At 72.5% G+C, this 41696-nt stretch carries 42 protein-coding genes and 1 riboswitch; of the genes, 17 read left to right on the top strand and 25 right to left on the bottom strand.

Going from position 1 to position 41696, the window contains the following annotated elements; genetic code table 11:
- Positions 1–187: 187 nt before the first annotated feature.
- Positions 188–874, bottom strand: a complete 687-nt coding sequence (locus AB0F18_RS06815) for a copper homeostasis protein CutC (protein WP_362055721.1) — start codon at positions 872–874, stop codon at positions 188–190.
- Positions 875–983: 109 nt separating this feature from the next.
- Between AB0F18_RS06815 and AB0F18_RS06810 the strand changes: the two genes are divergently transcribed.
- Together AB0F18_RS06810 and AB0F18_RS06805 are read left to right on the top strand one after the other, a co-directional pair.
- The gene (locus AB0F18_RS06810) at positions 984–1640 is read left to right on the top strand and encodes a hypothetical protein (RefSeq protein ID WP_362055719.1); all 657 of its coding nucleotides are present in this window, start codon (positions 984–986) and stop codon (positions 1638–1640) included.
- A gap of 109 nt (positions 1641–1749) precedes the next feature.
- On the top strand, positions 1750–2967 hold the full coding sequence (locus tag AB0F18_RS06805) for a Cmx/CmrA family chloramphenicol efflux MFS transporter (RefSeq protein WP_362055717.1): 1218 nt from the start codon (positions 1750–1752) through the stop codon (positions 2965–2967).
- Here the strand turns inward: AB0F18_RS06805 and AB0F18_RS06800 are convergent.
- The 4 genes from AB0F18_RS06800 to AB0F18_RS06785 all read right to left on the bottom strand — a co-directional run bounded on the left by AB0F18_RS06800 (position 2957) and on the right by AB0F18_RS06785 (position 6375).
- Positions 2957–4486 carry a caspase family protein gene (locus tag AB0F18_RS06800; protein WP_362055715.1) on the bottom strand — a complete coding sequence of 510 codons (1530 nt, stop codon included), beginning with the start codon at positions 4484–4486 and terminating at the stop codon, positions 2957–2959. The two genes, AB0F18_RS06805 and AB0F18_RS06800, sit on opposite strands and share 11 nt — an antisense overlap.
- Entirely contained in the window at positions 4474–5631 is a 1158-nt protein-coding gene (locus tag AB0F18_RS06795; protein WP_362055713.1) for a hypothetical protein, read from the bottom strand. The genes AB0F18_RS06800 and AB0F18_RS06795 overlap by 13 nt, the downstream gene beginning before the upstream one ends.
- Before the next feature lie 86 nt (positions 5632–5717).
- Positions 5718–5990 (bottom strand): DUF4031 domain-containing protein, encoded by a 273-nt coding sequence (locus AB0F18_RS06790; RefSeq protein ID WP_362055711.1) that lies wholly within the window; start codon positions 5988–5990, stop codon positions 5718–5720.
- 7 nt (positions 5991–5997) lie between these two features.
- Positions 5998–6375, bottom strand: a complete 378-nt coding sequence (locus tag AB0F18_RS06785) for a hypothetical protein (RefSeq protein WP_362055710.1) — start codon at positions 6373–6375, stop codon at positions 5998–6000.
- 150 nt (positions 6376–6525) lie between these two features.
- Here AB0F18_RS06785 and murQ point away from each other — a divergent pair, with 150 nt between their 5' ends.
- Together murQ and AB0F18_RS06775 are read left to right on the top strand one after the other, a co-directional pair.
- Positions 6526–7449 (top strand): N-acetylmuramic acid 6-phosphate etherase, encoded by a 924-nt coding sequence (gene murQ, locus AB0F18_RS06780; RefSeq protein WP_362055708.1) that lies wholly within the window; start codon positions 6526–6528, stop codon positions 7447–7449.
- 34 nt (positions 7450–7483) lie between these two features.
- Positions 7484–9031 (top strand): PTS transporter subunit EIIC, encoded by a 1548-nt coding sequence (locus tag AB0F18_RS06775; protein WP_362055706.1) that lies wholly within the window; start codon positions 7484–7486, stop codon positions 9029–9031.
- A gap of 12 nt (positions 9032–9043) precedes the next feature.
- Here AB0F18_RS06775 and AB0F18_RS06770 read toward each other — a convergent pair whose 3' ends face one another.
- Positions 9044–10450 carry a hypothetical protein gene (locus AB0F18_RS06770; protein WP_362055704.1) on the bottom strand — a complete coding sequence of 469 codons (1407 nt, stop codon included), beginning with the start codon at positions 10448–10450 and terminating at the stop codon, positions 9044–9046.
- A gap of 135 nt (positions 10451–10585) precedes the next feature.
- Here AB0F18_RS06770 and AB0F18_RS06765 point away from each other — a divergent pair, with 135 nt between their 5' ends.
- The gene (locus tag AB0F18_RS06765; RefSeq protein ID WP_362055702.1) at positions 10586–10786 is read left to right on the top strand and encodes a hypothetical protein; all 201 of its coding nucleotides are present in this window, start codon (positions 10586–10588) and stop codon (positions 10784–10786) included.
- A gap of 166 nt (positions 10787–10952) precedes the next feature.
- Here the strand turns inward: AB0F18_RS06765 and AB0F18_RS06760 are convergent, their stop codons facing one another.
- Together AB0F18_RS06760 and AB0F18_RS06755 are read right to left on the bottom strand one after the other, a co-directional pair.
- Positions 10953–11624: a hypothetical protein gene (locus AB0F18_RS06760; protein WP_362055700.1), complete on the bottom strand. Its 672-nt coding sequence runs from the start codon at positions 11622–11624 to the stop codon at positions 10953–10955.
- The gene (locus AB0F18_RS06755; RefSeq protein WP_362055699.1) at positions 11621–11839 is read right to left on the bottom strand and encodes a hypothetical protein; all 219 of its coding nucleotides are present in this window, start codon (positions 11837–11839) and stop codon (positions 11621–11623) included. Before AB0F18_RS06755 ends, AB0F18_RS06760 begins: the two co-directional genes overlap by 4 nt.
- 115 nt (positions 11840–11954) lie before the next feature.
- On the opposite strand from AB0F18_RS06755, the gene AB0F18_RS06750 reads away from it, so the two are divergent.
- Positions 11955–12788: a helix-turn-helix transcriptional regulator gene (locus tag AB0F18_RS06750; protein ID WP_362055697.1), complete on the top strand. Its 834-nt coding sequence runs from the start codon at positions 11955–11957 to the stop codon at positions 12786–12788.
- Positions 12772–13026: a DUF397 domain-containing protein gene (locus AB0F18_RS06745; RefSeq protein ID WP_362055695.1), complete on the top strand. Its 255-nt coding sequence runs from the start codon at positions 12772–12774 to the stop codon at positions 13024–13026. The genes AB0F18_RS06750 and AB0F18_RS06745 overlap by 17 nt, the downstream gene beginning before the upstream one ends.
- Positions 13027–13043: 17 nt before the next feature.
- Here the strand turns inward: AB0F18_RS06745 and AB0F18_RS06740 are convergent, their stop codons facing one another.
- The 4 genes from AB0F18_RS06740 to AB0F18_RS06725 form a co-directional block, all read right to left on the bottom strand.
- Positions 13044–14765, bottom strand: a complete 1722-nt coding sequence (locus AB0F18_RS06740) for a CAP domain-containing protein (RefSeq protein ID WP_362055693.1) — start codon at positions 14763–14765, stop codon at positions 13044–13046.
- Positions 14766–14932: 167 nt separating this feature from the next.
- On the bottom strand, positions 14933–15967 hold the full coding sequence (locus AB0F18_RS06735; RefSeq protein WP_362055691.1) for a hypothetical protein: 1035 nt from the start codon (positions 15965–15967) through the stop codon (positions 14933–14935).
- A gap of 64 nt (positions 15968–16031) precedes the next feature.
- The gene (locus AB0F18_RS06730; protein WP_362055689.1) at positions 16032–16772 is read right to left on the bottom strand and encodes a beta-glucanase; all 741 of its coding nucleotides are present in this window, start codon (positions 16770–16772) and stop codon (positions 16032–16034) included.
- A gap of 42 nt (positions 16773–16814) precedes the next feature.
- Positions 16815–17441, bottom strand: coding sequence for a phosphoribosylanthranilate isomerase (locus AB0F18_RS06725; RefSeq protein WP_362055687.1), 627 nt, complete (start codon positions 17439–17441; stop codon positions 16815–16817).
- 122 nt (positions 17442–17563) lie between these two features.
- Here AB0F18_RS06725 and AB0F18_RS06720 point away from each other — a divergent pair, with 122 nt between their 5' ends.
- Positions 17564–18229, top strand: coding sequence for a hypothetical protein (locus tag AB0F18_RS06720; RefSeq protein ID WP_362055685.1), 666 nt, complete (start codon positions 17564–17566; stop codon positions 18227–18229).
- A 78-nt stretch (positions 18230–18307) separates the two neighbouring features.
- Here AB0F18_RS06720 and groL read toward each other — a convergent pair whose 3' ends face one another.
- The 4 genes from groL to thrC all read right to left on the bottom strand — a co-directional run bounded on the left by groL (position 18308) and on the right by thrC (position 22473).
- Entirely contained in the window at positions 18308–19927 is a 1620-nt protein-coding gene (gene groL / locus AB0F18_RS06715; RefSeq protein ID WP_007265555.1) for a chaperonin GroEL, read from the bottom strand.
- Positions 19928–20259: 332 nt separating this feature from the next.
- Positions 20260–20466 (bottom strand): cold-shock protein, encoded by a 207-nt coding sequence (locus AB0F18_RS06710; RefSeq protein ID WP_008743607.1) that lies wholly within the window; start codon positions 20464–20466, stop codon positions 20260–20262.
- A 381-nt stretch (positions 20467–20847) separates the two neighbouring features.
- The gene (locus AB0F18_RS06705; RefSeq protein WP_045950714.1) at positions 20848–21126 is read right to left on the bottom strand and encodes a ubiquitin-like small modifier protein 1; all 279 of its coding nucleotides are present in this window, start codon (positions 21124–21126) and stop codon (positions 20848–20850) included.
- A 36-nt stretch (positions 21127–21162) separates the two neighbouring features.
- Complete coding sequence (thrC, locus tag AB0F18_RS06700) at positions 21163–22473, bottom strand: threonine synthase (protein ID WP_362055683.1); 1311 nt, start codon at positions 22471–22473, stop codon at positions 21163–21165.
- A gap of 17 nt (positions 22474–22490) precedes the next feature.
- Positions 22491–22629: riboswitch (SAM riboswitch) on the bottom strand.
- Between the two features lie 201 nt (positions 22630–22830).
- On the opposite strand from thrC, the gene AB0F18_RS06695 reads away from it, so the two are divergent.
- A complete protein-coding gene (locus tag AB0F18_RS06695) occupies positions 22831–23835 on the top strand; it encodes a glucosyl-3-phosphoglycerate synthase (protein ID WP_362055681.1) in 1005 nt (334 codons plus the stop codon).
- Positions 23836–23930: 95 nt separating this feature from the next.
- A complete protein-coding gene (locus AB0F18_RS06690) occupies positions 23931–25391 on the top strand; it encodes a trehalose-6-phosphate synthase (protein WP_362055679.1) in 1461 nt (486 codons plus the stop codon).
- Positions 25392–25472: 81 nt separating this feature from the next.
- Here the strand turns inward: AB0F18_RS06690 and otsB are convergent, their stop codons facing one another.
- The 3 genes from otsB to AB0F18_RS06675 all read right to left on the bottom strand — a co-directional run bounded on the left by otsB (position 25473) and on the right by AB0F18_RS06675 (position 28164).
- The gene (gene otsB / locus AB0F18_RS06685; RefSeq protein ID WP_362055677.1) at positions 25473–26330 is read right to left on the bottom strand and encodes a trehalose-phosphatase; all 858 of its coding nucleotides are present in this window, start codon (positions 26328–26330) and stop codon (positions 25473–25475) included.
- 102 nt (positions 26331–26432) lie between these two features.
- Positions 26433–26783, bottom strand: coding sequence for a DUF3263 domain-containing protein (locus tag AB0F18_RS06680; protein WP_362055675.1), 351 nt, complete (start codon positions 26781–26783; stop codon positions 26433–26435).
- A gap of 76 nt (positions 26784–26859) precedes the next feature.
- Positions 26860–28164 (bottom strand): extracellular solute-binding protein, encoded by a 1305-nt coding sequence (locus AB0F18_RS06675; RefSeq protein ID WP_362055673.1) that lies wholly within the window; start codon positions 28162–28164, stop codon positions 26860–26862.
- Positions 28165–28424: 260 nt separating this feature from the next.
- Here AB0F18_RS06675 and AB0F18_RS06670 point away from each other — a divergent pair, with 260 nt between their 5' ends.
- The 3 genes from AB0F18_RS06670 to AB0F18_RS06660 all read left to right on the top strand — a co-directional run bounded on the left by AB0F18_RS06670 (position 28425) and on the right by AB0F18_RS06660 (position 31491).
- A complete protein-coding gene (locus tag AB0F18_RS06670) occupies positions 28425–29318 on the top strand; it encodes an ROK family protein (protein WP_362055731.1) in 894 nt (297 codons plus the stop codon).
- On the top strand, positions 29318–30469 hold the full coding sequence (gene nagA / locus AB0F18_RS06665; RefSeq protein ID WP_362055671.1) for an N-acetylglucosamine-6-phosphate deacetylase: 1152 nt from the start codon (positions 29318–29320) through the stop codon (positions 30467–30469). The genes AB0F18_RS06670 and nagA overlap by 1 nt, the downstream gene beginning before the upstream one ends.
- 104 nt (positions 30470–30573) lie before the next feature.
- Complete coding sequence (locus AB0F18_RS06660; RefSeq protein WP_362055669.1) at positions 30574–31491, top strand: 1-phosphofructokinase family hexose kinase; 918 nt, start codon at positions 30574–30576, stop codon at positions 31489–31491.
- Positions 31492–31599: 108 nt separating this feature from the next.
- On the opposite strand, the gene AB0F18_RS06655 is transcribed toward AB0F18_RS06660, so the two are convergent.
- Positions 31600–32613, bottom strand: a complete 1014-nt coding sequence (locus AB0F18_RS06655; RefSeq protein WP_362055667.1) for a CBM35 domain-containing protein — start codon at positions 32611–32613, stop codon at positions 31600–31602.
- Between the two features lie 68 nt (positions 32614–32681).
- Positions 32682–34388 (bottom strand): diguanylate cyclase CdgB, encoded by a 1707-nt coding sequence (gene cdgB, locus AB0F18_RS06650; RefSeq protein ID WP_362055665.1) that lies wholly within the window; start codon positions 34386–34388, stop codon positions 32682–32684.
- 303 nt (positions 34389–34691) lie between these two features.
- Here cdgB and AB0F18_RS06645 point away from each other — a divergent pair, with 303 nt between their 5' ends.
- Positions 34692–35273 carry a flavin reductase family protein gene (locus AB0F18_RS06645; RefSeq protein ID WP_362055663.1) on the top strand — a complete coding sequence of 194 codons (582 nt, stop codon included), beginning with the start codon at positions 34692–34694 and terminating at the stop codon, positions 35271–35273.
- Between the two features lie 49 nt (positions 35274–35322).
- Here the strand turns inward: AB0F18_RS06645 and arfB are convergent, their stop codons facing one another.
- Positions 35323–35748, bottom strand: a complete 426-nt coding sequence (arfB, locus tag AB0F18_RS06640) for an alternative ribosome rescue aminoacyl-tRNA hydrolase ArfB (RefSeq protein WP_362055661.1) — start codon at positions 35746–35748, stop codon at positions 35323–35325.
- A gap of 151 nt (positions 35749–35899) precedes the next feature.
- On the opposite strand from arfB, the gene AB0F18_RS06635 reads away from it, so the two are divergent.
- On the top strand, positions 35900–36475 hold the full coding sequence (locus tag AB0F18_RS06635) for a TerD family protein (protein ID WP_362055659.1): 576 nt from the start codon (positions 35900–35902) through the stop codon (positions 36473–36475).
- 76 nt (positions 36476–36551) lie between these two features.
- On the opposite strand, the gene AB0F18_RS06630 is transcribed toward AB0F18_RS06635, so the two are convergent.
- Positions 36552–37973, bottom strand: a complete 1422-nt coding sequence (locus AB0F18_RS06630) for a M1 family metallopeptidase (RefSeq protein ID WP_362055657.1) — start codon at positions 37971–37973, stop codon at positions 36552–36554.
- A gap of 42 nt (positions 37974–38015) precedes the next feature.
- On the bottom strand, positions 38016–38543 hold the full coding sequence (locus AB0F18_RS06625; protein WP_362055655.1) for a heme-binding protein: 528 nt from the start codon (positions 38541–38543) through the stop codon (positions 38016–38018).
- A 498-nt stretch (positions 38544–39041) separates the two neighbouring features.
- On the opposite strand from AB0F18_RS06625, the gene AB0F18_RS06620 reads away from it, so the two are divergent.
- A complete protein-coding gene (locus tag AB0F18_RS06620) occupies positions 39042–40193 on the top strand; it encodes a sensor histidine kinase (protein ID WP_362055729.1) in 1152 nt (383 codons plus the stop codon).
- Complete coding sequence (locus AB0F18_RS06615) at positions 40190–40813, top strand: response regulator transcription factor (RefSeq protein ID WP_362055654.1); 624 nt, start codon at positions 40190–40192, stop codon at positions 40811–40813. The genes AB0F18_RS06620 and AB0F18_RS06615 overlap by 4 nt, the downstream gene beginning before the upstream one ends.
- Before the next feature lie 35 nt (positions 40814–40848).
- Here the strand turns inward: AB0F18_RS06615 and AB0F18_RS06610 are convergent, their stop codons facing one another.
- A complete protein-coding gene (locus AB0F18_RS06610) occupies positions 40849–41661 on the bottom strand; it encodes a hypothetical protein (RefSeq protein WP_362055652.1) in 813 nt (270 codons plus the stop codon).
- Between the last annotated feature and the right edge of the window lie 35 nt (positions 41662–41696).

The following is a 41696-nucleotide window of genomic DNA, read 5'->3' as shown; positions in this document are numbered from 1 at the left end:
CTCTCGGTGCGCCGGGCGCAAGACCTCGTACTGGGCGTACTCGGTCTTGCGCCCGGTGCGGCGAGAGTGCGTGCCAGGTGTCGCGGGGCAGACGGGACTTTGACGACAGACCCTAGCCGGCGGCTCCCGCTGCGCGGGGCTTGCTCCCCGCAGCGGGACCCCCGGCAACGCCCGGCCGGGGCAGGGGCTACCCCAGCGCCGCCCGCCACTCCGCGACCGCCGCCGCGGACACGGGCCGGTCCCACCCGGAGGGACGGGCCGCGCCGCCGATGTGGAAGCCGTCGATGCCCGCCTCCTTCAGCACGGGCACGTGCGACAGCTCCAGCCCGCCGCCCACGAGGATCCGCGGCCCGTACCCCGGCTCGCCCCGCCGTGCGGCCTCCGCCAGCAGGACCGGGAGCCCCTCCGAGACCCCGGCCGCCGAGCCCGCCGTGAGGTACGTGTCCAGCCCCGGCAGGTCGGCCAGTGCCTTGCGCAGCCCGTCCCGGTCCGCGGCCCGGTCGATCGCCCGGTGGAAGGTCCAGCGGCAGCCGTCCAGCTCCGCCAGGACCGCCTCGACCGCCGCCAGGTCGGGGCTGCCGTCGGGGTGCAGGAACCCGAGGACGAACTCCTGCGCGCCCTCCGCCCGCAGCTCCCGCGCGGCCCTGACCAGCCCGGCGACGTCACCCGCCGCGAACCCGTCCGTCCCGCGGAGCATCACGCGCAGCGGGATGTCGACCGAGGACCGGATCGCCGCGAAGGTCTCGCGGGAGGGGGTGAGCCCGTCGGCGGCAATGTCGGTGACCAGTTCGAGTCGGTCCGCCCCACCCGCCTGGGCGGCGACCGCGTCCTCCGCGTCGAGGGCGATCACCTCCAGGAGCGCACGGTTGCTCATGTGATCCCATCCTTCGGAACATAGGGAAAATAGGTCTAGTCCAATATCCAGGGTACGGGCCCCGACGCGCGCACCACCAGCACCATCACGCCACCCGCACAATGTCCGTATGGAATCGGACGAACAGACGGACGCGGCGCTCCGCCGCCGCTGGGCGGCCACCGCCGCCTCCGCAGGGGCCGGCCAGGACCCCGCCCCCTACGCCGACCGCCTCCTCACCGCCTGGGCGGAGCCCCAGCGCCGCTACCACACCACCGCCCACCTGGCCGACGTCCTCGCGCGCCTCGACGTGCTCGCCGACCACGCCGCCGACCCCACCGCCGTCGAGCTCGCCGCCTGGTTCCACGACGCCGTCTACCGCCCCGACCGCTCCGAGAACGAGGAGCGCAGCGCCGCCCTCGCCGAGCGCGCCCTCCCCGAGCTCGGCGTCGACGCCGCCCGCACCGCCGAAGTGGCCCGCCTGGTCCGGCTGACCGTCACCCACGACCCCGCCCCCGGCGACACCAACGGCGAGGCCCTCTGCGACGCCGACCTCGCCGTCCTCGCCGGCGACCCAGACGCGTACGCCGCCTACGCCGCCGCCGTCCGCGCCGAGTACGGGTTCGTGCCGGACGACGCCTTCCGCACCGGCCGCGCCGCCGTCCTGCGCCAGCTCCTCGGCCTGCCCCGGCTCTTCCGCACCCCGTACGGAGCCGCGCACTGGGAGGCCCCCGCCCGCCGCAACCTGGCCGACGAGCTCGCCGGCCTGACCGACCCCCCGACCTGACCGCCGACCTGACAAACGCCAAGGTGGGCCGGGAATGCGGCCCTCCGCGGCCCGGTTCGAGAGAAACATGCCCGCAGCCTCAGCAAACGCCCCGTCCCGCCCCCACCGCATGCCCATGGCCGTCTACGTCCTCGGCCTGTCCGTCTTCGCCCTCGGCACCAGCGAATTCATGCTGTCCGGGCTCCTGCCGCCCATCGCCGAGGACATGGGCGTCTCCATCCCGCGGGCGGGCCTGCTGATATCCGCCTTCGCGATCGGCATGGTCGTCGGCGCCCCCCTGCTGGCCGTCGCCACCCTGCGCCTCCCGCGCCGCACCACCCTCATCTCGCTCATCAGCCTCTTCGGCCTCGGCCAGGTCGCGGGCGCGCTGGCACCCTCGTACGGGTTCCTCTTCGCCTCCCGCGTGGTCTCGGCCTTCGCCTGCGCCGGGTTCTGGGCCGTCGGCGCGGCCGTCGCCATCGCCATGGTCGGCAAGGACCAGCGCGCCCGCGCCATGTCCGTCATGATCGGCGGCCTCTCCATCGCCAACGTCCTCGGCGTGCCCGCCGGCGCCTTCCTCGGCGAGCAGTTCGGCTGGCGCTCGGCGTTCTGGTCCGTCGGCGCGGCCTCCGCCGTCGCCCTCGCGGGCATCCTGGTCCTGATCCCGAAGATCCCGCTGCCCGCCGAGAAGCCCCGCCTGCGCCGCGAGCTCAGCATCTACGGCGACCGGCAGGTGTGGCTGGCCGTCGCCGTCACCGCCCTCGCCGCCGGCGGCGTGTTCTGCGCCTTCAGCTACCTGTCGCCGCTGCTCACGGACGTGGCCGGGCTCGACTCCGCGTGGGTGCCGTGGGTCCTCGCCCTGTTCGGCGTCGGCGCGCTGGTGGGCACCACCGTGGGCGGGCGCATCGCCGACGGCCGTCTCTTCGCGGTGATGACCGGCGGCATCACCGCCTCCACCGTCTTCCTCGCGGCCCTGGCCCTGCTGGCCTCCGTCCAGGCCGCGGCCGTCGCGCTCGCCTTCCTGCTCGGCGTCTCGGCGTTCTTCACCGCCCCGGCCCTCAACGCCCGCGCCTTCAACGTCGCCGGCGCCGCCCCCACCCTCGCCGGGGCCACCACCACCGCCGCCTTCAACCTCGGCAACACCGGCGGCCCCTGGCTCGGCGGCGCCGTCATCGACGCCGGCCACGGCTACGCCGCCACCGCCTGGGCCGGCGCCGCCATGACCGCCACCGCGATCGCCCTGACCCTGCTGGCCCTGCGCATCGACCGCCGTACGGGGGCGGGTGCGACCCGCGTGGTCACCGGCTCGCCCGCCCGCCAGGCGTCGGCGGACGCCGTCAGTACGTGAACCACTGCCCGTGCCCGGTGACGTTCGGGTTGTTTTGAGCGTTCGGCTGGTTTGAAGTTGGGAGCTTGGTGCTGACGTGCACCTCGTAGTCGACGCCGGGGGTGAGTGACTTGGCGACCCGCTCCGTCAGCTGTATTGGATCCGGGCCGACGGTCACGTTCCAGGACTTCGGCGCACCGATCGGATACAGGTACTTGTTGCCCTCCTTCAGGCTCAGCCAGGCGTACACGGTCACCTTGGTCGGAGTGGGGGCGCTGACATAGGCGCGCATCGACACCCTCGTGCCCTCCGTCACGACGCAGGCCTTCTCGGTCACGTTCGGTGCGTCGGCGGGCAAGGCGGCGGCACATGACTCCGGATCCCTCACGGGAGTCGCCCCGGCGGGCTGCGCCCGCGGTGTCGACGCCCCCGAGGGCGCCGGGCTGCTCGGCACGGCACCGCTGACCGCGTGGGAGGGCGAGCCGGATCCGGGCGCCGACGCGCCCGCCGCCACCGCCGGTGCGCCCGACGCAGCCGCCTGGTCCGGCTGATCGGAATCGTCCTGCCGGGACAGGAACATCGCCACGATCGCGACCATCGCCACCAGCGCGAGCGCCCCGCCCCCGGCCGCCCACAGCCCCGCCCGGCCGGTCCTGCCGCCACCTGGCGGCGACGGCTTCGCCGCCGGAGCCGACGGCTCCCGGTCCGGCGGGGACGAACCGGCCGAGTGCTGCCAGATCTCCACGTCGCCCCCGAACGGCTGGATCACCAGGGTGACGGGGGTCTGGAGCTGCCGGCTGCCCAGGCGGTGCCCGGCAAAGTGCTCCTTGACGTGCGCGACCAGCGCGTCGAGGTCCGCGCCCAGGCCCGGCGAGCGCTCCTCCAGCCAGTCCATGACGGCGGTCGAGAAGGCCCCGGTCCGCGCGGCACCGCGATGCGTCGCCGCCTGACCGGACGCGGCAGCGAGCAGCATGAACTGCTCCACCGGCACCCGGTTGCCCGGCGGCAGGGCGGCGACGGCTCGTCCGGTCCGGCCCGCCTGCACGAACGTCGCACAGGCGTCCACGAGGAAGACTTGTCTGCGGCAGCGCGCCACGTCCGGCCTGGTCAGGTAGTCCCGCAGGTCCATCAGGTCCAGGTAGCGCCGGTCGGCGTCCGAGGCGTCCGGGCAGAGCAGGAGCCGGCGGTCGCCCCGGTCCAGTTCGCCGTGGCCACCCCAGTACACGTACAGCACGTCGCCCTCGGGCACGGTCGGCGACGGCGCGAGCTTGTCGAGGATCTGGTCGCGGGAGATGACGGGCTCGATGGTGACGCCCAGCTCCCGCGCCTGGGTGTTCAGACCGGACCAGGAGGCGGCCAGTGGCGCCAGCAGCAGCCGGATGTTCCCGGCGGGGACCCCGCGTCCGCGCAGCCAGCGGGCGAGCCTCATCGCATCAGCTGCGGCGCCGGCCAGTTCTCCGCCCTGCATGCGCGGGTAGTGCTCGATGCCGATCAGCAGGGCGTGCACGCGCTCCGGGTCGGGGACCGTCAGCTCAGCCATGTGTCGACCGCGTTCCAGACCTCGTGGTTGGACCAGTAGGTGGTGTGCGCCCAGGGGAAGGGCTGCCGGTTGTCGACCCGGTGGTCTTCCGCCCGGCCCGGGAAGACCTTCGAGGCCTGGTACGAGAGGAGGTCGCGGTCGTCGTAGATGTTCAGCCACCGCGCCGGGAAGCCCGGCGGCAGGGCCTCGGGGTGTTCGAGCGAGACCAGGGCCCCGATCTCGTAGAAGTACGGCGCCTGCGAACCCACCGTGATCAGCTGGTCCACGCGCTCCAGGCGCTCGCGCACCAGCAGGTCGACGCAGGCGACCCCGCCGAGGCTGTGCGCGATCACAGTAACCGCGTCCCCCGGCGTGTTCTCGACGGTCCGCTTGATCTGGTCGCGTACGCCCTGGCCACGGGCCTGGTACCGCAGGATGTCCCCGATGGCGGGCAGGGTCGCGTCACCCCACGCCCCGCGCCGGTAGCGGCCGCGCCAGCCCACGGGCCGGGCGAGCGCCTTGGCGAGGAAGCCTCCGACGGACCGGCCCTCGGCGTACAGCTCGGTACCGAGCACGGCGAGCAGCTCGTCGCGCACCATGCCGGAGACCTCGCCGCCCCGCTCGAAGGCGAGGGCGAGGGTCATGGCCACCACGGCGCGGGCCACGGCCCTGCGGTGCTCGGTCCCGTCGGCGTCCGCGGTGGCGGCGGCGTCGTGGAGCTCGGGCGCCCGCACCACGACGCGCAGCGCCTCGGTGAACTCCTCGGCGAGACCCCGCGCGGCGAAGGCCTCCACTACTGCGGGCCCCGGCGCGTAGCCGGTGACCTCGGCGAGAAACTCCTCGGAGGGCGGCAGCCCGAAGCCGAAGCCCGCCTCCGGCACGGGCTGGAGCCCGAGCAGCCGCAGTTCGTACCAGGGGTCCTCGTACAGGACGTCCCAGACCGCGATCTCATCGTCCTCGGGCGTACCACCGCGCGTCTGCCGGTAGCGGGGCACCGAGGCCCCGTCCAGCGCCAGGGCCGCGCCCTGCTCCCTGCCCCAGAAGCAGCCGCGGACCTCCAGCTCCGGCCTGATGTCCGAGAGCCGGGACCGGACCGCCCCGAAGGTCTCCTTGTACGAAGCCTCGCGGACTCCGGTCCCGTGTACGAACAGCACTGACCGCTGCACGATCCCCCTCATGCCGATACGAGTGGCCGAACCGCGGTCATCCTAGTTCAGCAAATCGCCCTGAAAGCATGAGAGATGACGGCCATTCAGGCCATCGGCGGGCGATGTTTCGGGCGGCGCAGCCCCGCCTCCGTCAGCCTCCGCACCAGTTCCTTGCTGCCGATCTCCACCGCCCCCGCCGCCACCGCGTCCGCGTACCGGTGCGAGGGCACGTCGTAGTGGTCCCGCTCGAAGGCCCGCGGCGGGCAGCCGACGCCCGCCGCGAAGGCGTGCAGCTCCTCGAACGAGACGTCGCTGACCATGTGCGACCACAGGCGGCCGTGCCCCGGCCACACCGGCGGGTCGATGTACACCGTCACCGGCGGCTCACCGGCCCGGGTGGAAGACGGGGCCGAGACCACCCACCGCCGCCACCTTCACCCCCGCCTCCGAGCACACCCAGTGCGCATCGGGCCCCAGCTCCGGCTCCACGTCCAGCGCGTGCGGCTCCCCGTGCTCGCACACCGGGCACAGCGGCCAGCGCCCGTACTTCTCCAGCAGGGCGTCCTTCACGTCCTGCGCGACGAGTCCGGCGAGGTAGTCGACCCCCTCCGGCCACTGCTCCACCCACCACCGGCGGTGCGTGACCGAGTCCTCGACGAGGGAGACGACGTCGGCATCGGCGACCTCACCGGCGGCGAGATCGGCGAGAACCAGTGCGCGGGCGACATGCAGCGCCTGTTCCAGGGGGGTCGCGTGCTCCATGGGCTCATTTTGACCCCTCACCGCCCCAAAAGGGGAGGGGATCCCTCCCGCACCCGGCCCGGCGCCCCGCCGACCGGTCCCCGCCGGTGCACCATGGCTCCCACCGGACCGCCCCGGGCCGCCGCGCCCCCGCCCGCAGGAGCCCCGCCCATGACCGCGTACGCCGACCTCCGCGCCCAGCTCGACACCCTCACCACCGAGGCCTTCCGCCCCGAACTGGCGGAGATCGACCGGCTCCCGACGCTGGAGATCGCCCGGCTGATGAACGCCGAGGACGCCACCGTCCCGGCCGCCGTCGCCGCGCAGCTGGAGCCGATCGCCGCCGCCGTGGACGCTGTCGCCGAGCGGATGGCCCGCGGTGGCCGGCTCGTCTACGCGGGCGCGGGCACCGCCGGCCGGCTCGGCGTGCTGGACGCCAGCGAGTGCCCGCCCACCTTCAACACCGATCCCGCGCAGGTCATCGGACTGATCGCGGGCGGCCCCGGCGCCCTGCTCAAGGCCGTCGAGGGCGCCGAGGACTCCCGGGAGCTGGCCGCCGAGGACCTCACCGCCCTCGGCCTGACCCCCGAGGACACCGTCGTCGGTGTCTCCGCCTCCGGCCGCACCCCGTACGCGATCGGCGCCGTCGAATTCGCCCGTACGCGCGGCGCGCTCACCGTCGGCCTGTCCTGCAACCCCGGATCCGCCCTCGCCGCGGCCGCCGAACACGGCATCGAGGTGGTCGTCGGCCCCGAGCTGCTCACCGGCTCCACCCGGCTGAAGGCCGGCACGGCGCAGAAGCTCGTACTGAACCTGATCTCGACGGTGACGATGATCCGCCTCGGCAAGACGTACGGGAACCTCATGGTCGACGTACGCGCCTCCAACGAGAAGCTGCGCGCCCGCTCGCGCCGCATCGTCGCCCTGGCCACCGGCGCCCCGGACGCCGAGATCGAGGCCGCGCTCACCGCCACCGGCGGCGAGGTCAAGAACGCGGTCCTCGTCCTCCTCGGCGGGGTGGACGGACCCACCGCCGCCGGTCTCCTCAGCGCCGCCCGCGGCCACCTCCGCGAGGCGCTCGCCGCACTCCGCTGACCTCCGCCCGCCCCCACAGCAAGGCGACGCACCCATGCCCACTGACAAGAACCGCGCGACGGCCGCCGCGATCCTCCCGCTGGTCGGCGGCCCGGACAACATCACCTCGGTCGCGCACTGCATGACCCGCCTGCGGATCGGCCTGCGCGACCGCTCCCTCGTCGACGACACGGCGCTCAGGGCGGTGCCGGGCGTCCTGGGCGTCGTCGAGGACGACACGTACCAGATCGTGCTGGGGCCGGGCGCGGTCGCCCGCGTCACGCCCGAGTTCGAGGCCCTGGTCGCCGAGGGGCGTACGACGGCACCCGCGCGGCCCCTCCCGGCGGCCACGGCCCGGCCGGTCACCGCGGCAGCGGACCGGCCCGCCCCGGCCGCGTCGCCGACGCCCGTCACGGCGGAGGAACTGGCCGCCCGGGGCGCGGCGCTGAAGGAGGCCCGGAAGGCCCGCAACGCCACCCCGTTCAAGCTGTTCCTGCGCCGGATCGCCGCGGTCTTCGTCCCGCTGATCCCCGCCCTCATCGGCTGCGGGATCATCGCGGGCCTCGGCGGGTTCCTCGCCAACCTCGGCTGGGTCCCCGCCCTGGTCCCGGCGCTGACCGCGATCGGCTCCGGGTTCATGTCCCTGATCGCCGTCTTCGTCGGCCACAACACCGCCAAGGAGTTCGGCGGCACGCCCGTCCTCGGCGGGGCGGTCGCCGCCGTCGTCGTCTTCCCCGGCGTCGCGAAGATCGAGGCCTTCGGGCAGCACCTCTCCCCCGGCCAGGGCGGGGTCCTCGGCGCCCTCGCCGCCGCCCTGCTCGCGGTCCGCGTCGAACGGTGGTGCCGCCGCCGGGTCCCGGAGGCCCTGGACGTGCTGGTCACCCCCACCCTCACGGTGCTCGTCCCGGGCCTGGTCACCCTGTTCGGCCTGATGTACGTCGCGGGTGCGGTCTCCGCCGGCATCGGCACCTTCGCCGACCGGCTCCTCGCCACCGGCGGCGCCTTCGCCGGGATGGTGCTGGGCGGGCTCTTCCTCCCCCTGGTGATGCTCGGCCTGCACCAGGCCCTGATCCCCATCCACACCACCCTCATCGAGCGGTCCGGGTACACGGTCCTGCTGCCGATCCTCGCGATGGCGGGCGCGGGCCAGGTCGGCGCCGCCCTGGCGGTCTACTGCCGCCTCCCGCGCAACGGCTCGCTCCGCGCCACCATCAGGTCCGCGCTCCCGGCCGGCCTGCTGGGCATCGGGGAGCCGCTGATCTACGGGGTCTCGCTGCCGCTGGGCCGCCCCTTCGTCACCGCCTGCCTCGGCGGCGCGGCGGGCGGGGCCTTCATCGGCCTGTTCAACCAGCTGGGCGTCGCCTTCGGCTCCACCGCCATCGGCCCCTCGGGCTGGGCCCTGTTCCCCCTCCTCGACGGCACGTCGGGCATGGCGGCGACCGTCGCCGTATACGCGGGCGGCCTGCTGACGGGCTATCTGACGGGTTTCCTGGCCACGTACTTCTTCGGCTTCACCCGCCAGATGCTGACGGACCTGAACACGGACCCGCAGCCCACGCCCACGGCCCACCCGGAACCCACGACGGAACCGGCCTTGACCTGACCGTGGTGTGAGTCACCGGGCCGGGGTCGGGGTCGCGCCCTTCTCGGTGGCACTGGCCTTTTCCAGGAGCTCCCGGTAGGGCATCTCCGCCACGGCGCCGCGCACCGGCGAGAGACCGTACCGCTGACTGGCCGCGTCGTTCGCGTGGGGGTTTTGGGGATCGTACTCAAACCGCTTATCCGGCGGCGACACATCGACAATGACGCGCGGATTCTTACCGCCCAGCCTCCACAGGGTGACGCGCTGTGGACCGCGGGTCACGTTCAGGATTTCACTGCTGTTCGACATCCTGGACTGGTATCTGTACTTGGCGGGGGCGAGATCTCCCTCCTGGCAGACCTTCTTGAGCGTCCCCCCCTCCGCCCTGGAGTCCACATATTCCGAGGGCAACTTCATTCTGTCTTTCCTGATCACGTACACCTCAGCCCGGGCACTGATCGCTTCATATTGGTGAGGATCGGTACCCGTTATCTCAATGACCTCATCCTGGGCGACCTCTTCCCCCGGATTCAGTACGCGGCCGACCGGCTCGACGAAGTCGCCGTCATAGATCAGCTCGCTTGCGGCAGGCTTGCGGTCGAGCTTGTTGTTTGCGGCTACGCCATGGATCCAGTAGATGCTGCCAAGGATGTAGACGGGCACCTGACCGGCGTTCTTCACGTACAGATGGACCGTCACGTACACCCCCTTCGCCCCCTTTTCCATGCTCGAATCCCTGAACTCCGCCCCGCTCTGGATCAGCGGCGTCGTCACCCAGGGGACATAGATCTGCGCATACGCCAAGTTGGCGCCGGCGAGAAGGGTGGAGATAACCACCCCGATCGCGATTTTCCTGGGAACGCGGAGCCCCCTCCACGCCCCGCATTCAAAAAGTCCCAACAGGGCTATCAGGGACCAGACGCCGAGGGTCATCCCGACCACGGTGTAAATGCTGAATCGCTCGCCGATCTGCAGCAAAAGGAGGGCTGCGCTGCAGAGGAGGGTGATGACGACTCCGACCAGAACGACCACCCCCGAGTAAGGCCACCGCCGCTTTCCCCAGTAGTCGAGGGCGGCCACGACGGCCAGCACCTCCACCACGGCCACGACAAGGATGGTGAGCCCCGCGATCCGCCCCCCGTACGTCACCGCAGAGCCGCTGTCCGATATTCCGATCCGGAAGAGCGGCACCGCCGTCGCGAGGAGGCCGGCGGCCATGAAGAAGCACAAGCCCCGTCGCAACCACGCCTGGTCCGGCCAGACATCGATGTCCCCGCCGAGCCAGTGGATCTCGCACCCCGGTTCCACACCGGCATGGTCCAGGGTTCTTAGGAGTTCCTTGAGGGACCGGGCCTTGCCCACGCGCCTGCCGTCTACCAAAACCTGGCGGAAGCACAGGTCATCAGGCGCCCTTACGGATACCTCGGGCGTGCTGGCCATAACACCAGCCTGCCGCTCGACCGCGGGCGGCGCCCCTCGTGCGCCCCCCTGTGCGCCCCCCGAGGGTGCGCACGACGCGCCGCAGAGGGAGGCTGGTGGTGACGTGTTGGTGTCACCCGCCCCAGAGGAGCTCCCATGCGTGTCCGAATCCTCGCGTTCGCCGCCGCCCTCGTACTGGCCGCCCTCGGCGCCGCAGTCCCCGTCGCGCAGGCGGCCCTACCGGCCATTCCAGGACCGACGTGCGAGTCCGCAGGGGGAATGGTCGAGTACGACACCGCGACCGGCGTGTACAACTGCAAGGGCGGCGAGCACGACGGCGAACGCATCACCAACTGAGCCGCGGCTCGCGCACGGCGGCCACCAGCAGCAGCCGGCCCCACCGGTGAGCTCGGCGCGCTTCGCCGTCACGGCCTGCGGTCAGCCGACCCGTTGGCCCCGTCGAAGTCGGCGATCAGCTCGTCCAGGCCGTCCTGCTCGATCTGGCGCCCGTCGCCCCTTACCCTCACCGGCCCGGCCCGGCGACGGTCCGCAGGAAGCGGACGAGGTCCTCCACCGAGTAGCCGAGCTTCGGCCCCCGCTCGGCCGCCATCAAGAGCAGCTGGCCCACGATCTCCGCGCCCCAGCCGTCGCTCCCGTCCGCCGCCCACTCCTCCAGCCGCGCGACGGCGAGGTCGGCCATCAGCAGCCCGTACCCCTCCCGGACCTCCGCGCAGGTCGCGGCGACCGCGTCCAGCAGCCGCGCACCCGGCCGCTCGCAGCGCAGTGCGAAGCAGCCACCCGCCTCCTCGGGCACGCACCCCTCGGGCGGCCGCGCCCGCAGCCGCGCGTAGCGCGCGTCGTCCGGGCCCGGGCAGTCGTCCACAGGCCTGTGGACCAGCGTGAACCGGTGCCACCCCGGCGGCGGTGGCGGCTGCGGCCGCCAGGCCGTGAGCCCGAAGGCCTCGTGCACGAGCGTGGTCGCCTCGTCCGCCGTGTCGGCCGTACGCGCCTCGCGCCGCTCCCCGTCGTCCCCGACGGCCGTCCACGGCCCGTCGCCCCCGTCCCGCCACACCCGTACGGACAGCCCCGCGCCCTTGCGCCGCCACCCGTCGCCCCCGCCCAGGACCGCGTCCAGCCCGCGCAGCTTCCAGCCGAGCTCGAAGGCGAACTGCGCCGCGTCCACCGCCTCGCTCACGCGCCCGCCCGCTCGTGCAGTACGGCGGCCAGCCGCAGGGCGGTGTCCAGGTTGCAGCGGCCGAGGTCCACCAGCGGCAGCCCGTACGTCCCCGCCGCCGAGACCCCGTCCACGTCCAGCGACGGGAAGGTGACGCCGACCCCGGCGAGGGACTCCTTCAACTGCCGCACGGCCTCCTCGGCCGCCCGCATCCGCTCCTGCGGGGTGAGCACCATGACATGTCACCTTTCCACTCTGAGTATTCAGCTCCTCTACACAGCGTGGCGGCGCCCCCGCTAGCCTTCAAGGTGGGCCACCGCATCAACCGCAGATGTTGGACCGGGAGTTGTCATGCCAGGAAAGAAACTCGACCCCGCCTCACCCCGCGCCCTCCTGGGCGCCGAACTCCGCGTAGCCCGCGAACGCTCCGCCATGAGCCAGGCCGGCCTGGGCGAGAAGCTGTTCGTGAGCGGCTCGTACGTCGGCCAGATGGAGGCGGGCACGCGCCGGATCACCCCCGAACTCGCCGCGTCGATAGACGGGATCCTCGGGACGAACGGCTTCTTCGCCCGCAACTGCGTGGCTGTGGCCAAGTCCAAGTACCCGAACCACTTCGCCGCAGCAGCTGAAGTAGAGGCCGAAGCACTGACCATCAGGGAGTACGCGCCTCTGGCGCTGCCCGGGATACTCCAGCCGGAGCGGTACGCCCGGCAGGTCTTTCGGGCCTACCAGCCGACGGCCACAGAAGACGTCATCGATGAGCTGGTCGCGAACCGTCTGGACCGTGCCGCGCTGCTCAAGGACCCGACAACGCCGATGTTGTGGTGCGTTCTAGATGAGAACGTGCTCCGGCGCGTGGTGGGTGGCCCCGAGGTCATGGCTGAGGCCCTTCGGCACATCGCCCGGCTGATCCGCTCTTGCCGGATCGTCGTCCAGGTACTCCCGTTCAGCGCGGGTGCCCACGCATCGATGGGCGGCACCCTGAAGCTGATGTCGTTCGAGGACGCCCCGCCCCTCGCGTATGTCCAAGGCAACGCAATAGGCTTGCTGTTGGACGATCCAGCCACCGTCGCCCGTCACACCCTGACCTACGATCTCCTCACAGCCAGTGCACTGTCACCGCAGCAGTCGCTAGCCCTGATCGAGTCCGTGGCGGAGGAATACGAGCATGAAGCTAATGCCTGAGTACGACCTCATCACTGCCACCTGGCACAAGTCCAGCTTCAGCGGCGCCAGCGGGGGCGACTGCCTGGAAATGGCCACCTGGCGCAAGTCCACCTACAGCGACGGCACCGGCGGCGACTGCGTCGAGGTCTGTGACGACCACACCGACGTCGTCCCCGTCCGGGACTCCAAGGTCCCGGACGGTCCTCACCTCGTGTTCCGTTCGCCGGCCTGGGTCACCTTCATCACGACCCTCTGACGGCCCGGCCCCGCACGCTACTGCGGGGCCGCGCTGTTCGGCGGGGCGATGTCGAACGAACCGTGCGCACCCCACGCACCACTCGCACCGCCGCCGTCCCACCACTGCGACCGCACGGCGCCGTTGGGGCCGACCCAGAACACGTCCAGATGGTTGTTGCGCTGGGCCACGGCAGCCACACCCGAACTCGCTGCGGCGGCACCGGGAGCGGCGATGTTGAACGAACCGTGCGCACCCCACGCACCACTCGCACCGCCGCCGTCCCACCACTGCGACCGCACCGACCCATCAGGACCCACCCAGAACACGTCCAGATGGTTGTTCCGCTGAGCCACGGCAGCCACACCCGAACCCGTTGCGGCAGCACCCGGAGCGGCGATGTTGAACGAACCGTGCGCACCCCACGCACCACTCGCTCCACCACCGTCCCACCACTGCGACCGCACCGACCCATCAGGACCCACCCAGAACACGTCCAGATGCCCGTCCCGCTGCGACACGGCAGCCACACCCGAACCCGTTGCGGCAGCACCCGGAGCGGCGATGTTGAACGAACCGTGCGCACCCCACGCACCACTCGCACCGCCACCGTCCCACCACTGCGACCGCACCGACCCATCAGGACCCACCCAGAACACGTCCAGATGCCCGTCCCGCTGCGACACGGCGGCAATGCCCGAACCGGTGGCAGCCGCACCGGGCGGCGCGATGTTGAACGAACCGTGCCCACCCCACGCACCACTCGCACCGCCACCGTCCCACCACTGCGACCGCACCGAACCGTCGGGCCCGATCCAGAACACGTCCAGATGCCCGTTCCGCTGAGACACGGACGCGACGGCCGAACTCGGGACGGCACTGCCCGGAGCGGCGATGTTGAACGAACCGTGCGCACCCCACGCACCACTCGCTCCACCCCCGTCCCACCACTGCGACCGCACCGAACCATCAGGCCCCACCCAGAACACGTCCAGGTGACCGTCCCGCTGGGACACCGCACTCGTGCCGCGGAAGGGCAGGGTGGGCGCCGGAGGCGGTGGAACCGGTTGTGGAACCTGGCCGCCGGCCGGGATGGCCCGCTGGCCGGTGATGTTGCCCGCGGCGGCGTACCGGCACACCAGGATCCAGCCCGTGCCGTTCTTCGTCGGCACGCCCTCCTTCACACCGCAGCCGACCGCGGTGGTGGGCGACTGGGGGGACATCCACACCATCTGGGAGTAATGGCCCCACACCTTGTAGTTGTTGCCGTCGACGGGGGCGTTGCCATCGGCGTCGAACTTGGCCTTCTCGGCGATCCAGCTGTAGTTCACCGAGGGGTCCACCGCCATCAGGGGATTCACCGGAGCGGTGGAGTTGAGGAGGTTCTCGCCCTCGTTGCCGTTCGTGGCACGGTCGCTGTGGTGGAGCCCGCCGCCTTCGCTGGAGGCGGGGTCGTCGGCCCAGGCCTGCGCGTCGCAGGCGAGCTTGGGGCTCCACGTGAGGGAGACCAGGGCGAGCCCGGGGTTGTACTTCTGGACGGCTTCCCGGCGTGCGTCGTTGTGGGCACGGACCATCGCGCCGGCATCGGAGGCACTGATCCGCGATCCCGTGCCGGGCGGAGGATCGGGGCAGGTGGGGGACTTCGCCGCGGTCGCGGGGCCCTGAGCAGCGGGCGCGTACGCGAAGGCGGTGGGCGTCGAGCCCGTCATGACGAGGCCGCACAGCAAGGCGGCCGCGATGGCGAAAGCGTTGGGTTTCATCGAATACCTCGATGGGATCCACCGAAAGGGAAGTGCCGGGATGCCCGGGTGCGTACCGCACTCATGCCGGGCGTCGACCGGAGCCGGCGATGGAATCATCATCACCCCTTCGGGGTGGGACCGCCCCTCCAGCCCGCCCCCGCCCGTCGCGCGGGCGCCCTGGCCCCTCACGCCCCCGCGGTCGGCGGGAGGAGGGCCAGGAGCGCGGCGCGGGCCACGGCGGTGCCCGACATGATGCCCGTGTAGCGGCCCGCGTCGGTGAAGGCGACGTAGTCGTCCTCGTCGAGGAGGGCCGCACGGAGCCAGGCCGCGTCGTCGGCGGTGCGGTCCAGGGCCTTCGTGTGCAGGACCGGGGTGAACAGCTGCTCCAGCCGGGGCACGTCGAGCTCGTGGGGCAGGCTGTCGAACCCGCTCACCCCGCGGGCCAGCAACTGTTCCTCCAGGAACGGGTTGAGCTCGTCGCGCGGCGACGGATGCGTCAGGTACCGCATGCCCTCCAGGCCGAGCTCCTTCATGAGCCGCGCCGACGGCGCCGGCCCCGACGCCTCGGCGAGACGGACCCCGGCGGCCTGGCCGGACGACTGCAAGTACGCCTTGCCCAGGCCGGGATCCGCCTCCTGGAGGCGTTCGAGGAGGTCGGCCGGGCGGGCCCAGCCGACGAACTGCCCGGCCCTGCCCTGCCGCTGGGCCGTGAAGACGACGACCGAGGGCCGGCCGAGCCGGGCCGCGCCGGCGCACAGCAGGAACAGCCGGTGCTCCCACCAGGCGTGCCCGTCCTCCAGGTCGACGACCACCACCTCGACACCGCGCAGGCTCCGCAGGGAGGCGAGGGCCGCGACCCCGCCGGCGTCGGCCAGGGAGAGCCCCGGCTGCGGGGCCACGTTGCGCGGGACCATCAGGCCGGGCCGCGAACCCGCGGCCGCACTCAGGGCGATCTTGACGGCGCCCACCTCGACCGTCCCGCCGCCCGCGGCGGCGCTGCTCAGGGCCAGCAGCAGGACGGGCAGCAGACTCAGGCCGACGATGCCCAGCAGCGCCCACCCGGCCGGCACGGAGGCCACGCCCAGCGCGGTCCGGGCGGTGCCCCAGACCACCACCAGGACGACCAGCAGCAGCGGGGCCAGGAGTACGGCCGTCCGTGCGCCGAACGGCCAGAACACCGGGCCCGCGTTCGCCTTGCTCAGCCTGCGGGGCGAGTCCACGCGACCCATTATCGGCCGCCCCGCCGACCACCGCCCGGGGAGCCCGGGCGGGTCAGGACACCGCCTAGCCCCGGTACACGCGCAGCTCCGACACCTCGTACGACATCTCCGTCTGCTCCGGGCCCGGCGCCGGGTGGTACCTCCCGGCGGAGACCGACAGGTTGACGATGAGGTACGCGTGCCAGCCGCGGCCCACGCCCCGCCCGTCGGAGAAGACGCGGGCGCCGTTCACCCACCAGACGACCGACCTGCGGCCGAACTCCACCCTCAGGTCGAGCCAGCCGCCGGGCCTGACCGTCGGGTCGCGGTGGTAGCGGTGCGCCTCGCGGACGTGGTTGGAGAGTTCCAGCAGGTCCGGGTTGTCGGGGTGGTACTCGAAGACGTCGATCTCCTGGCCGCCGTCCCGCCAGGTCCAGATCGCGGGCCAGGCACCCGTCTCCGCCGGCAGTCTGACGCGGGCCTCCAGGACGTCCCCCGTGCGGACCATGAACCCCTGGTCACTGCCCTCGGTGGTGAGCAGGCCGGTGTCCCAGTCGCCGTCGGGGCGGCGGGTGGCCCGGAAGGTGCCGCTTCGGCTGTAGGCGGGGTCCGCCACGAGGTGGTCGAGCTTGTTGTCGCCCGGGTTGACCGGGCCGCCGTCGGGATAGGCCCAGGAGCGGCCGGCCACCCACTGGGCGGTGGAGGTGAAGTCGGCGGTGAAGACGGGGGCGCGGCGCGGCGTGAACACCGGCAGGCCCCCGCCGCCGGCCGCGGGGACGAGGCGGCGGGTCAGGCGGCGCAGCCATCCGGAGGTGTCCGATTCCATGGGGTTGTCCTGCCCGCCGTACGGGCCGCCACGCGCATGTTCTCACTCAGAGTAATCGTATGATTGCGAGGCGGCGTCGATGAAGGCCCGGATGAGCTCGGGGGACTTCACCCCGCGTTCCCGCTCGACCCCGCTGGAGACGTCCACCCCCCAGGCGCCCGTGGCCCGTACGGCCTCGCGGACGTTGGCCGGGCCGAGCCCGCCGGCCAGCAGCCAGCGGCCCTCGGGCGCCGTGAACTCCGCGGAGCCCCAGTTCCAGGGCTTGCCGGAGCCGGGGTCGGGGGCGTCGATCAGCAGCAGGTCCTCCCCGTACTCGCCGCAGCGCGCGACGTGCTCGGCGGTGGCCCGCAGCAGGGTCCGGCCCGGCGCGCGCAGCGCCTCGTAGTACTCGGGACCCTCGTCGCCGTGCAGCTGTACGCCGCGCACGCCGCTCTCCTCCGCGAGCCGGCGCACCTCCTCCAGCGGCTGCCCGCGGAACACGCCGACGGTGAGCACGCGCTCCGGCACCCGTTCGGCGAGCTCGCGCGCGGCGGCGGAGCCGATGGTGCGGGGGCTGCCGGGTGCGAGGACGAACCCGACGGCGTCGGCCCCGGCGGCCACGGCCGCGTCGACGTCCTCCGGGGTCTTCAGCCCGCAGATCTTGATGAACACGTTCTTCCCGTCGGTCATGCCAGCAGTCAACCAAATCGCGCTCCGCGGCGCCGGGGCGTCCACCGGGAGTCCGCGCCCTTTACGCACCCCCGCCCGCGCGGTTACCTGGAAGCCGGGGCGGACGAGCCACGGGGGGCGTCATGGCGGGCCGGGCGGGGACATGGTGGCGGGCGATCTGGCGGACCGTGCTGGCGCTGGGCGTGCCACCGCTGGCCGCCGCCCTGGCCTTCGGCGTGGCCCGGGAGTGGGCCTACGGCTCCCTCAACGGCTGGCTGACCTTCCTCGCCGGGCTACTGCTCCCCCTGCTCCTGCTCGGCGGACACGCCGCGCTCGCCGGGTCGCGCGGTGCCTTGCTCGTCGCCCTGTCCGCCGTCCCGGCCGGCGTCGGCGTCTTCCTCACCCTGTCGGCCGTGGACGCCGGCGTGCTGGCGGACCGGGGCGTGGAGGTCGACTGCGTCGTCCTGGAGGTCACCAAGCACACCAAGACGGATTCCTCCATGGACGCCAACGGCCATTGGACCACCTCCACCACCACCTCCTACGACCATCGCCTGTCCTGCCCGGCGGGCCCCACCGACCACATGGAGGCGGGCTCGCGGCTGGCGAAGGAGGGCGAGACCCTGGCGCTGGTGTACGACCCGCGGGGCAAGGCCATCACCGAGCTCGCACGCGACCTCCACCCCCGGGGTATGCGCACCGCGGCGGAGGTGGCGGTCGGGGCGGCGGTGCTCCTGGGGCTGGCCGGCGCCGTCCGCGAAGCGCGCGAGGAGCTGCGCCGCCGGCGGTGGAGGGCGGGCCGGTGGTGAAACGCCCGAGGGCGGCACCCCTTCGCGCAGAAGGAGTGCCGCCCTCGGTCCGAGAACAGCCGATCAGCCAGGGGCCGATCAGAAGTCCATGTCACCGCCCGGCATGCCGCCCGGAGCGGCGGCGGCCTTCTCCGGCTTGTCGGCGATGACGGCCTCGGTGGTCAGGAACAGCGCGGCGATGGACGCGGCGTTCTGCAGCGCGGAGCGCGTGACCTTCGCCGGGTCGATGATGCCCTCGGCGATCATGTCGACGTACTCGCCGGTGGCGGCGTTCAGACCGTGGCCGACGGCCAGGTTGCGCACCTTCTCCACGACGACGCCGCCCTCAAGACCACCGTTGACGGCGATCTGCTTCAGCGGGGCCTCCAGCGCGAGCTTCACGGCGTTGGCGCCGGTCGCCTCGTCACCGGTGAGCTCCAGCTTCTCGAAGACCGAGGAGGCCTGGAGCAGGGCCACGCCACCACCGGCGACGATGCCCTCTTCGACGGCCGCCTTCGCGTTGCGAACGGCGTCCTCGATGCGGTGCTTGCGCTCCTTGAGCTCGACCTCGGTCGCGGCACCGGCCTTGATGACGGCCACGCCGCCGGCCAGCTTCGCGAGGCGCTCCTGGAGCTTCTCGCGGTCGTAGTCCGAGTCGGAGTTCTCGATCTCGGCGCGGATCTGGTTGACGCGGCCCTGGACCTGGTCGCTGTCACCGGCACCGTCGACGATGGTGGTCTCGTCCTTGGTGATGACGACCTTGCGGGCGCGGCCGAGCAGGTCGAGACCGGCGTTCTCCAGCTTGAGGCCGACCTCCTCGGAGATGACCGTGCCGCCCGTGAGGATGGCGATGTCACCGAGCATGGCCTTGCGGCGGTCGCCGAAGCCCGGGGCCTTGACGGCGACGGACTTGAAGGTGCCGCGGATCTTGTTGACGACCAGGGTCGACAGGGCCTCGCCCTCGACGTCCTCGGCGATGATCAGCAGCGGCTTGCCGGACTGCATGACCTTCTCCAGGAGCGGCAGCAGGTCCTTGACCGAGCCGATCTTGGAGTTGACGATCAGGATGTACGGGTCGTCGAGGGACGCCTCCATACGCTCCATGTCGGTGGCGAAGTACGCCGAGATGTAGCCCTTGTCGAAGCGCATGCCCTCGGTGAGCTCCAGCTCCAGACCGAAGGTCTGGGACTCCTCGACGGTGATGACGCCTTCCTTGCCGACCTTGTCCATGGCCTCGGCGATGAGCTCGCCGATCTGGGTGTCGGCGGCGGAGATGGAGGCCGTGGAAGCGATCTGCTCCTTGGTCTCGACATCCTTGGCCTGGGCGAGCAGGGCGGCGGAGACGGCCTCGACGGCCTTCTCGATACCACGCTTGAGGGCCATCGGGTTGGCACCGGCAGCCACGTTGCGCAGACCCTCGCGGACGAGCGCCTGGGCGAGGACGGTGGCGGTGGTCGTACCGTCGCCGGCGACGTCGTCCGTCTTCTTGGCGACTTCCTTGACCAGCTCGGCGCCGATCTTCTCGTACGGGTCCTCGAGCTCGATCTCCTTGGCGATGGACACGCCGTCGTTGGTGATCGTGGGCGCGCCCCACTTCTTCTCAAGGACGACGTTGCGACCCTTGGGGCCAAGGGTGACCTTGACGGCGTCCGCGAGCTGGTTCATGCCACGCTCGAGACCGCGCCGGGCCTCCTCGTTGAACGCAATGATCTTGGCCATCTGAAGTGGTCCTCCAGGACTGGGGTTCCCCCTACGTCACCAGACGTGAGGGGAGGGTGGATTGCTCCGGACCGCGCCCGCGCCCGCGACGGACGGCCTGCCGACCCGGCGGTTCCTTCCCGCCGGACCCTGCGGGCCTCACCGACCCGGTCCTCGTCTTGTAGCACTCTCACCCGGAGAGTGCTAACGCCAATGATTAGCACTCGGCCCCCACGAGTGCAAGCGGCTTCGGGTCATGCCGGGCCGGCACATACGTGAGGGGCCCGCATCCCGTCCAGGATGTGGGCCCCTCACGTGTTGGCGCGTGCGTCGGTGGCCGATCGCGCTTCGACTCAGCCGGCCGCGAGCTTGACCATGTCAGCCTGCGGACCCTTCTGACCCTGCGAGATCTCGAACTCGACCCGCTGACCCTCTTCAAGGGTGCGGTACCCGTCCATCTGGATGGCGCTGTAGTGGACGAACACATCCGCACCACCGTCGACCGCGATGAAGCCGTAGCCCTTCTCCGCGTTGAACCACTTGACGGTGCCCTGAGCCATGCCTAACTCCCCTATTACTGGCCCTTGCGCAGGTCCGCACTTCGCGGACCCGGGTCAGAACTTGCGCCGGAACGCCTCGACCGGGGCTGAATGTATCTGCACCGCTGCTGTCTGCAACAGGTCATTCCGACGAGAAATCTGGACACGCGCAAACGCGGAAATGGACTGAAAAGTTGGCCTATTCCAGGGCAACTCGGGCCCGACAAGCCGCACCAATGCCCCAAAAGGCACGCGCATGTTGACTCAATGTCAACCCTCTCGCGACCCGTTCATATGCGGCGGGCAAGAACAGCGGAGGGGACTTCCCCAACTCTACCGCGCCCAATCAAGCAGAATTGCCCCCTCCGCTTTTAGCGGAGGGGGCAATTCAGATTCTTCGGATCAGCAGCCGCCGGCCACGGCGGGGATGATCGAGACGCCGGCGCCGTCCGGCGTCGCCGTCTGCAGGCCGCCCTCGAAGCGCACGTCGTCGTCGTTGACGTACACGTTCACGAAGCGGCGCAGCTTGCCCTGGTCGTCCAGGACGCGCGCGGCGATGCCCGGGTGGTTCGCCTCCAGCGAGTCGATGACCTCGGCGAGGGTCGCGCCCTCGGCCGGGACCTCGGCGGCGCCGCCGGTGTAGGTGCGCAGGATGGTGGGGATGCGGACGTTGACGCTCATGGCGCTACCGCCTTTCCGGGTAGTGCGGGGGAAGGGTCAGGCCAGGCCGGCGGCGCGGAAGGCGTCCAGGCTCGGGCGGATGGTGGCGGTCTGGCCGGTGCCGGACACCGCCTCCAGGGTCTTGAGGCCGTCACCGGTGTTGAGGACCACGGTGGTCAGCGACGGGTCGAGGAGCCCGTTCTCGATGAGCTTCTTCGTCACGCCGACGGTCACGCCGCCCGCGGTCTCGGCGAAGATGCCCTCGGTGTGCGCCAGGAGCTTGATGGCCGCGACGACCTGCTCGTCGGTGACGTCCTCGACGTAGCCGCCGGTGCGGCGCGCGATGTCCAGCACGTACGGGCCGTCCGCCGGGTTGCCGATGGCCAGGGACTTGGCGATGGTGTTCGGCTTCTGCGGGCGGACCACGTCGTGGCCGGCCTTGAAGGCCGTCGACACCGGGGAGCAGCCCTCGGCCTGGGCGCCGAAGATCTTGTAGGGCTTGTCCTCGACCAGGCCGAGCTTGATGAGCTCCTGCAGACCCTTGTCGATCTTGGTGAGCTGCGAGCCGGACGCGATCGGGATCACGATCTGGTCGGGCAGCTGCCAGCCGAGCTGCTCGCAGATCTCGTACGCCAGGGTCTTGGAGCCCTCGCCGTAGTAGGGGCGCAGGTTCACGTTGACGAAGCCCCAGCCCTCGCCCAGCGGGTCGCCGATGAGCTCGGAGCAGAAGCGGTTGACGTCGTCGTAGTTGCCCTCGATGCCGACCAGGTCGCCACCGTAGACACCGGCCATGACGACCTTGCCCTGCTCCAGGTCGTGCGGGATGAACACGCAGGAGCGGAAGCCGGCGCGGGCGGCCGCGGCGCCGACGGCGCCGGCCAGGTTGCCGGTGGAGGAGCAGGAGAGGGTGGTGTAGCCGAAGGCGCGGGCGGCCTCGACGGCGATGGCCACGACGCGGTCCTTGAAGGAGTGCGTCGGGTTGCCGGAGTCGTCCTTGACGTAGAGCTTGCCGGTGACGCCCAGCTCCTTGGCCAGGTTCGCCGCGTCCACGAGCTTGGTGAAGCCGGGGTTCAGGTTCGGCTTGCCGGCCACGTCCGCCGGGACGGGCAGCAGCGGCGCGTAGCGCCAGATGTTGTTCGGGCCGGCCTCGATCGCCGCGCGCAGGGCCTCCGGGTCGCCGGTCGGCAGCTCGTAGGCCACCTCCAGCGGACCGAAACACTCGGCGCAGGCGAAGATGGGGCCGAGCTCGAAGCGGGTACCGCACTCACGACAGGAAAGGCTGGTGGCGGGTCCGAGATCGACGGATCCGGCGGTGTGGGAGCCAGAAGTGGCAGAAGCGGCAGAGGTGGCGACAGTCTGTGCAGCCATGACGGCGAGGCCCTTTCTCCTCATCTTCCCCATGGCGCACTTCGCCATGAGACGGAATTGGCACCTTCCCTAGCCGGGGCCCCGCGCGTGCGAGAACCGACTGGAGGGTTGCCGGGGCTTCAACGGGCCGTGTCCCTCTGCCCCTCTGGATGAGCGGTATGGCACCGGCACACGCGCTCGATGGCGCGCCGGTGCGTTTGTCGCGAGGACCCCCGGCATGCGGTGGACCTTCGCGTTGTTCAAGACTGTAACCGAAGGGACGGCCGGTTGAGACAGCCGTCCGAACCGCGAGATGGATCACGATTCGGCCGAAAACCGCCGGGCGTGACGCCGCCGAATGACCAGGGAGTGCTGAGAGTGCTGGATGAGGTGGAGCGCTGGCTGGCCGACCGCTCCTGGTCCGCCGCCGACCGACCGCTCGACCAGCTGCTCGACCGGAAACGGGCGGCCGGGACGACGGTGAGCGTGGTGCTGCCGGCGCTCGACGAGGAGGCCACGGTCGGGGAGATCGTGGAGGTGATCCGGCGCGACCTGATCGAGGGACTGCCGGTGCCGCTGGTGGACGAGCTGGTGGTGGTCGACTCCGGGTCGACCGACCGGACCGCCGAGGTCGCGGCGAAGGCCGGCGCCCGGGTGGTGCACCGGGACGAGATCCTGCCCCGCATCCCCGCCGTGCGCGGCAAGGGCGAGGTGCTGTGGCGCTCCCTGCTGGCCACCACCGGGGACATCGTCTGCTTCATCGACGCCGACCTGCGGGACTTCTCGTCCACCTTCGTCTCCGGGATCGTCGGGCCGCTGCTCACCGACCCGCAGGTGCAGTTCGTCAAGGCGATGTACGACCGCCCGCTGGGTCCGGAATTCGACGGGCTCGCCGCCGGCAAGCCTCCCGGCCAGGGCGGGCGGGTGACCGAGCTGGTGGCCCGGCCGCTGCTCAACCTGCACTGGCCGCTGCTGGCCGGGTTCGTCCAGCCGCTCGGCGGCGAGTACGCCGTACGCCGCTCCCTGCTGGAACGTTTGCCCTTCCCCGTCGGGTACGGCGTCGAGCTCGGCCTCCTGGTCGACGCGCTGCACACCGTCGGGCTGGACGCGCTGGCCCAGGTGGACGTGGGGGTCCGGCTGCACAAACACCAGAGCGGGCAGGCCCTGGGCCGGATGGCCGCGGCGATCTACCGCACCGCGCAGCTGCGGCTCTCGCGCGGGCACTCCCCCGGCTACCGCCGGGGGTACCCCCACATACGGCCGGTGCTGACGCAGTTCGAGAGGGGGCCGGACGGGTTCGTTCCGCGCACGTATCCGGTGGACACGGAGGAACGGCCGCCGATGCTGGAGATCGAGGAGTACACGGTCCGTCGCGTGGCGTGAGCGGCGCGGCTGCGGATCCCTCCCCTGACCCGGGCGTGACGAACCGGGCATTTCCCGGACGTTTGAGCGAGCAGACCCCGGGCTAGGTTCGCGGCATGGCTTCTCAGGTACTCGTCGCCGCCAACCGCGGCCCGCTCTCGTACGCCCTCGCCGCCGACGGCACGCTCAGCGCCCGGCGCGGCGGGGGCGGTCTGGTCTCCGGCCTGTCCGCGGCGCTCGCCGCGCAGCCGCAGGCCCTGTGGATCTGCGCGGCCCTCTCCGACTCCGACCGCGAGGCGGTCCGGCGGGGCGTCGCCGAGCCCGGGGTGCGGATGCTGGACATCGACCCCTCGGTCTACCACGACGCGTACAACGGCATCGCGAACTCGGTGCTCTGGTTCACCCACCACCACCTGTACGACGTCCCGCGCGAGCCCGTCTTCGACGCGGAGTTCCGGCGGCACTGGGACTCGTACACCGCCTACAACCAGGCCTTCGCCGAAGCCCTGGCCGAGGAGGCGGCGCAGGGCGCCCGCGTCCTGGTCCAGGACTACCACCTGGCCCTGGTCCCGGGGGCCCTGCGGGAGCTGCGCCCGGACCTGCGGATCGCGCACTTCACGCACACGCCGTGGGCCTCGCCGGACTTCCTGCACATGCTCCCGGACGACATCCGCAGCCGGCTGGTGTGGGGCATGCTCGGCGCGGACCAGCTGGGCTTCCACACCGCGGCCTGGGCCGCCGCCTTCATCAGCGGCGCGACGGTGGACGACGTGCACGGCGTCGCGGACGGTTTCGTCCCCCGCGAGGGCCACCAGGGCGGGGTCCACCACCGCAGGCTCGGGGCGGACGGCGGGTACGGGGAGACACGGTTCACCGGGGTGGGGCAGTACCCGCTGGGTGTCGACGGGGACGACCTGCGGGCCCTGGCGCACCGGCCGGCGGTCGACGACAAGCTGGCCTCGCTGCGCGCCGAGGTCGGCGACCGCAGGACCATCGTCCGGGTGGACCGGACCGAGCTGTCGAAGAACGTCCTGCGCGGGCTCCTGGCCTACCGGGAGCTCCTGACCGTTCACCCCGAATGGCGCGGCCGGGTGGTCCACCTGGCCTCGGCCTACCCGTCGCGGCAGGACCTGGAGGTGTACCGGGCGTACACCCAGTCGGTGCGGGAGCTGGCGGAGGAGATCAACGCGGAGTTCGGGACGGCGGACTGGCAGCCGGTGCTCGTCTCGGTCGAGGACGACTTCGCGCGGTCGCTGGCGGCCTACCGGATGGCGGACGTGGCGCTGGTGAACCCGGTGCGGGACGGCATGAACCTGGTCGCGAAGGAGATCCCGGTGGTGTCGGAGGCGGGCTGCGTCCTGGTCCTGTCGACGGGGGCGGGCGCGTACGAGGAACTCCGCCAGGACGCCCTGGCGGTCAACCCGTACGACGTCACGGCAACGGCCGAAGCCCTCCACACGGCCCTGACGATGCCGGACGAGGAACGCGCGGCCCGTACGAAGCGCCTGGCAGCAGCGGCAACAACCCTCCCCCCGGCAGCCTGGTTCACGGCCCAGCTGGAAGCACTGGGGGACTGAGCCGGGCCCCGGGGGGCGGCCTGGTGGGGGCTTGCGGTGCGGGCCCGTGGGCTCGTGGGGGGGGCTTGCCGTGCGGGCCCGCTATCTCCCCCGCAGTGCCCCCGCCAGCTGCGCCAGGAACGCCGATACCGCGCCGGGGCCCGGGAGGACCAGGTCGGCCCTTGCCGCGAGTTCCGGGACTTCCGCCGAGCCGCTGCACACCAGGAGGCCCGGGAGGCCCTCGGCCCGGCGCTTTTCGACCGCCGAGTACGCCGCGAGGTCGCCCAGGTCGTCCCCCGCGTACAGCACCGGCCCCGCGTCCCGCTCCTGCAGGAACTCCGTCAGTGCGACGCCCTTGTCCATGCCCGGCGGCCGCAGCTCCAGTACGGCCCGGCCCGGCTCGACGATCAGGCCGTGGCGGGCGGCGAGCTCCGCGAGGGGCTCGCGCAGGGCCTCGAACGCCGCCTCCGGGTCCTCCGCGCGCCGGGTGTGGACGGCCAGTGCCTGGCCCTTCTCCTCGATCCAGGTCCCGCGCCACGCCCCGATGGCGTCGAGGAAGCCGGGCAGCTCGGCCCGTACCGCCGCCACGCCGGGGTGTTCGGCGGGGGCGTGCACGACGCCGGTGACGGCGTCCCAGCGTTCGGCGCCGTAGTGGCCCAGGACCACCAGGTGCTCCAGCCCGGACACCCCGGCGAAGCCTCCGTAGCGGACCGCGACCCCGGCCGGCCGGCCGGTGACCACGGCGACGGCCGCCACCTCGGGGGCCAGCGCGGCGAGCGCGGGCACGGCGTCCAGGTGGGCGCGGGCCTGGTCGGGGTCGGGAACTATGTCGGCGAGTGTGCCGTCGAAGTCGAGGGCCACGACGGCCCTGCGGGGTGTACGGAGGAGGGCTTCGAGGCCCTCGCGTCCGGCGGCGGTGGCGGGCACGGGCATCGGCGGATCGTGCGGATGGCTCCCCATGCCGTCGACCCTACCGGCGCCGCCGGTACCCCGCCCAGACCTTCCGGCCGGGATCCACCGCAGCGGGCCGAACCCGCGCCCGGACCCGTGCCCGCCCGGCCCCTACCGCCGGGCCCGCTGGGCCTCGCGGATGCGCCGGAGGCGGTTGACGGTGCCGGGGGCGTGGGCCAGGGCGCGCGGGTCGTCCATGAGGGCGTTGAGCAGCTGGTAGTACCGCACGGGGCTCAGTCCGAGCCCCTCGCGTATCGCGCGCTCCTTGGCGCCGGGACCGGGCCAGCTGCGGCCCTCGTACGCGAGGACGGCGGCCTCGGCGGCGCTCAGCGGGCCGGGGCCGGCCGGGCCGGACGGGGCCTCTGCCGCGCCGGACCGGGGCGGGGTCTCGGCGTCGGCCGGCCGGGCCTCGGCCGTCTCCGCTGCCGCGCCCGTCTCACCCGCCTGTCCGCCGTCTGTCATACCGCCACACTAACGCCGCCCACCGACACCGCCGCGGGGCCGGGACGAGGGGGTGCCGCTGCGCGGGGCTGGTCCCCTACCTCTCCCCGTCCGCCTTGCGTGCCGCGTCCGCGATCTGTTCCAGGACCTTGGCCGGCTGGCCGCCCGGCTGGACCGTTTTTCCGATGTTCTGCTTCACGTCCTCACTGACCCCGGCCCAGGACTTCTTGCCCACCGGGTACAGCCGGGCCGTCGGCAGGGCGGCCAGGAAGGTGCGGAGCTGGGTGGCCGGGCCGCCCGTGGCCGCTTCCATGGCGCGGTAGCCGCTGGTGGTGACGGGCAGCAGGTCGTACTGGTTGGTGAAGGTGGTCACGTTCTTCGCCGTGTACAGCTGGTCGAGGAACTTCCCGGCTTCCTTCTTGTGGCCGTTCTTGAAGGCCATGACCCAGTCGGCGACGCCCATCGTGGAGTGGTCGGTGCCGTCGGCGGTCGGCATGGCGACCATCCCGAACTTCACGCCCTTGCCCGCGGCCTGCTTCAGCAGCGTCGGGTGGCCGTTGAGCATGCCGACCTCGCCCCGGGTGAAGGCGTCGAAGGCGGCCTGGCGGTCGAGCTTGGCCGGTTCGACGGGGCCGGTGAGGCCCTGGCCGACCATCCGGTCGCGCAGGAACTCGAAGGTCTTGACGTTCTCCGGGGCGTCGATCGCGTACGCCTCCTCGTTGTCGGTGTAGCCGCCACCGCCGGAGAGCATCCACATCATCGTCTCGGCCTGGGCCTCCTCGCGGCCCAGGGGCAGCGCGAAGGGGGTCGGGACGTTGACGGCCTTGAGCTTCTTGGCGGCGGCTTCGACGTCCGCCCAGCTCTTGGGCTGCCAGGGGGTGCTGCCGTCCTTGGGGATGACGCCGGCGTCGCCGAGGAGCTTGGTGTTGTAGAAGAGCAGCCGGGTGCTGGCCACGAACGGCATGCCGTACTGGACGCGCCGTACCTTGCCTGCGTCGGCGAGCGGGGCGAGGAAGTCGGCCTCGGTCTTCACCGACAGCAGTTCGTCGGCGGTGTAGAGCTTGCCGGCCTCGGCGTAGTCGGCGTAGGCGCCGATCTGCGCGATGTCGGGGGCCTTGCCGGCCTTGACCATCTCGGCGACCTTGGCGTCGACCTCCGACCAGGAGTAGACGCTGACCTCGACCTTGACGCCGGGGTTGTCCTTCTCGAAGGCGGTGGCGAGGTTCTTCCAGTAGCCGGCGGAGGAGTTCTGCGGATTGTCGCCGTAGTCGGCCGCCACGACCCGGAGGGTCACCTCGTTGTCCCCGGCGAGGCCCGGCACGGCTCCACAGCCGGTCAGCGTCGCGCCGGTCAGCCACAGTGCGGCGCCGGACGCGGCCAGCCTCAGGTAACGGCCCTTCACAGTTCTCGATCCACCCCTGGTTGTACGTACGATCCACGTAAGGTCTACACCACTTTGGCGGCACCTCCACATCCGGAACGGCGTCTCGCGCGGACTGTTTCCAAACCGTCTCGTAGCGCGGTCCGGACCGGGCTCCCGAATTTGTATGGCCGCTCAACAATCCCGTCCAATGGACTAGACCTTTCCCCTTCGAGCACGCGAGACTGTCTCCTGTGAAACCCGTGAAACACGTCATCGCCCTCGATGTGGGCGGCACCGGGATGAAGGCCGCCCTCATCGCCGGAGACGGCACCCTCCTGCATGAGGCGCGCCGCGCCACCGGCCGCGAGCGGGGCGCCGAAGCCGTCGTCGAGACGATCCTGGACTTCGCCGCCGAGCTCCTCGACCTCGGCCGGGAACGCTTCGGCACGTCCGCCTCGGCCGCCGGTGTGGCCGTCCCGGGCATCGTCGACGCCGAGCGCGGCATCGCCGTGTACGCGGCGAACCTGGGCTGGCGCGAGGTACCGATGCGCGAGCTGCTCAGCGCGCGCCTGGGCGGCATCCCCGTCGCCCTGGGCCACGACGTCCGCACGGGCGGGCTCGCCGAGGGCCGCATCGGCGCGGGCCGGGGCGCCGACCGCTTCCTGTTCGTCCCCCTGGGCACCGGCATCGCCGGCGCCATCGGCATCGCCGGCCGCATCGAGGCCGGCGCCCACGGCTACGCCGGCGAGATCGGCCACGTCGTGGTCCGCCCCGGCGGGCCCGCGTGCGGATGCGGCCAGCACGGCTGCCTGGAGACCCTCGCCTCCGCCTCCGCCGTCTCGCGCGCCTGGGCGGCCGCCTCCGGCGACCCCGACGCGGACGCCGCGGACTGCGCCAAGGCCGTCGAGTCCGGCGACGCGCGCGCCGAGGAGGTCTGGCTGACCGCCATCGGCGCCCTCGCCGACGGGCTCGTCACGGCGATCACCCTGCTGGACCCGAACACGCTGATCATCGGTGGCGGGCTCGCCGAGGCGGGGGAAACCTTGTTCACACCACTGCGGACGGCCGTCGGGGAACGCGTGACGTTCCAGCGGCTGCCCGAGATCGTTCCGGCCGCCCTCGGGGACACCGCCGGATGCCTGGGCGCAGGGCTGCTCGCCTGGGACCTACTCGCCACGGAGGTACCTGCCTGATGTCCGGACGCGCACAGAGCACCGTTCTCTCCGGCGCCAGGGTGGTGCTGCCCACCGGGATCGTGGCGGGCGGCCGCGTCATCGTCGAGGGCGCCAGGATCGCGGGCAGCGCCCACGAGGACGCCGACGTCGTCGACCTGTCCGGGCACTGGATCGTCCCCGGCTTCGTGGACATGCACAACCACGGCGGCGGCGGCGCCTCCTTCACCTCCGGCACCGCCGAGGAGGTCCTCACCGGCGTACGGACCCACCGCGAGCACGGCACCACCACCCTCGTCGCCTCCACCGTCACCGGCGACCTCGACGAGCTCGCCCGCCGTGCGCAGCTGCTCGCCGAGCTCACCCAGCAGGGAGAGATCGCCGGCATCCACTTCGAGGGCCCCTTCATCAACCCCTGCCGCAAGGGCGCGCACAAGGAGGACCTGCTGCGCGACCCCGACCCGGCCGAGGTCCGCAAGCTGATCGACGCCGCGCACGGCGCCGCCCGCATGGTCACCCTCGCCACCGAGCTGCCGGGCGGGCTGGACTCCGTACGCCTGCTCGCCGAGCACGGCGTCATCGCGGCGATCGGCCACACCGACTCCACGTACGACCAGACGCGCCAGGCCATCGACGCGGGTGCGACCGTCGCCACGCACCTGTACAACGCGATGCCCGGCCTGGAGCACCGCGCGCCCGGCCCGATCGCGGCGCTGCTGGAGGACGAACGGGTCACCGTCGAGCTGATCAACGACGGCACGCACCTGCACCCGGCCATGCTGGAGCTGGCCTTCCACCACGCGGGCGCCCACCGCGTCGCGCTGATCACCGACGCGATGGACGCGGCCGGCTTCGGCGACGGCACCTACCACCTGGGCCCGCTGGAGGTTGAGGTCAGGGACGGGGTCGCCCGGCTCGTGGAGGGCGGCTCCATCGCCGGCTCCACCCTGACCCTGGACACCGCCTTCAAGCGGTCGGTGACCGTGGACCGGCTGCCCGTGGAGTCGGTGGTGCAGGCGATCTCCGCCAACCCGGCCAAGCTGCTGGGCCTCTACGGGGAGGTGGGCTCGCTGGAGCCGGGCAAGTACGCCGACCTGGTGGTCCTGGACGCGGAGTTCGACGTCAAGGCCGTCATGCGGCGCGGCGAATGGATCGTCAGCCCGCTGGGCTGAACCGGCCTTTCGCGCGTACGAAAGCGGAGCGGCCCGCCCGGAGGGCTGGGCTGGCCGCCCTCCATTTGGCATGATCCCGGCACACACCAAGACCGGGACTGGCCATGATCCTCACCGTGACGCTCAACACCGCGCTCGACGTCACCCACCGGGTGCCGCGACTGCTGCCGCACACCTCCCACCGGGTCACCGCCGTCACCGAACGGGCGGGCGGCAAGGGGCTGAACGTGGCCCGGGTGCTCGCCGCGCTCGGCCACGAGGTGACGGCGACGGGCTTCGCGGGCGGCCCGTCCGGCGCGGTCGTACGGGGCCTGCTCGCGGAATCCCCCGGCGTGGTGGACGCCCTCGTCCCCTGCGCCGGCACCACCCGGCGCACCCTGGCGGTCGTGGACGAAAGCTCGGGAGACACCACCCAGTTCAACGAGCCGGGCCCGCAGATCTCGGCCGCCGAGTGGTCGGCCTTCCTGGCCCGCTACACCGAACTCGCCGCCGGGGCCCGCGCGGTGGCCCTGTGCGGGAGCCTGCCGCCGGGCGTGCCGGTCGGCGCGTACGCGGTGCTCGTACGGGCGGCCCGCGCGGCCGGTGCCCCGGTGCTGCTCGACACCAGCGGGGAGGCCCTGCGGCGCGGGGTCGCCGCCCGGCCGGAGATCATCAAGCCGAACGCGGCGGAACTCGCCGAGCTGACGGGCTCGCGCGACCCGCTCCCCGCCACCCGTGACGCCCGCCGCCGGGGCGCCCACGCGGTGGTGACCTCCCTGGGCCCCGAGGGCCTCCTGGCCGCCACCCCGGAGGGCACCTGGCAGGCCACCCCGCCCCGCACCCTGCGCGGCAACCCGACGGGCGCGGGCGACTCCGCGGTGGCGGGCCTCCTGTCGGCCCTGACGGAGAACCTCCCCTGGCCGGACCGCCTCACCCGGGCGGTGGCCCTGTCGACGGCCACGGTCCACGCCCCGGTGGCGGGAGAGTTCGACCCCCGCACCTACGCGGACATCGCCGATTCCGTCACCGTGGCCCGCATTTAGCCGGGTCGCCGCCTACTGCGTCGAGGCCGGACGCATCTGAACACCACGACGGCCCCCGCACCCATGGACGGGTGAGGGGGCCACGATGCCTACGGCCGGCCGGCTGGGTCAGGGGCGTTCGAGCCAGAGCTGGTCGATGTTGATCTCGCACTGGTTGCCCGTCTCGCACGAGATCTTCACGGTGTTGGTGCCCTTCTTCAGGTCCACCAGTGAGTGGGTGTAGGTCCAGCCCCACTCCCCCGGCTTGGCCTGGGCGAAGTTCTTCATGTTTATCGGGCGGGTCTGGGCCTCGCCGTTGACGGTCAGCGTGGTGCTGGCGTCCTTGCCCGGCACCGCGTACGTCATCTTCAGCTTGTACTGGCCGTCGCTGGGGACGTCCAGGGTCCAGGTGACCGCCGCGCCCGTCTGGTTGAAGTTGCCGACGTACTGTCCGCCGGCGCTCTTCGCCCCCGGCACCGTCGCCTGCAGCGCCGCACCGCCCGTCAGCGCCATGCCCGCGCCCGAGGCGTCCGCCTTCGGCAGCGGGCTCTGCGAGGGCTTCGGCGAGCCGCTCGGCTTCGGGGAGCCGTCCGGCTGGGACGGGGCGGCCGAGACGGACGGGCCCGTGGCCTGGTTCTTGTTGTCCTTGCCCTTGTCCTTGCCGAAGATCACCGCCGCGCCGATGCCGATCCCGACCGCCGCCACCACCGCGACCGCCGCGATGAGCAGGCCCTTGCGGCTGGAGCCGGCGCCGCCGCGGCCGCGGCCGCCGGCGGGGCGGGCCACCGGCTGGGTGGGCGGGGACGGCTGCTGCGGGACCCCGTAGCCGTTCGCCTGGAGGGCCTCGGGGGCCTGGTACTGGGCCTGGTAGGCCTGCGGGGGCTGCTGCTGGGGTACGGCGCCGCGCTGGCCGCCGTACGTCCGCTCGCCGACCGTGCGCACCTGGTTGTACGAGGTCCGGGGGACGCCGGGCTGCGCGCCGGGCTGACCACTGACCGTCGGGCCGGGGTAGCCGTATCCGCCGCCCTGACCGGGCGGGGTGGCTCCGGCGGCCTGGCCGTCCGCGTAGAGGTAGCCGAACGGGTCATCGTCCTCGGGCTGGTTCGCCCCACCGTGCGGGCCGTTGTTCGCGGGCGTCGTCATCGCAGGTCACTCCTTTCGACCCCCGGGAGCCTACCCCGAACACGTGCGCCCACGGGTGGCCTATGTGATCAGCCGGCCCGGCGGTGTGCCTTGGAGCGGGACCGCTTCTCGATGTACATGCGCTGGTCGGCGGAGCGCAGCACCTCGTCCGCGGACATCCCGCAGCTCGCCCAGCCGATGCCGAAACTCGCGCCCACCCGCACGGCCCGGCCGTCCACGCGGATCGGCGGGATGATGGCGTTGCGCAGCCGGACGGCGAGATCGGCGGCGTCGGCGGCGCCGAGGCCGTCGGCGAGGACGACGAACTCGTCACCACCCAGCCGGGCGACGGTGTCCCCGTCCCTGACGCCCGTCGTCAGGCGCCGGGCCACCTCGATGAGGACGGCGTCGCCGGTGTGGTGCCCGAACCGGTCGTTGATCGACTTGAAGCCGTCGAGGTCGCAGAAGAGCACCGCGAGCCCCTTGGTCCCGTCGTCGAGGTCCGAGGCGGGCGCCACCGTGTGCACGTGGTGGTCGTACGGGCCCTCGGGCTGCCCGGGGAAGACACCGGGGAAGTCGAACCCGTCACCCCCCTGCCCGCCGCCGCCCGCGCCGACGGCGGGGAAGCCGTCGTAGCCGTGCTCGCCGCCCCCGGCGGCCTCCGCCCGGCCCTCGTAGGCCGCGTCCAGCGCCTCCACGGCGCCGGCCCGCACCGACTGGGGGCGCCGGCACAGCCGTGCGCCGAGCCGGGCGCGCAGCTCGGCGCTGTTGGGCAGGCCGGTGAGGGAGTCGTGGCTGGCGCGGTGCGCGAGCTGGAGCTCGTGCCGTTTGCGCTCCTCGATGTCCTCGACGTGCGTGAGCAGGAACCGCGGCCCGTCGGCGGCGTCGGCGACGACGGAGTTGCGCAGGCTCACCCACACGTACGTGCCGTCGCGCCGCCCGAGCCGCAGTTCGGCCCGGCCGCCCTCGGCGGAGGTGCGCAGCAGGGTCCCGATGTCCTCGGGGTGGACCAGGTCGGAGAACGAGTAGCGGCGCAGGACGGAGGCGGGCCGGCCCAGGAGCCGGCACAGGGCGTCGTTGGTGCGCAGCAGCCGGCCGTGCTGGTCGCCGCCCATCTCGGCGATGGCCATGCCGCTGGGCGCGTACTCGAAGGCCTGCCGGAACGACTCCTCGCTGGCCCGCAGCGCCTGCTGCTCCCGCTCCAGCCGTACCAGGGCCCGCTGCATGTTCGCGCGCAGCCGTGCGTTGCTGATCGCAATGGCCGCCTGGAAGGCGTACATCTGGAGCGCCTCGCGCCCCCAGGCGCCCGGGCGCCGGCCGTTGCGCGGCCTGTCCACGGAAATGACACCCAGAAGTTCCCCGCCGGTCGCATACATCGGGGCGTAGAGCCGGTCCTCGGGGTGCCACTCGTCCTCGAAGCGCGGATCGGGTCCTTCCGTATGCCACTGGGGTACGTCGTCCTCCAGCAGGACCCAGCCCTCGGTGTGCGGGATGAAGCGCAGGCCGTCCCAGTCCTCGCCCATGGTCAGGCGGCGCTCCCAGGCGGCGCGGGAGCCGACGCGGCCGGTGATCAGGGCTTCGGCGGCGGGGTCCCCGGCGAAGGCGGCGACGACGAGATCGCCGTCAGGGCGTACGAGATTGACGCAGGCGAGTTCGTAGCCGAGGCCGCGCACGATGCCGTCCACGACGGTCTGCAGAGTGTCCGCCAGGCTCCGGGCCGTGTTGAGCTCGGCCACCACCTGGTGCAGCTGCCGCAGGGTCGCAAGACGGACGTACGGCTCCGACTCGGTCTCCATTGCTCGCTCTCCCCGAGACCTCGACAGCAACTCCAGGTTTGTCATCGGCGTTTCGTTGCGGTGTCCCGTCCACTGAATCACAGTGAGCTGTGCGGCAGGTACACAGGGTCAACAAATCTTGCCCTCTGTGACTCAAGTCACATGAGATGAATAGTGCTGCGCCATAAGCACGTTGAGGACGAGGAGTCGTTCCGTGCCTTCCCACGCGCAAACGATACGCCCGGGCCTAGGCCCTGGGGCGGGGGCGCGGCTCGGACCAGCGCCCGATGTGCGGGGCGCGGCGGCCGGACTAGCGTGCGGTACGTGCCGAAGACGACCTCCGCAACCCAGCCTTACACCCCAGCCTCCCCCTTCTCCCCCCATCCTGAAGGGGTGAGCAACGACGAGTTCCGCGCCGCCATGTCCCGGCTGGCGGCGGGCGTGTGCCTGATCACCGCCCACGAACCGCCCCTGAGCCCCGACGGGCCGCGCGGCGAGGACGCCGGCATGACGGCCACCGCCTTCATGTCGGTGTCCCTGGACCCGCCGCTGGTCCTGGTGAGCGTGCGCGAGGGCTCCCGGATGGACGACCTGCTGGCGGAGCAGCCGCTGTGGGCGGTCTCCCTGCTCGCGGAGAACCAGCTCCAGGTCGCGGGCCGGTTCTCGATGAAGGGCCGCATCAGCGACCGCCTCCTGTTCGCCGACCTCCCGTACGTGCGCGGCGAGGCCTCCGGGGCCCCGCTCCTGTCGGGCGCCCTGGCCACCCTGGAATGCCGCACCCACTCACGGGTCCCGGCCGGCGACCACACGCTCGTCATCGGCCACGTCCTGACGGCCGCCTTCCCGTCCCCGGACGCCCAGCCCCTGACGTACTTCCGCGGCCGCTACCGCCACTTGGCCCCGTAGGCCGGCCGGCCCCCGGCCCGCCGCGCGCCGGCGGGCGCGGCCCGCGGGACTACCAGTCGCGCGCGCTGCGCGTCCGCTTCGTCTCCCCGCGCGCCTTCTTCTCCCGCAGCCGCCGCTCGTTGATCCCGCGCGGGATCTTCGTCGGCCTGCGCGTCTTCGGCGGGGCCGCCGTCGCCTCCGCCAGCAGCGCGGCCATCCGGACCAGCGCCATCTCCCGGTTGCGGTACTGCGACCGGTGCTCGGAGGCCCGTACCGTCAGCACCCCGTCCACCAGCCGCGCGGCGAGCCGTTCCAGCGCCCGCTCCTTCCACACCGGCGGCAGCGCCTTCGTCGCGGCGACGTCGAACAGCAGCTCCACCCGCGAGTCCGAGGTGTTGACGTGCTGTCCGCCCGGCCCGGAGGAACGCGAGAACCGCCAGGCGAGCTCCGCCTCGGGGAGCACGACCGCACCGCGGATGACATAGGGACCAGGCATGCCCCTATGATCCGCCCCCGGCCCGCACCCGTCACCCCCATTTACCTCCCCTGGAACCTCCGCGCCCCCTCGCCGCGTTATGAAGGGCAGCGGTAGCTTGACCCCACATCGGGGTCTAGCACCCGGAATGACGAGGAAGGACACCAGTCACATGGCAGTAAGCCTGTCCAAGGGCGGCAACATCTCGCTCTCGAAGGAGGCCCCGGGCCTCAGCGCCGTCACGGTCGGCCTCGGCTGGGACGTCCGCACGACGACCGGTGTCGACTTCGACCTCGACGCCTCCGCCATCGCGGTCGACGCGACGGGCAAGGTCGTCTCCGAGGGCCACTTCGTCTTCTTCAACAACAAGTCCACCCCGGACCAGACCATCGTCCACACCGGTGACAACCGGACGGGCGAGGGCTCGGGCGACGACGAGTCCATCAAGGTCAACCTCGCCGGCCTGGCCCCCACCGTGGACAAGATCGTCTTCCCGGTCTCCATCTACGACGCCGACTCCCGCAGCCAGAACTTCGGCCAGGTCCGCAACGCGTACATCCGCGTCGTCAACCAGGCCGGCGGCGCCGAGATCGCCCGCTACGACCTTTCCGAGGACGCCGCCACCGAGACCGCCATGGTCTTCGGCGAGCTCTACCGCAGCGGCGCCGAGTGGAAGTTCCGCGCGGTCGGCCAGGGCTACGCCTCCGGCCTCGTCGGCATCGCCCAGGACTTCGGCGTCAACGTCTGAGACCGCCGCCGGCCCGGCGCGGCCCCTTCCCCACCGTCCCGGGGAAGGGTCCGCGCCCGGTCGTGGACAAGGAGCCCTAACCGGCGGCCTTCGGCCGGCCCTCCCCGTACAGCCACACGTCCCACACCTTCTTCAGGTCACGCCCCGTCCGCCGCTCCGCGTACCCGGTGAACTCGGCGGTGCTCGCGTTGCCGTGCCGGTGCTCGGCGGCCCAGCCCCGCAGCAGGCCGAAGAACTTCTCGTCCCCCACCTCCTGGCGGATCCGGTGCAGCACCATCGCACCCCGGTAGTAGACCGGGTCGTCGGAGATGTGCTCGGCACGGGGCGGCGAGGCCGGCGGGAAGGCCGCCCAATCGGCACCCGCATGCGGATCGACGGACGTGTCACCGGCCAGGAAGGCCTCGAACCGGCGCTGCGCGGTAAGACCCCCTTGGGACTCCGCCCACAGCCACTCCGCGTACGTGGCGAAGCCCTCGTTCAGCCACATGTCCTTCCAGGACTTCGGCGACACCGAGTCCCCGAACCACTGGTGGGCCAGCTCGTGCAGCACCAGTTCCTCGTCCGGCGCACCCGAGTACACGGGCTTGGTCTGCGTCTCCAGCGCGTACCCGAGGGTCCGCGCCGGCATCACGATCGAACCCACCGTCCCGAACGGGTAGGGCCCGAACGTGGCGCTCCCCCACTCCACCATCTCCGGCACCCGCGCCAGCGCGGCCCGGCCCGCCTCTTCCTCACCGGGCGCCACGGCCTCGTACACGGACACCCCCGAAGGGGTCCGCCCCGTACTCACCTTGAACTTCCCCACGGCGACGGTCGCCAGATAGCTCGCCATCGGCTCGGCACTCCGCCACGCGAACTCGGTCTGCCCGGCCCCCACGGCCCTGCGGGACCGCAACTCCCCGTTGGACACGGCCTCGTAGCCCTCGGGAACGGTGACCGTGATGTCGTACGTGGCCTTGTCCACGGGGTGGTGGTTGCCGGGGAACCAGCCCATCGACCCCACCGGTTCGCCGACACCGACCGCGTCCCCGCCCTCGGCGGTGATCCAGCCCTCCTTGGACCCGTCGGGATCGACCAGCGCCTTGGGCCGCCCGGAGTAGTCCACCGTCGTACGGAAGACCTCGCCCTTCCCGATGTCCTCGGCCGGCCGCACGGTCAGCTCGCTGCCCGTCCGGTTGTACCGCGCCGCCGCACCCTGCACGTCCACGCCCTCGACCTTCAGCCCGCTGAAGTCCAGGTTGAAGGAGCTGAGCCCCTGCTCGGCCCGGGCGGTGATCACGGCCGTCCCGTGCAACTCCCCGTCGGCGGGGTCGTACGCCAGGTCCAGCGCGTAGTGCTCGACCTGATAGCCCCCGTTCCCGGCCCGCGGAAAGTACGGGTCCCGCAGCCCCGACGCGCCCGGCCGCCCCTGCACCGCGGCGCCCGTACACCCCGTGGTGAGGGCGATCAGGGCGGCGAGGGCGGGGGCGGCGAGACGGGTGAGCGTGCGGTGTTCCACGCGCTCGATCCTAAGCGGGTGCCCTGGAGGCAGGCCCGGACCTCAGTTGCCCAGGGCCTCGGCACCGGCCTTGGCGAACTTCTCGTCCAGGTCACCGCTCGGCGCACCGGCCACACCGATACCGGCGACGGGCGCGCCGTTGGCCTGGACGGGGGTGGCACCGGCGAGGAAGAGGGTGCCGGGGATGTCCTTCAGGTTCGGGGCCTGCGCGAGCCGGCCGGCGAGCACCGAGGTCGGGGCGTTCCAGGACACGGCGGTGTACGCCTTGCGCTGCGCGGACTCGTAGGACTGCGGGCCGGCGCCGTCGCCGCGCAGGGTGACGATGGTGTTGCCGTTGCGGTCCACCACGGCGACCGTGACCTTCTGGTTCTCCTTCTCCGCGGCCTGGAGCGCGGCCTGGGCGGCGCGGGTGGCGGCGTCGATGGTGAGGTGGGTCGAGGTGGTGAAGTTGCCGCTCTTGACCTCGTCCTTCTTGGCAGGGGTGGCGCTCGCGCTGACGGCCCCGAAGGTCCCGGCGCCGAGGACGACGGCGAGGGCGGTACCGGTGAGGACGCGGGTACGGGTGTTCATCTCTGCTCCTGGTGGTCTCGACTGGCTCCCTTCAACCATGGCCGCCGACCCGCCCCCGGCCCGTCCCCGTACCGGCTCGGCCCGGCGACCGCACCGGTTGACCCGGGGGTCATCCGATCGGCCGATGCGGTGGGGCTGGCCGCCCGGTTTCCTGAGTACCCCCGCCCAAACGCAGCCCGTACGTCTGCGGACCGTCTCCCAGGGGCTCCGCCCCCGGACCCCCGCGCCTCAAACGCCGGCGAGGCTGGATCTGGCCGGCCGGGACCTGGTCGGCCCACCCCCGACCCCGCCCCCAGCCGGCACCGCCCGGCCAGGGCAACGGCCCGGCCAGGGCAATGGCCCGGCCAGGGCAATGGCCCGGCCAGGGCAGCGGCCCGACCGGCCCCGTACCGCCCGGCCAGGGCAGGGGCAAAATGGACACCACACCCCCACCCCCCAGGAGCCCCCGCCGTGAGCCAGCCGCCGCGGAAACCCGACACCCGCGCCCTGGCCACCGTCATGCACACGGCGTTCTTCCTCCTCCTCGGCGCCTCCGTGGCCCGCTTCCTCCTCCGCCACCCCGGCGAACCCCGCACCCCCTGGATCATCGCCCTCAGCATCACCCTGGCCCTCCTCTACGTCCTCGGCCCCGCCGTGGGCGCAACAGGCGCGCCGCCCGGGCGCGCCACCACCCCCACCCACCGCCGGAGGCCCTGGCTCGGGCTCGTCGTCGCCACCTGGCTGGTCCTCGTCGTCCTCGCGCCGAGCTTCGCCTGGTGCGCCGTCCCGCTGTTCTTCACGGCCCTGCGCACCCTCCCCCCACGCGCGGCGGTGGCCCTCGTCGCCGTCCTCACCGTCTTCGTCGTCGCGGCCCAGCTCAAGCTCTCGACCGCCTTCGACCCGAACCTCCTCCTGGCCCCGCCCGCCATCGCCGCCCTCGCCACCGCCGTGTTCATCCACATGGAGCGCCAGGCCCAGGCCCAGCGCGCACTCATCGACGACCTGATCCGCACCCGCCGGGAACTGGCCGCCACCGAACGCCGCGAAGGCACCCTCGCGGAACGCCAGCGCCTGTCCATGGAGATCCACGACACCCTCGCCCAGCACCTGTCCAGCCAGCAGATGCTCCTCCAGGCGGCCGACCGCACCTGGGACACCGACCCCGCCACCGCCCGCGCGCACGTCCGTACCGCCACCGGCATCGCGGCCCGCGGCCTCGCCGAGGCCCGCCGCCTGGTCCACGACCTGGCCCCGCCCGAGCTGGACAACGGCGCCGGCCTCGCCGACGCCCTGCGCGCCCTGGACGCCGGCCCGGACATCGAGGTCCGCTTCCACCTGGAGGGCGTCCCGGCCCCCCTCCCGGACCGCGCCGAGTCCGCCCTGCTGCGCATCGCCCAGGGGGCCCTCGCCAACATCCGCGAACACTCGGGCGCCCGCACCGCGGCCCTCACCCTCAGCTTCCTCGGCGACCAAGTGGTCCTGGACATCGCCGACGACGGCACGGGCTTCACCACCACGACCCCCGCCACGGGAGCCACGTCCGACCGCGGCCACGGCCTCCCCGCGATGCGCGCCCGCGTGCGCCAGCTCGGCGGAACCCTGACGATCGAATCCACCCCGGGCGAGGGCACCGTCCTCTCGGCCTCGATCCCCCTGGAGCCCACAGGATGACGACGATCCTCCTCTGCGACGACCACGTCGTCGTCCGCGCCGGACTCCTGGCGCTGCTCGGCAGCGAACCGGACATCGAGGTGCTCGGCGAGGCGGGCAGCGGCGAGGAGGCGGTCGCGCTGGCCGCCAAGCTCCACCCGGACGTGGTCCTGATGGACCTCCAGCTGGGCGAGGGCATCGACGGCGTAGAGGCCACCCGCCGCATCACCGCGCTCCCCCGTCCCCCGCACGTCCTCGTCCTGACCACCTACGACACGGACGCGGACATCACCCGGGCCATCGGCGCGGGCGCGACCGGCTACCTCCTGAAGGCGGAACGCCCCGAGGAGCTCTTCGCCGCCATCCACTCGGCGGCGGCGGGCCGCACCACGCTCTCCGCGCCGGTCGCCAGCCGCGTCATGGCCCACATGCGGGGTTCACGCCCGACACTCACGGACCGCGAACTGGACATCCTGGGCCAGCTGGCCCGCGGCCTCGGCAACCGCGACATCGCCCGCGCGCTGTTCATCAGCGAGGCGACGGTCAAGACCCACCTGGGCCGCATCTACGACAAACTGGGCGTCGACACCCGCGCCGGCGCGGTGGCCGTGGCGAAGGAACAGCGCCTCCTGCCCTCCTGAAGCCCGAAGGGCCGGCCCGCCCACCACACGATCAATCAGTGCACGTCAAACTCATAGCCGTGCCGGATGTCCCGGGGGCAGCTGAAGACGCGCAGGTCCCCCCACCTGCCGACCGTGATGCGCGTGGTGCGGTCGCTGGCCACGGTGAACAGGAGCTCCATCGCCGCGTCGCACTCACGGCAGCGCACGTCCCACGGGTCGGAGAGGTGCCAGGTGGGCCACCCGCCGAACTTGCATCCCGCGACGCGCGTGACGACGTCGCCCCGGCCCTCCCCGGCGCCCGTCTCCGCCACCAGCCGTTCCACGCCCGCCCTGACGACGTCCGGCAGCTCTTTCGGATGGGGGAAGTCCGTCAACGGCACCGGCGTGAGCGTGCAGGGCCGTGGCGAGAAGCCGTAGTCCTCGTCCTCCTGCCGCACGGGCGCCGGGACCGCAACCGGGACCGGCTCCGGGGGCAGGTCCGCCGCCCGCCGCCACCGGACCTCCACGACCGGGCTGACGTCCGCCTGCGGAGCCGGCGGGTCCCAGTGCGTGTTCGGACACCACAGCAGCTGGAACACGTCGGCGCCCTCCGGCCACCAGTCCCCCGGCGCGTCCCGCCGGAACACCTGCACCACCGGCACCATCGCCACGGGCGGCAGCCCGGACGGCTCCTGTTCGTCCGGCACGGAGCAGTGCGGCCAGGGTTCGTCCGGGGGCCAGAGCAGCGGACCGCCGACGGAACTGTCACGGACCGCGGACGCCCCGGGCGCCGGACGGAGGACGACCGCCGGCCGGGCGTAGGGCGCGAGGCCCGGTACGGCGGCGAGTATCGCTTCGGCGGACGGCCGGTTCGTGCAGGGATACATGGCGGGAGCCTAGGGGGTCGGGCCGGACGATCCGT

This window comes from Streptomyces sp. NPDC029216, from assembly GCF_040648015.1.
GTDB lineage: Bacteria > Actinomycetota > Actinomycetes > Streptomycetales > Streptomycetaceae > Streptomyces.
This window is presented reverse-complemented; position numbering and strand designations above follow the sequence as displayed.

Bases quoted from the DNA above. Each gene is read 5' to 3' on its own strand.
- AB0F18_RS06815 (WP_362055721.1), bottom strand. From the start codon at position 874: ATGAGCAACCGTGCGCTCCTGGAGGTGATCGCCCTCGACGCGGAGGAC.
- AB0F18_RS06810 (WP_362055719.1), top strand. From the start codon at position 984: ATGGAATCGGACGAACAGACGGACGCGGCGCTCCGCCGCCGCTGGGCG.
- AB0F18_RS06805 (WP_362055717.1), top strand. From the start codon at position 1,750: ATGCCCATGGCCGTCTACGTCCTCGGCCTGTCCGTCTTCGCCCTCGGC.
- AB0F18_RS06800 (WP_362055715.1), bottom strand. From the start codon at position 4,486: ATGGCTGAGCTGACGGTCCCCGACCCGGAGCGCGTGCACGCCCTGCTG.
- AB0F18_RS06785 (WP_362055710.1), bottom strand. From the start codon at position 6,375: ATGGAGCACGCGACCCCCCTGGAACAGGCGCTGCATGTCGCCCGCGCA.
- murQ (WP_362055708.1), top strand. From the start codon at position 6,526: ATGACCGCGTACGCCGACCTCCGCGCCCAGCTCGACACCCTCACCACC.
- AB0F18_RS06775 (WP_362055706.1), top strand. From the start codon at position 7,484: ATGCCCACTGACAAGAACCGCGCGACGGCCGCCGCGATCCTCCCGCTG.
- AB0F18_RS06770 (WP_362055704.1), bottom strand. From the start codon at position 10,450: ATGGCCAGCACGCCCGAGGTATCCGTAAGGGCGCCTGATGACCTGTGC.
- AB0F18_RS06765 (WP_362055702.1), top strand. From the start codon at position 10,586: ATGCGTGTCCGAATCCTCGCGTTCGCCGCCGCCCTCGTACTGGCCGCC.
- AB0F18_RS06755 (WP_362055699.1), bottom strand. From the start codon at position 11,839: ATGGTGCTCACCCCGCAGGAGCGGATGCGGGCGGCCGAGGAGGCCGTG.
- AB0F18_RS06750 (WP_362055697.1), top strand. From the start codon at position 11,955: ATGCCAGGAAAGAAACTCGACCCCGCCTCACCCCGCGCCCTCCTGGGC.
- AB0F18_RS06745 (WP_362055695.1), top strand. From the start codon at position 12,772: ATGAAGCTAATGCCTGAGTACGACCTCATCACTGCCACCTGGCACAAG.
- AB0F18_RS06740 (WP_362055693.1), bottom strand. From the start codon at position 14,765: ATGAAACCCAACGCTTTCGCCATCGCGGCCGCCTTGCTGTGCGGCCTC.
- AB0F18_RS06730 (WP_362055689.1), bottom strand. From the start codon at position 16,772: ATGGAATCGGACACCTCCGGATGGCTGCGCCGCCTGACCCGCCGCCTC.
- AB0F18_RS06725 (WP_362055687.1), bottom strand. From the start codon at position 17,441: ATGACCGACGGGAAGAACGTGTTCATCAAGATCTGCGGGCTGAAGACC.
- AB0F18_RS06720 (WP_362055685.1), top strand. From the start codon at position 17,564: ATGGCGGGCCGGGCGGGGACATGGTGGCGGGCGATCTGGCGGACCGTG.
- groL (WP_007265555.1), bottom strand. From the start codon at position 19,927: ATGGCCAAGATCATTGCGTTCAACGAGGAGGCCCGGCGCGGTCTCGAG.
- AB0F18_RS06710 (WP_008743607.1), bottom strand. From the start codon at position 20,466: ATGGCTCAGGGCACCGTCAAGTGGTTCAACGCGGAGAAGGGCTACGGC.
- AB0F18_RS06705 (WP_045950714.1), bottom strand. From the start codon at position 21,126: ATGAGCGTCAACGTCCGCATCCCCACCATCCTGCGCACCTACACCGGC.
- thrC (WP_362055683.1), bottom strand. From the start codon at position 22,473: ATGGCTGCACAGACTGTCGCCACCTCTGCCGCTTCTGCCACTTCTGGC.
- AB0F18_RS06690 (WP_362055679.1), top strand. From the start codon at position 23,931: ATGGCTTCTCAGGTACTCGTCGCCGCCAACCGCGGCCCGCTCTCGTAC.
- otsB (WP_362055677.1), bottom strand. From the start codon at position 26,330: ATGGGGAGCCATCCGCACGATCCGCCGATGCCCGTGCCCGCCACCGCC.
- AB0F18_RS06680 (WP_362055675.1), bottom strand. From the start codon at position 26,783: ATGACAGACGGCGGACAGGCGGGTGAGACGGGCGCGGCAGCGGAGACG.
- AB0F18_RS06670 (WP_362055731.1), top strand. From the start codon at position 28,425: ATGAAGGCCGCCCTCATCGCCGGAGACGGCACCCTCCTGCATGAGGCG.
- nagA (WP_362055671.1), top strand. From the start codon at position 29,318: ATGTCCGGACGCGCACAGAGCACCGTTCTCTCCGGCGCCAGGGTGGTG.
- AB0F18_RS06660 (WP_362055669.1), top strand. From the start codon at position 30,574: ATGATCCTCACCGTGACGCTCAACACCGCGCTCGACGTCACCCACCGG.
- AB0F18_RS06655 (WP_362055667.1), bottom strand. From the start codon at position 32,613: ATGACGACGCCCGCGAACAACGGCCCGCACGGTGGGGCGAACCAGCCC.
- cdgB (WP_362055665.1), bottom strand. From the start codon at position 34,388: ATGGAGACCGAGTCGGAGCCGTACGTCCGTCTTGCGACCCTGCGGCAG.
- arfB (WP_362055661.1), bottom strand. From the start codon at position 35,748: ATGCCTGGTCCCTATGTCATCCGCGGTGCGGTCGTGCTCCCCGAGGCG.
- AB0F18_RS06635 (WP_362055659.1), top strand. From the start codon at position 35,900: ATGGCAGTAAGCCTGTCCAAGGGCGGCAACATCTCGCTCTCGAAGGAG.
- AB0F18_RS06625 (WP_362055655.1), bottom strand. From the start codon at position 38,543: ATGAACACCCGTACCCGCGTCCTCACCGGTACCGCCCTCGCCGTCGTC.
- AB0F18_RS06620 (WP_362055729.1), top strand. From the start codon at position 39,042: ATGCACACGGCGTTCTTCCTCCTCCTCGGCGCCTCCGTGGCCCGCTTC.
- AB0F18_RS06615 (WP_362055654.1), top strand. From the start codon at position 40,190: ATGACGACGATCCTCCTCTGCGACGACCACGTCGTCGTCCGCGCCGGA.
- AB0F18_RS06610 (WP_362055652.1), bottom strand. From the start codon at position 41,661: ATGTATCCCTGCACGAACCGGCCGTCCGCCGAAGCGATACTCGCCGCC.